General features: G+C 64.3%; 56 protein-coding genes and 1 tRNA gene (1 of these 57 only partly in view). 31 read left to right on the forward strand and 26 right to left on the reverse strand.

The window, feature by feature from the left end; translation table 11 throughout:
- From EP376_RS16125 to EP376_RS16155, 7 genes are all read left to right on the forward strand, one after another.
- The coding region (locus EP376_RS16125) for an SDR family oxidoreductase (protein WP_127656655.1) at positions 1-317 on the forward strand (317 nt) is incomplete at its 5' end.
- 154 nt (positions 318-471) lie between these two features.
- A complete protein-coding gene (locus EP376_RS16130) occupies positions 472-1161 on the forward strand; it encodes a haloacid dehalogenase type II (protein WP_127656656.1) in 690 nt (229 codons plus the stop codon).
- A complete protein-coding gene (locus EP376_RS16135) occupies positions 1161-1985 on the forward strand; it encodes an alpha/beta fold hydrolase (RefSeq protein WP_127656657.1) in 825 nt (274 codons plus the stop codon). Before EP376_RS16130 ends, EP376_RS16135 begins: the two co-directional genes overlap by 1 nt.
- Positions 1982-2953, forward strand: a complete 972-nt coding sequence (locus tag EP376_RS16140; protein WP_127656658.1) for a threonine ammonia-lyase — start codon at positions 1982-1984, stop codon at positions 2951-2953. Before EP376_RS16135 ends, EP376_RS16140 begins: the two co-directional genes overlap by 4 nt.
- Complete coding sequence (locus EP376_RS16145; protein ID WP_127656659.1) at positions 2950-4158, forward strand: endonuclease/exonuclease/phosphatase family protein; 1209 nt, start codon at positions 2950-2952, stop codon at positions 4156-4158. Before EP376_RS16140 ends, EP376_RS16145 begins: the two co-directional genes overlap by 4 nt.
- 43 nt (positions 4159-4201) lie before the next feature.
- The gene (gene pcaD, locus EP376_RS16150; RefSeq protein WP_127656660.1) at positions 4202-5002 is read left to right on the forward strand and encodes a 3-oxoadipate enol-lactonase; all 801 of its coding nucleotides are present in this window, start codon (positions 4202-4204) and stop codon (positions 5000-5002) included.
- The gene (locus EP376_RS16155; protein ID WP_127656661.1) at positions 4995-5393 is read left to right on the forward strand and encodes a carboxymuconolactone decarboxylase family protein; all 399 of its coding nucleotides are present in this window, start codon (positions 4995-4997) and stop codon (positions 5391-5393) included. Before pcaD ends, EP376_RS16155 begins: the two co-directional genes overlap by 8 nt.
- Before the next feature lie 7 nt (positions 5394-5400).
- Here the strand turns inward: EP376_RS16155 and EP376_RS16160 are convergent, their stop codons facing one another.
- Positions 5401-6252 (reverse strand): L,D-transpeptidase, encoded by an 852-nt coding sequence (locus EP376_RS16160; protein ID WP_164744951.1) that lies wholly within the window; start codon positions 6250-6252, stop codon positions 5401-5403.
- Positions 6253-6591: 339 nt separating this feature from the next.
- Between EP376_RS16160 and EP376_RS16165 the strand changes: the two genes are divergently transcribed.
- Positions 6592-7191 carry an HAD family hydrolase gene (locus tag EP376_RS16165; protein WP_127656662.1) on the forward strand — a complete coding sequence of 200 codons (600 nt, stop codon included), beginning with the start codon at positions 6592-6594 and terminating at the stop codon, positions 7189-7191.
- On the opposite strand, the gene EP376_RS16170 is transcribed toward EP376_RS16165, so the two are convergent.
- Complete coding sequence (locus EP376_RS16170; protein ID WP_127656824.1) at positions 7178-7954, reverse strand: alpha/beta hydrolase; 777 nt, start codon at positions 7952-7954, stop codon at positions 7178-7180. The genes EP376_RS16165 and EP376_RS16170 overlap by 14 nt on opposite strands.
- Before the next feature lie 266 nt (positions 7955-8220).
- Between EP376_RS16170 and EP376_RS16175 the strand changes: the two genes are divergently transcribed.
- The 3 genes from EP376_RS16175 (at position 8221) to EP376_RS16185 (ending at position 12021) form a co-directional block, all read left to right on the forward strand.
- Positions 8221-9480 (forward strand): DUF2254 domain-containing protein, encoded by a 1260-nt coding sequence (locus tag EP376_RS16175; RefSeq protein WP_164744952.1) that lies wholly within the window; start codon positions 8221-8223, stop codon positions 9478-9480.
- Positions 9481-9541: 61 nt separating this feature from the next.
- Complete coding sequence (locus tag EP376_RS16180) at positions 9542-10078, forward strand: RNA polymerase sigma factor (RefSeq protein WP_127656664.1); 537 nt, start codon at positions 9542-9544, stop codon at positions 10076-10078.
- Complete coding sequence (locus EP376_RS16185) at positions 10075-12021, forward strand: vWA domain-containing protein (RefSeq protein WP_127656665.1); 1947 nt, start codon at positions 10075-10077, stop codon at positions 12019-12021. Before EP376_RS16180 ends, EP376_RS16185 begins: the two co-directional genes overlap by 4 nt.
- 22 nt (positions 12022-12043) lie before the next feature.
- Here the strand turns inward: EP376_RS16185 and EP376_RS16190 are convergent, their stop codons facing one another.
- The 3 genes from EP376_RS16190 to EP376_RS16200 all read right to left on the reverse strand — a co-directional run bounded on the left by EP376_RS16190 (position 12044) and on the right by EP376_RS16200 (position 13395).
- Positions 12044-12274, reverse strand: a complete 231-nt coding sequence (locus tag EP376_RS16190) for a DUF2798 domain-containing protein (protein WP_127656666.1) — start codon at positions 12272-12274, stop codon at positions 12044-12046.
- Positions 12275-12337: 63 nt separating this feature from the next.
- Positions 12338-13024 carry a helix-turn-helix transcriptional regulator gene (locus tag EP376_RS16195; RefSeq protein WP_127656667.1) on the reverse strand — a complete coding sequence of 229 codons (687 nt, stop codon included), beginning with the start codon at positions 13022-13024 and terminating at the stop codon, positions 12338-12340.
- A complete protein-coding gene (locus tag EP376_RS16200) occupies positions 13024-13395 on the reverse strand; it encodes a VOC family protein (protein ID WP_164744953.1) in 372 nt (123 codons plus the stop codon). The genes EP376_RS16195 and EP376_RS16200 overlap by 1 nt, the downstream gene beginning before the upstream one ends.
- A 132-nt stretch (positions 13396-13527) precedes the next feature.
- On the opposite strand from EP376_RS16200, the gene EP376_RS16205 reads away from it, so the two are divergent.
- The 4 genes from EP376_RS16205 (at position 13528) to EP376_RS16220 (ending at position 18014) form a co-directional block, all read left to right on the forward strand.
- On the forward strand, positions 13528-14238 hold the full coding sequence (locus tag EP376_RS16205; protein WP_127656668.1) for an alpha/beta fold hydrolase: 711 nt from the start codon (positions 13528-13530) through the stop codon (positions 14236-14238).
- 1 nt (position 14239) lies between these two features.
- Positions 14240-15574 carry a lyase family protein gene (locus tag EP376_RS16210; protein WP_127656669.1) on the forward strand — a complete coding sequence of 445 codons (1335 nt, stop codon included), beginning with the start codon at positions 14240-14242 and terminating at the stop codon, positions 15572-15574.
- A 48-nt stretch (positions 15575-15622) separates the two neighbouring features.
- Positions 15623-16840: a TCR/Tet family MFS transporter gene (locus tag EP376_RS16215; protein ID WP_127656670.1), complete on the forward strand. Its 1218-nt coding sequence runs from the start codon at positions 15623-15625 to the stop codon at positions 16838-16840.
- A 91-nt stretch (positions 16841-16931) separates the two neighbouring features.
- On the forward strand, positions 16932-18014 hold the full coding sequence (locus EP376_RS16220; RefSeq protein ID WP_127656671.1) for a zinc-binding dehydrogenase: 1083 nt from the start codon (positions 16932-16934) through the stop codon (positions 18012-18014).
- A gap of 143 nt (positions 18015-18157) precedes the next feature.
- Here the strand turns inward: EP376_RS16220 and EP376_RS16225 are convergent, their stop codons facing one another.
- Complete coding sequence (locus tag EP376_RS16225; RefSeq protein WP_127656672.1) at positions 18158-18589, reverse strand: GNAT family N-acetyltransferase; 432 nt, start codon at positions 18587-18589, stop codon at positions 18158-18160.
- 98 nt (positions 18590-18687) lie between these two features.
- On the opposite strand from EP376_RS16225, the gene EP376_RS16230 reads away from it, so the two are divergent.
- The gene (locus EP376_RS16230) at positions 18688-19917 is read left to right on the forward strand and encodes a mandelate racemase/muconate lactonizing enzyme family protein (RefSeq protein WP_127656673.1); all 1230 of its coding nucleotides are present in this window, start codon (positions 18688-18690) and stop codon (positions 19915-19917) included.
- A 178-nt stretch (positions 19918-20095) separates the two neighbouring features.
- Here the strand turns inward: EP376_RS16230 and EP376_RS16235 are convergent, their stop codons facing one another.
- On the reverse strand, positions 20096-20965 hold the full coding sequence (locus EP376_RS16235; RefSeq protein WP_127656674.1) for a DMT family transporter: 870 nt from the start codon (positions 20963-20965) through the stop codon (positions 20096-20098).
- 100 nt (positions 20966-21065) lie between these two features.
- Here EP376_RS16235 and EP376_RS16240 point away from each other — a divergent pair, with 100 nt between their 5' ends.
- The 8 genes from EP376_RS16240 to EP376_RS16275 all read left to right on the forward strand — a co-directional run bounded on the left by EP376_RS16240 (position 21066) and on the right by EP376_RS16275 (position 27782).
- Positions 21066-21743 (forward strand): lysophospholipid acyltransferase family protein, encoded by a 678-nt coding sequence (locus tag EP376_RS16240; RefSeq protein ID WP_127656675.1) that lies wholly within the window; start codon positions 21066-21068, stop codon positions 21741-21743.
- A complete protein-coding gene (locus tag EP376_RS16245) occupies positions 21740-22669 on the forward strand; it encodes a phosphatidate cytidylyltransferase (RefSeq protein ID WP_127656676.1) in 930 nt (309 codons plus the stop codon). The genes EP376_RS16240 and EP376_RS16245 overlap by 4 nt, the downstream gene beginning before the upstream one ends.
- Positions 22670-22726: 57 nt before the next feature.
- A tRNA-Ala gene (locus EP376_RS16250) sits at positions 22727-22802 on the forward strand.
- Positions 22803-22925: 123 nt separating this feature from the next.
- Positions 22926-23450, forward strand: coding sequence for a flavodoxin domain-containing protein (locus EP376_RS16255; RefSeq protein ID WP_127656677.1), 525 nt, complete (start codon positions 22926-22928; stop codon positions 23448-23450).
- Between the two features lie 90 nt (positions 23451-23540).
- On the forward strand, positions 23541-24149 hold the full coding sequence (locus tag EP376_RS16260) for a CDP-alcohol phosphatidyltransferase family protein (RefSeq protein ID WP_127656678.1): 609 nt from the start codon (positions 23541-23543) through the stop codon (positions 24147-24149).
- 65 nt (positions 24150-24214) lie between these two features.
- The gene (locus tag EP376_RS16265; RefSeq protein WP_164744954.1) at positions 24215-25063 is read left to right on the forward strand and encodes an NAD-dependent epimerase/dehydratase family protein; all 849 of its coding nucleotides are present in this window, start codon (positions 24215-24217) and stop codon (positions 25061-25063) included.
- Positions 25060-25683 (forward strand): sugar transferase, encoded by a 624-nt coding sequence (locus tag EP376_RS16270; protein WP_127656826.1) that lies wholly within the window; start codon positions 25060-25062, stop codon positions 25681-25683. The genes EP376_RS16265 and EP376_RS16270 overlap by 4 nt, the downstream gene beginning before the upstream one ends.
- A 203-nt stretch (positions 25684-25886) precedes the next feature.
- Positions 25887-27782 (forward strand): polysaccharide biosynthesis protein, encoded by a 1896-nt coding sequence (locus EP376_RS16275; protein ID WP_127656827.1) that lies wholly within the window; start codon positions 25887-25889, stop codon positions 27780-27782.
- Here EP376_RS16275 and galE read toward each other — a convergent pair whose 3' ends face one another.
- From galE to EP376_RS16305, 6 genes are all read right to left on the reverse strand, one after another.
- Positions 27783-28808 (reverse strand): UDP-glucose 4-epimerase GalE, encoded by a 1026-nt coding sequence (gene galE, locus EP376_RS16280; RefSeq protein ID WP_127656680.1) that lies wholly within the window; start codon positions 28806-28808, stop codon positions 27783-27785.
- Positions 28809-28882: 74 nt separating this feature from the next.
- Positions 28883-30889, reverse strand: coding sequence for a hydantoinase/oxoprolinase N-terminal domain-containing protein (locus tag EP376_RS16285; RefSeq protein WP_127656681.1), 2007 nt, complete (start codon positions 30887-30889; stop codon positions 28883-28885).
- A gap of 173 nt (positions 30890-31062) precedes the next feature.
- Positions 31063-32043 carry an ABC transporter substrate-binding protein gene (locus EP376_RS16290; protein WP_127656828.1) on the reverse strand — a complete coding sequence of 327 codons (981 nt, stop codon included), beginning with the start codon at positions 32041-32043 and terminating at the stop codon, positions 31063-31065.
- 57 nt (positions 32044-32100) lie between these two features.
- Complete coding sequence (locus EP376_RS16295; protein WP_127656682.1) at positions 32101-32949, reverse strand: ABC transporter permease; 849 nt, start codon at positions 32947-32949, stop codon at positions 32101-32103.
- Complete coding sequence (locus EP376_RS16300) at positions 32946-33893, reverse strand: ABC transporter permease (protein ID WP_127656683.1); 948 nt, start codon at positions 33891-33893, stop codon at positions 32946-32948. Before EP376_RS16300 ends, EP376_RS16295 begins: the two co-directional genes overlap by 4 nt.
- A gap of 239 nt (positions 33894-34132) precedes the next feature.
- The gene (locus EP376_RS16305; RefSeq protein ID WP_127656829.1) at positions 34133-34945 is read right to left on the reverse strand and encodes an ABC transporter ATP-binding protein; all 813 of its coding nucleotides are present in this window, start codon (positions 34943-34945) and stop codon (positions 34133-34135) included.
- Between the two features lie 20 nt (positions 34946-34965).
- On the opposite strand from EP376_RS16305, the gene EP376_RS16310 reads away from it, so the two are divergent.
- Positions 34966-35364: a cupin domain-containing protein gene (locus EP376_RS16310; RefSeq protein ID WP_127656684.1), complete on the forward strand. Its 399-nt coding sequence runs from the start codon at positions 34966-34968 to the stop codon at positions 35362-35364.
- A gap of 17 nt (positions 35365-35381) precedes the next feature.
- On the opposite strand, the gene EP376_RS16315 is transcribed toward EP376_RS16310, so the two are convergent.
- From EP376_RS16315 to EP376_RS16345, 7 genes are all read right to left on the reverse strand, one after another.
- Positions 35382-35735: a hypothetical protein gene (locus EP376_RS16315; RefSeq protein ID WP_127656685.1), complete on the reverse strand. Its 354-nt coding sequence runs from the start codon at positions 35733-35735 to the stop codon at positions 35382-35384.
- Positions 35732-37156, reverse strand: a complete 1425-nt coding sequence (locus EP376_RS16320) for a pyridoxal phosphate-dependent decarboxylase family protein (protein ID WP_127656686.1) — start codon at positions 37154-37156, stop codon at positions 35732-35734. The genes EP376_RS16315 and EP376_RS16320 overlap by 4 nt, the downstream gene beginning before the upstream one ends.
- Before the next feature lies 1 nt (position 37157).
- Complete coding sequence (gene hydA / locus EP376_RS16325; protein ID WP_127656687.1) at positions 37158-38612, reverse strand: dihydropyrimidinase; 1455 nt, start codon at positions 38610-38612, stop codon at positions 37158-37160.
- A gap of 55 nt (positions 38613-38667) precedes the next feature.
- Positions 38668-39000, reverse strand: a complete 333-nt coding sequence (locus tag EP376_RS16330) for a hypothetical protein (protein WP_127656688.1) — start codon at positions 38998-39000, stop codon at positions 38668-38670.
- A 6-nt stretch (positions 39001-39006) separates the two neighbouring features.
- Positions 39007-39693: a hypothetical protein gene (locus EP376_RS16335; protein WP_127656689.1), complete on the reverse strand. Its 687-nt coding sequence runs from the start codon at positions 39691-39693 to the stop codon at positions 39007-39009.
- Entirely contained in the window at positions 39693-39986 is a 294-nt protein-coding gene (locus tag EP376_RS16340) for a hypothetical protein (protein ID WP_164744955.1), read from the reverse strand. Before EP376_RS16340 ends, EP376_RS16335 begins: the two co-directional genes overlap by 1 nt.
- Before the next feature lie 103 nt (positions 39987-40089).
- Positions 40090-41352, reverse strand: a complete 1263-nt coding sequence (locus tag EP376_RS16345; RefSeq protein WP_127656691.1) for a Zn-dependent hydrolase — start codon at positions 41350-41352, stop codon at positions 40090-40092.
- A 199-nt stretch (positions 41353-41551) separates the two neighbouring features.
- Between EP376_RS16345 and EP376_RS16350 the strand changes: the two genes are divergently transcribed.
- Positions 41552-42175, forward strand: coding sequence for a TetR family transcriptional regulator C-terminal domain-containing protein (locus EP376_RS16350; RefSeq protein ID WP_127656692.1), 624 nt, complete (start codon positions 41552-41554; stop codon positions 42173-42175).
- 146 nt (positions 42176-42321) lie between these two features.
- On the opposite strand, the gene EP376_RS16355 is transcribed toward EP376_RS16350, so the two are convergent.
- Positions 42322-42708, reverse strand: coding sequence for a VOC family protein (locus EP376_RS16355; protein WP_127656693.1), 387 nt, complete (start codon positions 42706-42708; stop codon positions 42322-42324).
- 70 nt (positions 42709-42778) lie between these two features.
- On the reverse strand, positions 42779-43114 hold the full coding sequence (locus tag EP376_RS16360) for a cupin domain-containing protein (RefSeq protein ID WP_127656694.1): 336 nt from the start codon (positions 43112-43114) through the stop codon (positions 42779-42781).
- Between the two features lie 89 nt (positions 43115-43203).
- Between EP376_RS16360 and EP376_RS16365 the strand changes: the two genes are divergently transcribed.
- Positions 43204-43830, forward strand: coding sequence for a YdeI/OmpD-associated family protein (locus EP376_RS16365; RefSeq protein ID WP_203331048.1), 627 nt, complete (start codon positions 43204-43206; stop codon positions 43828-43830).
- An 18-nt stretch (positions 43831-43848) separates the two neighbouring features.
- Here EP376_RS16365 and EP376_RS16370 read toward each other — a convergent pair whose 3' ends face one another.
- From EP376_RS16370 to EP376_RS16380, 3 genes are all read right to left on the reverse strand, one after another.
- Positions 43849-45054 carry a hypothetical protein gene (locus EP376_RS16370; protein ID WP_127656695.1) on the reverse strand — a complete coding sequence of 402 codons (1206 nt, stop codon included), beginning with the start codon at positions 45052-45054 and terminating at the stop codon, positions 43849-43851.
- Positions 45055-45257: 203 nt separating this feature from the next.
- Positions 45258-46562, reverse strand: a complete 1305-nt coding sequence (gene preA / locus EP376_RS16375) for an NAD-dependent dihydropyrimidine dehydrogenase subunit PreA (RefSeq protein WP_127656696.1) — start codon at positions 46560-46562, stop codon at positions 45258-45260.
- Positions 46563-46642: 80 nt separating this feature from the next.
- On the reverse strand, positions 46643-47971 hold the full coding sequence (locus EP376_RS16380) for an NAD(P)-dependent oxidoreductase (protein WP_127656697.1): 1329 nt from the start codon (positions 47969-47971) through the stop codon (positions 46643-46645).
- A gap of 158 nt (positions 47972-48129) precedes the next feature.
- On the opposite strand from EP376_RS16380, the gene EP376_RS16385 reads away from it, so the two are divergent.
- The 3 genes from EP376_RS16385 (at position 48130) to EP376_RS16395 (ending at position 52544) form a co-directional block, all read left to right on the forward strand.
- Complete coding sequence (locus tag EP376_RS16385) at positions 48130-50598, forward strand: heavy metal translocating P-type ATPase (RefSeq protein ID WP_127656698.1); 2469 nt, start codon at positions 48130-48132, stop codon at positions 50596-50598.
- Complete coding sequence (cueR, locus tag EP376_RS16390) at positions 50595-50999, forward strand: Cu(I)-responsive transcriptional regulator (RefSeq protein ID WP_127656699.1); 405 nt, start codon at positions 50595-50597, stop codon at positions 50997-50999. The genes EP376_RS16385 and cueR overlap by 4 nt, the downstream gene beginning before the upstream one ends.
- 165 nt (positions 51000-51164) lie before the next feature.
- Positions 51165-52544, forward strand: a complete 1380-nt coding sequence (locus EP376_RS16395) for an aminotransferase family protein (RefSeq protein ID WP_127656700.1) — start codon at positions 51165-51167, stop codon at positions 52542-52544.
- A gap of 140 nt (positions 52545-52684) precedes the next feature.
- Here the strand turns inward: EP376_RS16395 and EP376_RS16400 are convergent, their stop codons facing one another.
- The gene (locus tag EP376_RS16400) at positions 52685-53890 is read right to left on the reverse strand and encodes a geranylgeranyl reductase family protein (RefSeq protein WP_127656701.1); all 1206 of its coding nucleotides are present in this window, start codon (positions 53888-53890) and stop codon (positions 52685-52687) included.
- 142 nt (positions 53891-54032) lie between these two features.
- Here EP376_RS16400 and pdxR point away from each other — a divergent pair, with 142 nt between their 5' ends.
- Positions 54033-55422, forward strand: the 5' portion of a protein-coding gene (gene pdxR / locus EP376_RS16405) for a MocR-like pyridoxine biosynthesis transcription factor PdxR (protein WP_127656702.1). It continues 56 nt past the right edge of the window; the window shows 1390 of its 1446 coding nt (coding positions 1-1390); its start codon is at positions 54033-54035; its stop codon lies off the right edge, out of view.

Here is a 55422-nt window from a genome sequence, read left to right on the forward strand (position 1 = left end):
TCATGGGCGTGGCCAAGGCCGCGCTTGAATCGGCGGTCCGCTATCTGGCGAACGATCTCGGTCCCGAGGGCATCCGCGTCAACGCGATCTCGCCCGGCCCGATGAAGACCCTCGCCGGGGCGGCAATCGGCGGCGCACGCAAGACGTTCAAATACACAGAAGCAAACGCACCTTTGGGCGGAAACGCGACGCTCGAGGCGATCGGCGGAACGGCCGTTTACCTCGCCTCAGAGGCCGGGGCCTGCACCACCGGCGAGATCATCCGCGTCGATGGCGGGTTCCACGTGCTCAGCATGCCTCAGCCGGGCAACCTCTGACACTAGACAACCGCCGCGTCGCACAAGGCGACACCCGGCGGGAATGCGGACACGATCCCGTTTTTCCTCCGTCAAGGGGAGGCTTTGCCCTTTATAGAGACCGGCAATCGGGGCAGGCTCCTGATCGCCGGCAACAATTCGAGTCGACTGATCCATGCCCAACCAGACCCAGCCATTTGTTTGCGTCTTCGACGCCTACGGGACGCTTTTCGACGTGAACGCGGCCGCCCGGCGCGCGGCCGAAGGGCCGGATGGCGCACGGCTGAAAGAGGTGTGGCCCGAGGTCGCGCGGGACTGGCGGATGAAGCAGCTGCAATACACGTGGCTGCGTGCCGTCGCGGGGCGGCATTGCGATTTCTGGAAGGTCACGCAGGACGGGCTCGACTGGGCGCTGGAGGCCGCGGGCCTCGATGATCCTGCGCTGCGGCAGCGTCTTCTCGATCTTTATCTCGAACTCGACACCTACCCTGGGGTGCCCGATGTGCTGTCGACGCTCAAGGCTGCGGGGCATAAGACGGCAATCCTGTCGAACGGATCGCCGGACATGCTGGCCGCGGCGGTGACGTCCGCGGGACTGACCGACAAGCTCGATTCCGTTCTTTCCGTCGAAGAGGCGGGCATCTTCAAACCGCATGACCGGGTCTATGATCTGGTGATCGACCAGTTCGGCGGACCCAAGCACAAGGTGTTGTTCGTCTCGTCGAACGGCTGGGATGCGGCGGGCGCGGCCGGCTATGGGTTCCGCACCGTCTGGGTCAATCGCGCGGGCGATCCCGTCGACAGGCTTTATGCCGAGCCTCATCACATTCTGCCCGACCTGACCTCCCTGCCGGAGGTTGTCTGATGCCGCATTTCACAACACCGGACGGGATTTCCCTGCATTTCACCGATGAGGGCGCCGGCACGCCGATCCTGTGCCTTGCGGGGCTGACGCGCAACGGTGCGGATTTCGATCACGTGGCTCCGCAACTGGCGGGGCACCGGACGATCCGGCTCGACAGCCGGGGGCGTGGCCTGTCCGACTGGGCCGATCCCGAAACCTATACCATCCCGCAGGAAAGCGCGGATGCGCTGGCGCTGCTGGATCATCTGGGGCTGGAACGGGCAGCGATCCTCGGCACATCACGCGGCGGTCTGATCGCGATGACGATCGCCATCCTTGCGAAAGACCGGCTGACAGGCGTCTGCCTCAACGATATCGGCCCTGTGATCGAGACAAAGGGGCTCGGTACGATCGAAACCTACATAGGCCGGACACCGCCGCAAAAGACCTATGAGGAAGCCGCGCGTTCGCGCGCGATCCTGTGGCGTGCCTTTCATGACGTCCCGCACGAGAGATGGCTCGCCGAGGTTCGCGCCCATTACGAGGAAACGTCCGAGGGGCTTGCCCTGCGCTATGATCCCGCCTTGGGCGATGTCTTCCGCGCGGGGGCCAGTTCCAAGGCGATCCCGGACATGTGGCCGCTTTTCGATGCGTTCGAGGGGCTGCCGCTTGCCCTGATCCGCGCCGATGGTTCGGATATCCTCTCAAAGGCGACCGCCGATGAAATGGCGCGCCGCCGCCCCGACATGATCCGCGCCGAAGTCTCGGGGCGCGGCCATGTTCCGTTTCTCGATGAACCCGAAGCGCGGGACGCGATTGCCCGCTGGCTGGACCTTCTCCCATGAACATAGACATGATCCGCGCGGCGGCCCAAAGACTGCAGGGCCACGTGATCGAGACGCCCCTGCTGTTTTCGCCGGGTATCGACGCCATCGCGGGCCGTCGCGTCCTTATCAAGGCCGAGGCCCTGCAGGTCACCGGATCGTTCAAGGCAAGGGGTGGGTGGTCCGCCCTGTCGGCATTGACGCCCGAGGCCCGCAAGGCCGGTATCATCGCCTTTTCATCAGGCAATCACGCCCAGGGCGTGGCCCGCGCTGCCGCGGCCTATGGCGCGCCTGCAGTCATCATCATGCCGTCGGATGCGCCTGCGGCCAAGATCGATGGCACCCGGGCCCTGGGGGCCGAAGTCGTCCTCTATGATCGCGGCTCCGAAAGCCGCGAACAGATCGGCGATGCGCTCGCCCGCGAACGCGGTCTGACCCTGATCAAACCCTATGACGAGCCCGAAGTGATCGCCGGTCAGGGGACAACCGGTCTGGAAATCGCTCGGCAGGCGGCCGCGTTGGGCATCACCGATGGCGAGGTGCTGGTCTGTTGCGGCGGCGGCGGGCTCACATCAGGGATCGCCCTCGCCCTTGAGGCCGAGGCCCCCGCGATGACGGTCCGGCCCGTTGAACCGGCCGGGTTCGACGATGTCGCCCGCTCCCTTGTCTCGGGCCGGATCGAACGGAACGACCAATCGACAGGATCGATCTGCGACGCCGTCCTGACACCGGCGCCCGGTGACCTGACATTTCCCATCATGCACCGGCTTTGCGGCCCCGGCCTGACGGTCACCGACGCCGAGGCGCGCCGGGCCGTCCGCGCGGCAGCACGGCACCTCAACCTTGTCGTCGAACCCGGAGGTGCGATCGCGCTGGCGGCAGCACTTTTCCACGGCGACGAGATCGAGGGGGATCATGTCATCGTCACCGCCTCTGGCGGCAACATCGACACCGACATGTTCGTCGATATTCTGAAGGAGGAGAAATGACCGGCAGGGCAAAGGTCGCGAGTTTCAACGTCAAGAACCTGATCGGTTCGGATCAGGAGTTTTACGAGTTCCAAAGCTACACGCCCGAGGAATACGCGTGGAAAAAGGCCTGGCTTGCCGATCAGGTCGTGCAGATGGATGCCGACATCATCGGCTTTCAGGAAATCTTCGAGGAAGACGCGCTGCGCGACGTGATCGCCGAGGCCGATGCGCGCGGCACCGCGCGCAACGCGGCCAGCATCCCGGACCGGTCAAAGCCCTATAGCGGGAAAGCGATCTTCAATCGTCTGGACTATACCGCCTATTCGGGCGCGGCGCTTGCCTTCGCGCCGAACAGCGCAGACCCGGGTTTGCCCGGCAAGCGCCGGCCCGGCGTGGCGATCCTGTCCCGGCTGGGGTTCGACGGCGCGCCGGTGATCATACAAGATCTTGATCAGCCGCTGACGATCCCGTTCGGGGCCCTGCGCGGGCTCGACGGCGACGCCGGAAGCTATACCGTGCGCCGCCTGTCCCGGCCGATCCTGAAAGCGCGCATCCCGATCGGCGGCGTGACGGTCACGGTCTTCAACTGTCACCTGAAATCGAAACTCGGGGAATACCTTTCGCCCGAGGGGGCCGATTTTCCGCCCGAGGCCGACCTCACGAATTACGATCCGGTGGGCCGCGCCCTTGGCTCGCTTCGCGCAGCGCTCAGACGGATGGCGGAAGCGTGGATCCTGCGGCGCGAGATCGTGGCCGAACTGCGCGCGGGCAACCCCGTCATCGCGATGGGCGATTTCAACGACGGCGAACATGCCGTCAGCTCCGAAATCATCGCCGGCGAGGTTCCGTTCAAGAACTATTCATGGATGCTGCGCCACGACGCCAAGACCTATGGCGACCGCTACAGCTACGAGGAAAACATCCAGATCACCGAGGACGTCGACCGCGTTCGCCTGCATTCGGCAGAGAAATTGTTCATCCGGAAATCCCTGCGCGACATGGTCTATACCTCCGCCTTTGGCGGGGTCTACGAAAGCATCGACCAGATCTACCTGTCGCGCCATTTTCATCCGGAATATGAACACCGACTTGGTGAGATGGAATATTTCAGTGTGCTCAACGATCATCTGACCGACGGCTCCCATGCCGAGGCGCCCTATAACAAGCTGGCCTCCGATCACGGGCAGATCATCGCCCATCTGCGGATGGGCCAACCCCGCTGACCGTTCGGGTCCGGGCCCGACCGACGCAAGAAAGGAACCAAAGATGCGCAGTCTTTCAGTGTCGCGCGACGACGCAGAGCTTTATTCCCGCGTCGACGGGGTCGACGATCCCGATGCGCCCACGATCGTGTTCGCGAATTCGCTGGGAACGGACCTGACGCTCTGGGATCCGATGCTGCCCCACCTGCCGGGCGGCCTGCGGCTGATCCGGTATGACAAGCGCGGCCATGGCCGCTCGTCCGTGCCGCCCGCGCCCTATTCGATGGGGGCGCTGGTGTCGGATGCCGAGGCGGTCTGCGATGCGTGGGAGGTGAAGGATTGCCTCTTCGTCGGGCTGAGCGTCGGGGGCCTGATCGCGCAGGGGTTGGCGGTCAAACGGCTCGATCTGGTGCGCGGGCTGGTGCTGTCAAACACCGCCGCGAAGATCGGCACGAAGGAGCGTTGGCAGGAACGGATCGATGCCGTCATGAGCAGCGGAATGGAGGCCGTGGCGGACGGTGTGCTCGAACGGTGGTTCGGCTCGGCCTTCCTTGCCTCGCCCGACCTCGCCCCCTGGCGCGCGCTTCTGCTGGCAACCCCTCCCGAAGGTTATGCCGGGGTCTGCGCTGCGATTGCAGGCACGGATTTCTTCAGCACCACGTCAGGCCTGCGCCTGCCGACGATGGGGATCGCCGGGTCCGAAGACCAGTCGACACCGCCCGACATGGTCAGGGAAACAACGGGCCTTGTGCCCGGGTCGCGGTTCGAACTGATCCGCAAGGCAGGTCACCTGCCCTGCGTCGAAAAGCCCGAGGAATACGCCGCGCTGCTTGTCGATTTCATGAAGGAGATTGGCCATGTCTGACCCCGAAAACCCACGCTTTGCCAAGGGCGACAAGACACGCCGCGCGATCCTTGGAGATCGCTTTGTCGATCGCGCCGAGGCCGCGCTGACACCGCTGGACACCACGTTCCGCGAACTGACGACCGAGGCGGTCTGGGGCACGGTCTGGGCCTCGGACGGGCTTGATCTGCGCGAAAAATCGCTGGTGACCGTCGCGTTGCTGGCCGGGGCGGGCCAGAACGAAGAACTGGGTCTGCACATCCATGTCGCGCGCAAGAATGGCGCGACCCGCGAAGACCTGATGGAGGTCTTCCTCCATGTCGCCGCCTATGCGGGTGTGCCGCGCGCAAATCAGGCGATCCGGGTTGCGAAATCCGTCTGGGCCGAAATGGACAAGGCCGAACAGGGCTAGTCCGGCCTCAGCCTTCGCCGGCCACCGCCTGAAGAAGCTCTTCGGGCGTCGCATTCGGATCGACGGCATCGAAATCCGGCGGCCTGTCGCGGGCCAGCGCCTCTTCGCCGTAAACCTCGTCGGGATCGAGGATGACGGGCGGCAACTCCACGCCGCGCCCGAAATACTCGGGATCGACGCGCAGGGATTCCTCTTCGGAGCGCACATGCACCGGCGTATCGAGCGGGACCCTGTCGTAAAGGTCGATGATGTCCTGGTTGAACATGCGGATGCATCCGGCCGAGCCGGAATTTCCGATGGAATTCAGATCATTGGTGCCGTGAATGCGATAGAACGTATCGCGCCCGTTGCGAAAGAGATAGAGCGCACGACTGCCCAGAGGGCTGCGCAGGCCACCGGGAATGCCCTGACGGAACGGCTCATAGACCTCGGGCTCGCGGCGGATCATGTTCTGGGTCGGGGTCCAGCCCGGCCATTGCCGCTTGAGCCGGATAATGCCGTTGCCCTGAAAGGCAAGGCCGGCGCGGCCGACGCCGACCGGATAGCGAATGGTGAATTCGACGCCTTCGTTCGGAATCCAGTAGAGGAATTTGGCATAGGGATCGACGTCGATCGTTCCGGGTTCCTGTTCACCGATATAGACCCCGGTCATCCGGCGGTTCACGCCTTGGGTATATTCGATCGGAACGGGTGGCAGCGTATAGCCGGCGTCAAAGACCGGACCGTAGTCGTCCAGATGCTCTACACCCGGAACCGTCAGGTTCCCGTCGCTTTCCTCTTCGATGGGAGCCGCGCAGGCGGCAAGAGAGCCCAGCATCAAGCTACCGAAACTGCGGCGGGACAGGGCGTTTGAGGGCATGAGCTGGAACCATCCGGATATTGTTTGAGGGATAGATATCAGCCTGTGCCGGAAGTGCAATTCAAGCACCCGTTAGTTGTTCCGCCAAAACCACGTTGTGCCCCGGGGACCACGACACCGTGGCACATGGTCTGCCGAAGAAACGGGCACGGGCCCCACGATCCGGTTATCGCGCGCCTCACGATCGTGACAAGGCAGGTATGACACGGCACAATGTCAACTTGGTCAGACGCTTGAGTTCACGAATCAGTTTCCGCCACCCCCGGGGCAGAACCGAACCGACGGCTTTTCTTCCGGGATCGCGGATTCGTTGCGGAGGATTGTCTTTTGATCGTGGTAATGCTCGACATCGATGGGGTTCTGATCGACGGCCGTCCCGAAGACGGAGCGGCTTGGCACACGGATCTTGAGGCAGATCTGGGCGTTTCGGTCCAGGCCCTTCAAGACACCTTCTTCGGCCCCTTCTGGCAGGACATCGTCATCGGCAAGACAGAGATGATGCCGCGGCTGGAGGCCGCGCTCGCGATGATAGACGCGCCTGTATCGGCATCGGCTTTGCGCGATTACTGGTATGAGAGCGACAGCCGCATCGTCCCCGAGGTCGCCGACTGGGCACGGGCCATAAGGGCAGAAGGCGTGCAGGTGTTCCTGTGCTCCAACCAGGAAGTCGGGCGCGCGTATTACCTGCTCAACCGCCTCGCACTCGGGGAATTCGTCTCGGGCATCGTCTATTCGGGCGCCATCGGTGCGGCCAAGCCTGACCCGGTATTCTTCAGGCGCGCCGCGCAAGGGTTTCCGGCGGCCACACCCCTGCTGATCGATGACGTTTCCGAGAATGTCGAAGGCGCAAGGCAGGCCGGCTGGCGGGCGATCCACTACCGCGATCCATCGGATTTGCCGGCAGCAGATGATCCGATCTGGGGGCCTATTCCCCGGTAATCGCCCGTGTCAGATCGCTTTCGGGATCGGCAAGCGGTGCGATGACATCGAAATGGTGCTTGTCCGGCGCAATGACCGCATCGGCGCACCAGAGCCTGCTCAGCATGCGCGCCTGATGCAGAAAGGCGGGGCGTTCCTCCTCTCCCACCCATACCGTGACGGGACAGTCGGGCGCCGGGCGCCGGGCCGGGCTTTCCAGAAGGGCCTCGACCGCGTCGATCCGCAGATCGCCGTTCATCGTCGTCTTCATCAGCGGACCAAGGTCGGAAATCGGGGAGATCGGAACGATCCGCGCCACCCGCTCGCGCGCGGCAAGCGCGACATCCTCGTTGCCCATCCTCGCTGCAAGATGGCCACCTGCCGAATGTCCGGTGATGACGATCGGACCCGACCGATCGGCCGCGATGGCGTCGATTGCGCCTGCGACCTGAACTGTGATTTCCTGGATGCGCTTGTTCGGGGCCAGATCATAGGCCGGCATCGCAACCGCCCAACCCCGCGCCAGCGGCCCGGCGGCGAGATGCGAAAAATAGCTCGGATCGAACCTGAGCCAGTAGCCGCCATGAATGAAGATCACCGTGCCCCGTGCCGCGCCATCCGGTTCGAACAGATCGTAGGTTTCCCGTTCCCCCGGGCCATAGCGCAGACCGATCCTGCCGCCGCTCTTTTCACGAAATTCGCGTGCGGCCTCGGCCCACCTGTCCGGATAGCTGTCGCCATCTGGAATGAACGGAGCGTTCGCGTAGGCGGTATCGTTTTCCATCATCTGACCGGGCTGTTGCTGGCGTGGGCCCCTGCACCGGCGTGGCGCAAATGCGTGGTCCCTTCCTTTCCAGCCTAGCCCAGAATCCCGCGAAAGACGATACCACGATTTCGCCCACAGCTGTCAGGCGACCGTATTCCGGGCGTCGAAGGCGTGTTGCGCTCGACCATCCAAGTGGCCCGATGGAGGGTTGGCTCCAGATGACCTATAGTGCTGCGAAACCCCGCCCGGCCATCGGGCGGAACCGGATATGGGAAAGGAGAATGATGCGCGGGTGGCTTCAGATGCCGATCCTGCTCCTCGGGCGGGCCTATCGATCGCTCTGGCTTCGGGTCGGGGCCTATGCGCTTGTCTCGGTCCTGCTGGCGGTGGGCGCCGCTGTCGTCGATGGATGGATACCGCTGGGCATTGCCTCGCTGGTGCAATCCGAAGACGTGATGCCGATCCTGTCGATCCTCGCCAGTTCGCTTCTTGCCGTATCGATCTTCTCGCTCAATGTCATGGTATCGGCGCACCGGGCAGCCGCCGACATCTCGACGCCGCGTATCCACAGGCTCCTGCTGGAGGATACGACGACACAATCCGTTCTGGCGATCTTCATCGGGGCCTTCGTCAACACGCTGACGATGCTGATCCTGTTCCGGATGGGCGCCTATTCCGAACGCTCCTCGATCCTCGTGATGGCCGTCGTCATTGTCCTCGTGGTCCTGATCATCGGCGCGCTTCTGCGGTGGATCGAACATCTCAGCAAACTGGGCAGCCTCGACGACAGCATGCGCCGGGTCGACCGGCCGGCGCGTCAGGGCCTGAAGCGGCTTGCGCGTCAGCCCGCGCTGGGAGGGATGCCACTCACGCCCGATATCGTGCTGCCCACGGTTCTTGATACCGTGTCGGCCCCCCGCTCGGGCCATGTGCAGCTTGTCGACATGGCCGGCCTTCAGGAATGCCTGCCGGGCGAGGCGCGGGCCTATATCCTGATCGCGCCCGGCGAACACGTGCTGGAGGGGGAACCCCTGGTGCAGGTTTCCGGCCCCTTGACCGAGAGCGCCATCCGACGCATCGCGGCGAGTTTCGTGATCGGCGATATCCGCACCTTCGAGCAGGACCCGGCCATCGGCCTCGTCGCCCTGTCAGAGATCGGTTCAAAGGCGCTGTCCCCCGGCATCAACGACACCGGCACCGCGCTCGAGGTCATCACCCGATCAGAGCGTCTCTTGTGGCATTACGCGCGCGAACGTGGCTCCGCCCTGCAAGGCACGCCGCCCCATGACCGGGTCTTTCTGCCCGTCCCCTCGGCGGGCGCGCTGGTCGAGGCGGCCTTTGCCACCATCGCACGGGACGGCGCCGGCCAGATCGAGGTCGCCCGACGCCTGCGCGCGGCGCTTCTGACCCTGTCGGACGGGCCCGACACCGAACTGGCCGAGGCAGCCCGCGCGATGGCAGAACGCGCTTTGCTATATGCCGACCGGGAACTGATCCTCGACGAGGAGAGGGAAACCCTGCGCGACACGGGCACCGACCGGTGAAAGATTTTGCCTGCATGACCAAGGATCGGCCATCGGGCATCGTCACACCATCGCAATGCGCATGTTGGTAACCGACGAAGATCTGGCCCGTGCCGCCGCGAACGGCGATGGTGATGCCTTCTCTCAACTGCTTGAACGGCAGTATGACAGGCTGTTTGCCTTGTGTTTTCGCCTGACCGGCACCCGCGCCGATGCCGAGGATCTGTGTCAGGACATCTGCGCGGCGCTGCCCGCCAAGCTGTCGCGGTTCGACGGACGCGCGCGAGTGACCACATGGCTTTACCGGGTCGCCGTGAATGCGGCCCATGACCGCCGACGCAAGATCGCGGTGCATGGCAAATATGCCGAAGGGTGGGGCGATTGGGAAACAGCGCGGCAGGCCAGCATTGCCGAAGAGGCCGACCGGCGCGACTGGCTGACCGGCGCGATGGCCCGGCTGGGAGATGATTTGCGCGATACGCTCGCCCTTGTGCTCGACGACCTGACCCATGCCGAGGCGGGCGACATTCTTGGCGTTTCCGAGGGAACGATCAGCTGGCGCCTGTCGGAGGCCCGCAAGAAGCTGCGGGCCATGCGCGAAGAGGAGCTTTCCGAATGACCGGCAAAGACGACGATTTCGCCGATATCCGGGCCGCTTTCGACGCAGCGTCCCCCCGGCCCGACCCCGACCGCAAGGCCGCGGACCTCGCTCTTGCGCGAAAGAATTTCGACGCGCTCCAAGGATCCCGCGATCAGGAACGTTCCAATCCCGCACGCCCCGCATCGGGGCTCTGGAGAGGAGCGAGAAAGATGCTGACAACGCTGAAGACCCGTGGCGCCCTGACCGCGACGACCGCGATCGCTGCCTGTGGGCTGTTCCTGCTGACACCGGCCGGGCAGGACATGCTGCGCCCGCTGGCGGATCCGGGCGCCCTGACCGAAGCCACAGCCGGCCGCACGGAAGAAGCCCAATCCTTTGACGCCCCGCAACCGCCGGCCCCCGTGATGATGGAACCCGCCCCCCTTGCAGCACCCGCCGAACGGTCGCGCGCAGTGGCGGACATGGAGGTGGCAAACGGGATCGCCCGCAGCATGCCGCAGGCCAACGAAGGGCTGGGCATCGTCCCGGCCTTTGACGACAGGGTGATGGTCCCCGAACCGAATACCGAGGCCTTCGCCAACGAGGCGCCTTCGGGGCTCCTGATCACGGCAGAGGCACCTGTCTCGACCTTCTCGATCGATGTCGACACAGCGTCCTATGCGCTGGTCCGGCAGATGATCAATGCAGGAAGCCTGCCGCCCCCGGATGCCGTCCGCATCGAGGAGATGATCAATTATTTCCCCTATGACCTGCCGGCCCCCGACGTCACGGATGCGCCCTTCCTGCCCAGTGTCTCGGTTTACGAGACGCCGTGGAACCCGGACACCCGGCTGGTGCATATCGGCATTCAGGGCACCCTGCCCGATCTGGCGGGTCGGCCCCCGCTGAACCTTGTCTTCCTGATCGACACCTCAGGTTCGATGAACGATCCGGCCAAGCTGCCGCTTCTCAAGCAATCCTTCCGGCTGATGCTTGATGAGCTGCGCCCCGAAGACGAGGTGGCGATCGTCGAATATGCGGGCTCTGCCGGGTTGGTCCTGCCCGCGACACGGGCCGCGGATCGCACGGCGATCCTTGCCGCAATCGACGGGCTTGGCGCCGGTGGCGCGACCAATGGGCAGGGCGGACTGGAACAGGCCTATGACGTCGCGGACGCGATGGCAGAGGCGGGCGAGGTTTCCCGCGTAATCCTCGCGACGGATGGCGATTTCAACGTGGGCCTTTCGGGAATCGCCGAACTTGAACGTTTCATCGCGGACAGGCGCGAAACCGGGACCTTCCTTTCGGTTCTGGGTTTCGGTCGCGGCAACCTTGACGATGCGACGATGCAGGCGCTTGCCCAGAACGGAAACGGCACCGCCGCCTATATCGACACACTGAGCGAGGCGCAGAAGGTCCTTGTCGATCAACTGACCGGAACACTGTTCACCATCGCCTCCGATGTGAAGGTGCAGGTCGAATTCAACCCGGCCGCCGTCGCGGAATACCGACTGATCGGCTATGAGACGCGGGCCCTGCGGCGCGAGGATTTCAACAATGACCGCGTGGATGCCGGCGATCTGGGCGCAGGCCATTCCGTGACGGCCCTCTACGAGATCACGCCGGTCGGATCGCCCGCCCGCCTGACCGATTCGCTGCGATATGGCCCGGACGAACAGGCGGTCGATGCTGCCGACGAGTTGGGCTTTCTCAGGCTGCGCTGGAAGGCGCCGGGCGAAGAGGCCAGCCAACTGATCGAGACGCTGATTCCGACCGAGACCGGTCTTGCGGGACAGGAGGCCCTGTTCGCAACGGCAATCGCGGGGTTCGGCCAGCTTCTGCGCGACCCGTCATGGCTGGGCGATTGGGGCTGGGACGACGCCATCGCGCTGGCGGCGGACAATCGGGGCGACGATCCCTTCGGATATCGCAACGAGGCGCTACGGCTGATGCGGATCGCGCAAAGCCTGTCTTCGCGATAGGCCCCGCGCGCCGGGGCGCGGATCAGACTGGTGGCCGGGTCAGCCGGGCCACCATCTTGCGCGCCAGAGGTGCCACGAACAGGATCGTCGGAAAGGCGATCATCCAGCTGAAAAACCAGGCGCTCATCCAGATTTCAAGGAAGTTGTCGGCAAGCCCGACGGCCCTCAGCGTCGCCACGCAGGTGATGATGAACGACATCAGGCAAGAGACGAAGAGGCCGAAGAGGAACGGTGCGAAGCGGGCAGGAAACATGGCAATGTCCGAATATCTTGGGTGCCCCTCCAATAGGCCAGAGTCGCGCAGGAGGCCAGACACTCAGACACGGGGGGCCGGCTGTGAGGCAAAGAAGTCCCGCAATGTCCGCCCTCGTTCTGGGTGAAAGCCGCCGTCGGGTTGGATTTCCGTGATCCGATCGATGCGGAACGCGCGGAAATCGTCGCGCAATTCGCACCAGCAGACAGCCGTCCAGACCTTGCCCCAGAACCAAAGTCCAAGCGGGCGCACCCGTCGCGCAGAGATCTCTCCCCCCTTGTCCGCATAGCGGATCGCAAGCGCCGTGCAATCCTGTGCCGCGCGTTCGACCATGTCGATCCGGGTCCGCGTCTCGTCATCCAGTTCCGACAATGCGAATGCATGGACGGGCACCGTTGCCACGCGGCGCCGGGCCTCGTCGGGCAGGACGGTTTCGATCTTCACGAGGGCCTCTTCGGCGGCCGCCGCCATGGCCGCCCCGCCCCAGGCACGCAGCATCCGCGCACCTGCGACAAGGGCCACGATCTCGTCGTTCGTGAACATCAGCGGCGGCAGGTCATAGCCCGCCCGCATGACGTAACCGACCCCGGCCTCGCCCTCGATGGGCACGCCCGATCCGATCAGGTCGGCCACGTCGCGATAGATCGTCCGCGGCGTGACCTCCAGTTTCTCGGCCAGCTGAGCCGCCGTCACCAACCGACCGCCGCGCAGATATTGCACGATCTGGAACAGACGGTCGGCGCGGCGCATCAGGCGGCCTTCGGTTCGAACAGGCCGATGGAATTGCCGTCGGGGTCCTTGGCATAGACGAACCGTCCGGCGGGGATCTCGACGGGCTGGCTCAGCACCTCTCCTCCGGCGGCCCTGAGACGATCAGCCCCGGCCTCGAGGCTGTCGGGAAGCGTGATGTGAACGGTATTGCCCCCATCCGCCGCAGGCTTGCCCGGATAAAGATGGGCGCCGCCGGCCGTCATGGCATTGCCTAGAACCGCCATAGGGATCGGGCCAGCCGTCGTGTCGATGGTCATCTCGTAGCCGAACACCGTGTTGTAGAAGGCAACGGCCCTGTCCATGTCTGTTACCGGGATTTCGCTCCAGGCAATGATCGTCTGATTGGTCATCTTGCATCTCCGTTTTCTGTCGATGCGCCCGTCATGACATACCCCTGCTGACAGGGTTCTGTCAGCATGTTGCAGGGGGCTATGCCGATCAAGGGATTTGCCCCCGGCCCCGGCGCCTGCTAACGCTCCGGCATGACAGATTTCCTGCTTGTTCACGGCTCGTGCCACGGTGCGTGGTGCTGGCGCGATACCCTCCCCGCAGTCGAGGCGCTTGGCCATAAGGCGCGGGCCATCGATCTTCCGTCACATGGTGCCGATCCCACGCCGGCGGCCGATGTGACGCTTGACCTCTATGCCCAGGCGATCGTGGACGCGATCGACGACCCGGTGATCCTCGTGGGGCATTCCATGGGCGGATACCCGATCACGCGTGCGGCGCAGTTGGCGCCCGACAAGATCGCCCGGCTCGTCTATCTCTGCGCCTATGTGCCCCGTCCCGGAAAATCCCTCTCCGACATGCGCAAGATGGCCCCGCGCCAGCCGCTGATCGAGGCGATCGACCGCGCGCCCGACGGGATCACCATGTCGTTCAACCCCGCCAAGGCGATTGAAAAGCTTTATCTCGACGTCCCTGCCGAGACGGCGAACTGGGCCGTGAGCATGTTGGGGCCGCAACCTCTCAGGCCGCAGGAAACAGCCTTCGATCCGGGCCCGGCGCTCAGCCATCCGCGCAGCTACATCATCTGCGAAAATGACAACGCCATCCCCGCCGAATGGCAGGAGGTGATGGCCTCGGACTTCGCGCCCGAAACCGTCTACCGGATGCCGACCTCGCATTCGCCGTTCCTGTCCGACCCGGCGGGCCTTGCCGGTCTTCTGGATACCATCGCAAAGGGGTCCTGAGATGGCCGCCTCGATCTATGACAGCGCGATGTTCCGCGATCTGGTTCAGGATCGCGAAACAGCCGCGCTGTTTTCCGATACCGCGGAGCTTCGGGCGATGCTGCTGGTCTGGGGCGCGCTTGCCAAGGCGCAGGCCGGGGTCGGACTGATCCCGTCCGACGCCGCCGACGCGATCCAGCGCGCGGCGCTGGAAATCCAGATCGACCCGGCGGCCCTTGCGGCAGAGACGGGCCGGAACGCGGTGGTCGTCCCGGGCCTCGCCTCGGCCTTCCGCAACGAGATGAAGGCCCCCGAACACGCCCAGCATCTGCATTACGGCGCGACCTCGCAGGATATCGCGGACACGGCCCTTGCGCTTCGGCTCAGGCAGGTGCTTGTTCTGGCCGAGACGCGGCTTGCCGGGCTGATCGGCATCCTGGGACGGATGGCCGCGGATCATGCCGAGACGCCGATGCTGGCCCGGACCTACGGTCAGGCCGCCGTGGTCACATCCTTCGGCGCGATCGCGGCAAGCTGGGGCGCCCCCCTGATCGACGCGCTGGAAGAGCTGCCCCGGATCCGCGACAGGGTCTTGCGGGTCAGCCTGTCCGGGGCGGCGGGCACCTTGTCTGCGATGGGGCCCGAGGGGCCTGCGGTGCGGGCCGCTTTCGCCCAAGGTCTTGGCCTGTCAGATCCGGGGCACAGCTGGCACAGCGACAGGACGGGTCTTGCGGCACTGTCGGCATGGGCCACGCGGCTGACCGGCAGCCTTGGCAAGATGGGCGCGGACCTGTGCCTTCTGACACGGACGGATCTGGGCGAAGTCATGCTGGGCTCGGGGGGTGGTTCCTCGACGATGCCGCAGAAATCGAACCCGGTCGGCCCCTCGGTCCTCGTGGCGATCGCGTCCCATGTGGCGGGGCTGAACGGCGTGATGCAGTCAAGCATCGTTCACCGCGAACAGCGTGACGGCGGCGCGTGGATCGCCGAATGGATGAGCCTGCCGCAAATCTGCCTCGGCCTTGGCCGCGCGCTTGCCCTTGCTTCGGAAGAGGCCGATGGCCTCGCCCCGATGCCGGACCGGATGCGGGCCTCGATCGACGCGACCCGGGGCGCCGTCTTTGCCGAGGCGCTGACATTCCGGCTGGCCCGCAGCCTGCCCCGCCCCGATGCGCAGACGCTGGTGAAGGGCCTCTGCGCCCGGCTGACCGACGAAGACACCACCCTGCCCGCCCTTGCCGGCCGGGAGATCGTGGGCCATGACCTTGACGGCGTCTTCGATCCGGCGGCCCAGATGGGCAGCGCGCCCGACGAGGCCCGTGCCTTCGCCGAGGCCGCTCTCCAGCTTGCAAAGTGAACGGTTCGGTCCAATAAGAGACCGTCTGCCCACGTTCACGGTTTCCCGATGTCCAACCGACTGCCGATCACCTTCATCTTCATCACCGTGGTGATCGACGCCATGGGGATCGGCCTGATCCTGCCGGTGATGCCCGACCTGATCCGCGAACTTGAAGGCGGAGATATCGGCGAGGCGGCGGTCTGGGGCGGTATCCTCGCCACGGCCTTCGCGGTGATGCAATTCCTGTTCGGGCCGCTTCTGGGCAACCTTTCCGACAGGTTCGGCCGGCGTCCCGTCCTGCTGACCGCGCTGGCGGTCATGGCGATCGACTACCTCGTGATGGCGGTGGCAGGCACCATCTGGCTCTTGTTTCTGGGCCGTATCATCGGAGGCATCACGGCGGCCAGCCAGTCGACGGCGATGGCCTATATGGCCGACATCTCGCGCCCCGAAGAAAAAAGCCAGAATTTCGGGTTGATCGGCGCGGCCTTTGGCGTGGGCTTCGTGCTGGGGCCGCTGATCGGCGGGCTTCTGGCCGAATACGGCACGCGCGCGCCGTTCTATGCCGCCGCCGCGCTGGCGGCCACGAATTTCGTCTTCGGCTTTTTCGTTCTGCCCGAGACGGTGACCGACGCGATCCGGCGACCGTTTTCGCTGGCCCGCGCCAACCCCTTGGGCGCGTTCCGCAACCTCGGGCGCCTGCCCGGCCTGCGCCCGCTTCTGGCGATGACGTTCTTTTACGGGATCGCCTTCTACGTCTATCCCGCGATCTGGGCCTATTTCGGACAGGAGCGGTTCGGCTGGGGCCCCGGGATGGTCGGCGTGTCGCTCGCGCTTTACGGGATATCCATCGCGGTGGTTCAGGGCATCCTGATCCGCCCGATCCTTGCCCGGATCGGAGACAGGAACGCGGTGATCCTTGGCCTCGGGCTAGAGATCGCGGCCTTTGTCTTTCTGGCCTTCGTCAAGGTGGGATGGATGGCACTGGCCTTCACCCTGATCGCGGCTCTGGGCGCGATTGCGGGGCCGGCGCTACAGGGCACCATGTCGCGCATGGCGAGCGACAACCAGCAGGGCGAATTGCAGGGCACGCTGACGGCGATCAACGCGGTGGCCGTGATCTTTGCGCCGGTCCTGATGACCCAGACCTTCTATGCCTTCACCCATGACACGGCAGGTATCTACCTGCCCGGCGCACCGTTCCTGCTGTCGGCGGTTCTGACATTTGTCTGCATCGCGCTGTTTCTGGTTTCCCGGCCCCAGCCGCGACCGCGCCCCGCCTGACACAGAGGGTGCACGCGCGGTTTTTCCGACTTGCGCCGCGCGCGGCAAAGCCGCAACCCTTCCGAACGAGACCACGCCCGAAGGAAACGCCATGTCCCGGATCAAAGCCGCCGTCTGCCACGCATTCGGCCACCCCCTGACGATCGAGGAGGTGGAGCTTCGCGCGCCCGCCGATCGCGAGGTCGAAGTGACGCTTGGCGCTGTTGCCATCTGCCATTCCGACATCTCCTACGCCGACGGCGCGTGGGGCGGGTCATTGCCCGCGGTCTATGGTCATGAGGCGGCGGGCCGGGTCAGTGCCGTCGGGCCGGGTGTAACCGGCCTGTCGGTCGGCGATTATGTCGTGGTGACCCTGATCCGGGCCTGTGGCGGCTGCCTGACCTGTTCGGACGGCAGACCCTACCTCTGCGAGACGCCCTATGACGGTGACCACGGGCCGCTGGCCACGGTCGATGGTGGGAAACTGCACCAGGCCATGGCCTGCGGCGCCTTTGCCGAAAAGGTCGTGGTCGACCACAGCCAGGTGGTGCGCCTGCCCGAGGACATCCCGGTCGACGCGGCAAGCCTGTTGGCATGCGGGGTGATCACAGGCGTCGGCGGCGTGGTCAACGCGGCGCAGCTGCGCGCGGGACAGGACGTGGTGGTGATCGGCGCGGGCGGCGTTGGGCTGAACGCGATCCAGGGCGCGCGCATCGCCGGTGCCCGGCGCATCGTGGCGGTCGACATGACGGAAGAAAAGCTTGCCATCGCACGGAACTTCGGCGCGACCGACGGTGTTCTCGCCACGCAAGAGGCCCCCTGGCGCGCGGCCAAGGCCGCGTTGGGGCGCGGCGCGGATGCTGTTCTGATCACGGTCGGCGCCATCCCGGCATTCAACAGCGCGCCCGCCTATCTGGCACGCGGCGGCAAGGCGATCATGATCGGGATGCCGCATACGGGCGCCGTTTCAAGCTATGAGCCCGCGATGGTCGCGGCCACGGGCCAGTCGCTTGTCGGTTCCAAGATGGGCGACACAAACATCAGGCGCGATATCCCGTGGCTTGCAGACCTTTATGGTCAGGGACGTTTGAAGCTCGATGAGCTGATCTCGGGCCGCTGGCGGCTCGACCAGATCAACGAGGCCATTGCCGATACGAAGACGGGCAGCGCCAAGCGCAACGTGATCATCTTCTGAAGGTAGGGCAGTTCTGATCCTACGCTGCTGGCGCAGAATCCAATGCGCGGGCGAGGGAGTTGAGGGCGGATGCCTCCGGCGGGAGTATTTTTTCCAACGCGAAGATGCGTGCAGTGTCGTGCAGGAGTTGGGTGGAAAAGATCTCAGTCCAGGTCGAAGGCCCCGTCCCATGCGAAACCGACGAAGGTTCGTTCATCGCCCTTCAGGCTTCGGTACAGAGCCAGCGCGGGGGCATTGTCAGGCTCGGTTCCCAGCCAGACACCGTCGAGATCGGCCGCGTCGGCATGATCGATGAGCATCCGGGTCACCCGGCTGGCGTGGCCCTTCCGCTGATGTTCGTCTCGTGTCCCGACCTCGTTGATGAACATCGCGGGCGGTTTGTCGGGATGCAGCAGGATCGTGGCCGAGGCGAAGGACAATATCAGATCGTCGTCCTGTGCCACCGCAATGACATGGAGCGCGCTTTCGAGGAAGGCGCGGGTCTGGTCCGGATCGACCGGCCTGTCGAAGAGCCCGGTAGGCTGCGCGCAAAGCAGTGCCGCGTCCTCGGGTGTCAGGAATCGGTAGAGCGTCATGAAAGGGACGCTCGCAGACCGGCCTTGTGATCGCAACTGGACGGGCCGTGCCAATCGGTGTTCGGTAGGCACCGCAGGCCAAAGCAGGAGACAGGGGCATGAAACTCGCCGATCTCGATATCATCGTCACCGCGCCCCCCGCGCCGGGCTGGGGCGGGCGGTACTGGATCCTCGTGAAGCTGACATCGGATACCGGCGTCGTGGGCTGGGGCGAATGCTATGGCGCCACGGTCGGACCCGATGCGATGAAAGCGGTTATCGCCGATGTATTCGAGCGGCATATGGCGGGCGAGACTCCCGAGAACATCGAACTGATGTTCCGCCGCGTCTATTCGTCGGGGTTCACCCAGCGGCCGGACCTAACGGTGATGGGCGCCTTTTCGGGGCTCGAGATCGCCTGTTGGGACATGCTGGGCAAGGATCGCGGGCGGCCGGTTCATGCGCTGATGGGCGGGATGATCACGGACAGGGTGCGTGCCTACACCTATCTGTATCCGTTGCCTCAACACCAACTGCCCGAGTTCTGGATCAGCCCCGAAATGGCCGCCGAATCCGCCGTCGACTGCGTGGAACGGGGATATACGGCCATCAAGTTCGACCCGGCGGGCCCCTACACGATCCGGTCGGGACATATGCCGTCGATGTCGGACATCACGCGGTCCGCGGCCTTTTGCGAAGCGATCCGGGGCGCCGTCGGCGACAGGGCGGATCTGCTGTTCGGCACCCATGGGCAGTTTTCGACCGCCGGCGCGATCCGGATCGGGCAGGCCATCGCGCCCTTCTCGCCGCTCTGGTTCGAGGAGCCGATGCCGCCCGATCAGCTGCCCGCCATCGCGCGGGTCGCGCGTGAGGTGCCGATCCCGGTCGCCACCGGGGAGCGGTTGACGACCCGCGCGGAATTCGTTGAGGCACTTCGCCACGGCGCGACGATCCTGCAACCCGCCCTTGGCCGAGCCGGCGGCCTGTGGGAAGGCCGCAAGATCGCGGCGCTTGCCGAAAGCTGGAACGCCCAGATTGCCCCGCATCTTTATGCCGGGCCCATCGAATGGGCCGCCAATATCCAGCTTTGCGCCACAATCCCGAACGGCCTGATGGCCGAGACGATCGAAACCCCGTTTCACGACGCTCTGGTCAAGGGGAGCCTGACTGTCGAGGATGGCCATGTCAGCGTGCCGACCACACCGGGCCTGGGCATCGAAGTCGACGAGGCGCTGGCCCGCGCCCATCCGTTCACGGGCGACGGGCTGCACCTGCAGATGTCGGAGGCGCCGGTCAGCTATCACGAAGCCAATGTCTTTGAAGGCGGGGCGCCGGTGAAGACTGTCTGAACGCGGACGGGCGGCCGCTTGGCCTTGGGCCCAGCCTGTCGTGATAGCCGGTCTCATTGCGCCGCAAGGGGACAAACGGCATCATGAGCGCCCCGGTCGCCTACCGTGGCCTTGTTGACCTGATGCAAACCGCGATTGTGGCAAAACCGTTGCTTCTGCCACGTGGTCTGACGCAAAGTCAGGTGGTGCGGCGCCTCGCGGCCCGGAGCGCGATGAGGTTCGATACCACCAGCGCCCCGATCACCACCACGCCCCCGAGGATCGCCCACGGACCGGGGTCCTCCCCCACCACGGCCCAGACCAGAAGCGGGGCCAGAACGGATTCGAGCAGGACAAGCAGGGCAACCTCGGCCGAGCTGATATAGCGCGGCCCTATGGTCAGAAGGCAGGTCGCCACGGCGATGACTGCACCGTGGCCGAGGAACAATGGCCAGTTCGCCTCGAGCGCCGGAAGAGGGTCGGTCAAGACGCCAAGGATGATCGCCGCCCCCAGAAAGGCGATCGGGATGGCCGGGATCATCGGCACGGCGCGCAACCGGCGCACAAGGGTCAATGCCAGCGCATAGGCCGCCGCGATATACAGCGCCCAGAGATCGCCTTTCCACGATGCGATTTCCGATGTCCCGGAGCCATAGGCGATGATCCCGAGCCCGAACAACACGACGAGCATCGTCAGAACCATCCGCAACCGGATCGGCTCGGCCATCAGCAACCGGCTGAACAGGCTGGCAAAGATCGGCATGCAGGCAAAGATGAACACGACATTGGCGACGCTGGTATAGGTCACCGCCATGACGAACGCCGGGGCGGTCGATCCGATCAGGAGGATATAGACCGCACCCACCCAGCCAGTGCCCAGCACTGCGCGGAACCCCTTCGCCCCCTGCCAGGCCAGCAGGATGATCAGGACGATCGTGCCCGCCGTCAGGGCGCGCCAGAACGCCGTCACCATCGGATCGGCCTCGATCAGCCGAACGAAGAGCGAATCCGGCACGACGAACAGAACGCCGATCGTCGTGATGAGTAATCCCTTTAGATGGTCAGTCATGGGCGGCGACCCTGAGACGGTTCCAACCCGTTGTAAAGAGAGCCGATGCGCCCGGCTGACGCCTCTTCCCAATCGGTCCCGCTTGGGCCAGTCTCTGAACATGTTAGCCAGCCTCTCACCCCGGCGCCTCGCGGCCCGCGCGACCGGACATGCCCTCACGTTGTTTGCCCGCTTCATTGCAGCGCCGCGGGCCGACTGGCAGGGGGTCGAACCCGAGGATCGGCAGCGCGTCTATTTCGCCAACCATGTGTCCAATGGCGATATGCCGATGATCTGGACGGTTCTGCCCGCCGCCCTGCGGCGCAAGACCCGGCCGGTGGCGGCCGCGGATTACTGGCTCAAGACGCCACTTCGCGCCTTCGTGGGACCGGAAGTGTTCAACTGCGTGCTCGTGGATCGGGAACGCAAGAACCCGGACGATGACCCGATGGCGCGGATCCTGGCGGCTCTCGACGAAGGGGCTTCGCTGATCATCTTTCCCGAGGGCAACCGCAACATGACGGAGGACCTGTTGCTGCCGTTCCGGGCGGGTCTGTACAACATGAGCAAGGCGCGGCCCGACGTCGATCTTGTTCCGACCTGGGTCGCCAATCTCAACGAGATCATGCCCAAGGGCGAGGTCATCCCCTTGCCGCTGATGTGCACGGTCACCTTCGGCGCGCCGATCCGGGTGGAAGAGGGCGAAAGCAAGGACGCGTTCCTGGCCCGCGCGCGCAATGCTCTGGGCAACCTCGCGCCGGAAGAGTTGCAGCGCGAAACGGGCTGGCAGCCGGCATGAACGCTGCTGCGAATGACATCGTGTTCCTGTTGTTCGGGGCCATCGCGATTCTGATCGTGCTGACACTTCTGGGTGACGCCATGGCGCTGCGGCGCCCCGGACCGATGGTCGAAACCTACAAGACCCGGGTCAACAGCTGGTGGGCGATGGTGATCCTGTTTGCCCTGTCGCTTCTGATCGGTCGGGCGGGCGTCACGCTTCTGTTCGCCTTTGCCGCCTTCGCCGCACTTCGGGAATTCCTGACCCTGTCGACCAAGCACAAGGCCGATCACCTCGCGCTTGTTCTGGGGTTCTATGTGGTTCTGCCGCTGCAATTCTTCTTTGTCTGGATGGGCTGGACCGGGCTTTATACCGTGTTCGTGCCTGTCTATGCCTTCCTGCTGCTGCCGATCGCCTCGGCCCTGCGCGGCGATCCAGAGCGGTTCCTTGTCCGGATCGCGGAAACGCAATGGGGCCTGATGATATGCGTGTTCTGCATAAGCCATGTTCCCGCGCTGATGATGATCGAGACGGCAGACAGCGCCGGACGGGGTATTCTTCTGATCGCCTTTCTGATCATGGTCGTTCAACTGGGCGATCTGCTTGATTTCTACTTCGGGCGCCGGTTCGGCCGTCGCCGGATCGCCCCGAAGCTCTCGCCCAAGACATGGGAGGGTTTGGCCGCGGGTGTTGCCTTTGCCGGGCTGATAGGGGTGGTGTTCTCGTCGCTCACGCCGTTTCACCCGCTTGCGGCGGGCGCTCTGGCGGCCGTGGCATCGCTTGCGGGGATGTTCGGCAACCTCGTGCTGACCGCGATCAAGCATGACCGTGGCGTCCGGGATTGGAGCCACCTGATCCCCGGTCAGGGCGGGTTTCTGGATCAGCTCGATTCGGTCATCTTCGCAGCTCCGATTTTCTATCACCTCGTTCATCTGACAATGACCTGACCGGGCCGAGCGCAACGCTTGACTCCGCCCCCACAAGGCGCGAAAAGCAGCGCCGATGGGGCCGTAGCTCAGTTGGGAGAGCGCGTCGTTCGCAATGACGAGGTCGTCGGTTCGATCCCGATCGGCTCCACCAATCACTCCAAAGCACCGGAACGGGCCCGCGCGGGGATTTGCGCGAAATCAAGTTGTGCGCTCAGCGGATCGGGTAGCCTCCGAAACCGAAGACGCCGGTTTCCAGACGTAAAGGCCCAGAACGATGAACATTCCCGTCCTCTTCGCCACGGTCGAAGGCCATACCGGCCGGCTCTCCCGCTTCATCACGTCGGAACTGGAGGCCGCGGGCCATGACACGACCGCGATCGACCTGTCGGACCAGATGGCTCCGGTATCGCTCGAGGGCGCCGACCGGGTGATCCTTGCAGGCTCCGTCCATGAACGCAGACATCCCCAGTCGCTCGAGGTTTTCGTCACCGCCCAGCGCGAGGACCTGTCGCAACGACCCTCGATGATGATCTCGGTCAGCCTGAGCGCGGCCTTTGACGAAGGTATGGACGAGGCGCGGGATTATCTTACCGAAATGGAGATGCGAACCGGGTTTCGTCCGCAACGGGAGCTTCTGGTCGCGGGTGCCGTCCGGACCTCGCGTTATGATTACTTCGCGCGGCAGGTGATCCGCCATGTCGTCCTGCGCGGCAAGGACATCGATCCCGACAAGGGCGAACATGACTTTACCGATTACGACGCCCTGCGCAGCGCCATTCTGGATTTCGCGGGCGGATAGGCCGCTCACTTTACCGTCACCGGGCGACGAGATGCTTGGCGCTTTGCGGGTGGAGGTTTATCGCTTCGACGACACTTGGAGTGCTGTTCCATGCTCGACGCCGCCGCCAGACGCCTGATCGACCCGCCCCTCAACCGGGCCGGGCGCATGATTGCCCGCACCGGAATATGCGCCGACACCGTGACGTTGATCGGCCTCGGACTTGGCCTTCTGGCCGCCTTCCTGATCGCGATCGGACATCCGGCATGGTCCATTGTGCCGTTGATCGGGTCGCGGTTGGCCGACGGGCTGGACGGGGCCATCGCGCGCGCCACCCAGAAGACCGACTTCGGCGGTTACCTCGATATCGCGGCGGATTTCCTGTTCTACGGGGCGATCCCTCTGGCGTTCGTCCTGAATGATCCGGCGAGCAACGGGGCAGCGGGGGCGTTTCTTCTGACCGCGTTCTATTTCAACGGCACCTCGTTTCTGGGCTACGCCATCCTCGCGGAAAAGCGCGGCCTTCAGACCCGGGCGCAGGGGATCAAGTCGCTCTATTTCTCGAATGGCCTGCTGGAAGGCACAGAGACCATCGCCTTCTTCGTCCTGTTGTGCCTGTTCTCGGGCAGTTTCGCCGTCATGGCGTGGATCTTCGGAACCCTGTGCTTTGTCGGGGGCATCTTGCGGATCTATGCGGCCTCGCGGGTGTTTCGGGACTGATCATGCTGGATTGTCAGGCCCGCTTGGGCTAGCTCGCTTCCTTGTGATCACTTCAAGGGGCCATGATGACGCTCAAGCATGACGTCCCGGCCAGGGGGCCTTTGATCCTTGGTGCAGGCGGCCGCATCGGCCGCGCATTCCGTGTGCTGGCCGAAGGGGGCCACTGGCCGGTGGCCGAACGGCCGCTTTGGCACGGCAGACGGGGCGCCGACTACAGCTGGGACATGCTGGCCGAACCGCCACCGCGCGATGACAGGCTGTCAGACGTGTCGGGAATGATCGTTCTGGCCGGGGGGCGATCGGGGGGGGATATCGCACCGCAGGAGGCCGCTGCTCTGGCCCGGGCCGCGCTCGACCTGGCCCTGCGCGAAGGGATAGGGCCGGTGCTTCTGTGTTCGTCGCAAGCCGTCTACGGACCCACAGCAGGTCCGCATTCCGAAGTTGGCCCGACCGCTGCGCATACCGCCTATGGCGAGGCAAAGCTGGCGATGGAGAACGCGGCAGGTGTCGATGCCTGTTGCCTGAGGATCGGCAATGTCGCCGGCTGCGACATGCTGCTGATGAACGCGGCCAAGGGCCGCGTGACACTCGACCGGTTTCCCGATGGGCAAAGCCCGCGCCGATGCTATATCGGGCCGGTCTCGCTGGCCCGGATCATGATCGGATTGCTCGACGGGGGGCGGAGCCTCCCGGCCGCGCTGAACCTCGCCGCACCCGGAACCGTTTCGATGTCCGACCTGCTGGAGGCAGCGTCGCTTGATTTCGACTGGCGCCCGGCGCCTGCGGGCGCGCTGCCCGACCTCAGGCTGGACCTGTCCCGGCTCGCGGGCCTTGTTCCGCTCGACCCCGATTGGGGCCAAGCCGAAACGCTCATCGCCGAGGCACGGCTTGCCGGATGGGCGCCCGCATCATGACCCCCGGCAAACGCGCCCTCGATCTTGTTCTGTGCATTCCGACGGCGATCCTCGGGCTTCCGCTGATTGCTCTCATCGCCCTGATCCTGCTGATCCGGGAGGGGCGACCGATCCTTTATGTCTCGGAACGGATGAAAACCCATGACACACCGTTCCAGCTCTACAAATTCAGGACGATGCGCCCGGCCCCGCCGGGGGCTGACAGCGGGGTTACGGGCGGCGACAAATCCGACCGGATGAGCGATTTCCACAGGGCCCTGCGGCGCAGCCGGCTCGATGAATTGCCGCAGTTGTGGAACGTCATTCGCGGCGACATGAGCCTTGTCGGTCCGCGTCCCCCGCTGAAAATCTATGTCGATGACTACCCTGAAACATACCGTGAGGTGCTGACCTGCCGACCCGGTGTGACGGGTCTTGCGTCGCTGGTCTTCCACGCGCACGAAGAAAACCTGTTGAAACAGTGCAAAACGGCGCAGGAAACCGACGAAGTCTATCGACGCCGCTGCATTCCGCGCAAGGCGGAACTCGATCTGATCTACAAGGCGAACCAGAGTGTCTGCGGCGACATCCTGCTAATCTGGCGCACCGCGCGCGGCGTCCTGCTCAGACGGCGGGGGTAAGCTTGCGGACAAGGGCAAAACGTCTATGATTTTGGCGGTTAACTGCTTGTTCCCGGGGTCCGACTCGTTGCCTGTCCGGCGCTTCTACTCGGCTTTTTTCTGGTTTGGCATTTGAACATCGCGATCATCCTGCGCTGGTGATCAGGGGGAAGAAAAGAGTGTCGCTGAACACCGTCCACGGATTACTTTTGCGCATCGTGTCGATGCTTCCCCGGAAGGCCAAGCAGACCTTTATCATCGCGCTTGATGTTATGATGGTTCCGGTGGCTCTCGTGCTGTCGCACGCATTGCTCCAGAATTCCCTGCCGACAACGGAATCCCTGTCTCAATCCTGGATGGCGGTGGCGATCCTGATGACGGTTGCCGGACTGCTGTGTTCGGCCATGGGCATCCACAAGGTTCAGCTCAAGGCCTATGAGACCCGCGCATTCGGGATGACGGTGGTGCATGCACTGGTCATCGGGGCCGTCGCGCTGCTTCTGGATCGGCTTGCAGGGTTCGACAGCCCGGCCTCGAATTCGATCGTCTTTGCGTTTGTCTATCTCGGGATCTGTGCGGGCTCGCGGTATGTGCTCCTTCAGGGGCTGCACTGGATCTATCGCTCGTCGAGTGACCGGGTCCGCGTGGTAATCTACGGCGCCGGGCGCACCGGCAAACAGCTGGCCGCCGCGCTGAATACGGATGAGACGATCGTCCCCATCGCCTTTGTCGATGACAATGCAGGCATGCAGTCGACGATCGTGCAGGGGCTTCGCGTCTATTCGCCGATCGCGATCTCGAGCCTCGTCAAGGAAAAACGGGTCGACCGGGTTCTCTTGGCCATGCCATCGCTGTCGCGCGCACGTCTTGCGCAGATTTCGGCGCGGCTCGAGGATATGGGCCTGAACGTCGAAAGCCTTCCCTCGTTTGCCCAGCTTGCCGGAAATGGCGCCCGGCTGGTCGAACAGCTGCGCCCCGTCTCGCCGGGCGATTTCCTCGGCCGCGAGCCGCTTGACCGGGAATTGACGAATGGCGCAGAGACCTATGCCGGCAAGTCGGTTCTCATCACCGGGGCGGGCGGCTCGATCGGGTCGGAACTGTGCCGGCAATTGATCACGACCAAGCCCCGCAGGCTCGTCCTGATGGAGCTGAGCGAGCTTGCCCTTTACAATATCGATCAGGAACTCGGGGCCCTTGGCCGCCGCCACGGGGTCGAGATCGTGCCCTGCCTGGGCTCGGTTCGCGACGCGCCGGTCGTGCGCAAGGTGATCGAGGATCACGCGGTCGAGATCGTCCTTCATGCGGCCGCCTACAAGCACGTGCCGATCGTCGAGCGCGATCCTGTCCCCGGCTTTGCCAACAACGTGCTTGGCACGCAGGTCGTGGCGCAGGCTGCACTGGATGCGGGCGTGGGCCAGTTCATCCTGATCTCGACCGACAAGGCCGTGCGCCCCAAGAACATGATGGGCGCGTCCAAACGGCTCGCCGAACTGGTGATCCAGGATCTGGCAAGCCGGTCCGATCCATCCCAGGGTGGAACGATCTTCTCGATGGTCCGGTTCGGCAATGTGATCGGATCTTCGGGATCGGTCATTCCTCTGTTTGAGGAACAGATCGCCCGCGGCGGCCCCGTGACGCTGACCCATCGCGACGTGACCCGCTATTTCATGACGATCCCCGAGGCCGCCCGCCTTGTCCTTGTGTCGGGAACCTTCGCCCATGGCGGCGATGTCTTCGTTCTCGACATGGGTGATCCGGTGTCGATCTACGATCTGGCCCGCCAGATGATTTCGGCGGCGAATTACACCGTTCGCGACGAGGACAATCCCAACGGCGATATCGAGATTGTTCTGACCGGTCTGCGCCCGGGTGAGAAATTGCAGGAAGAGTTGCTGATCGGAACCGGCCAGACCACAACCCCGCATCCGAAGATCCTTCAGGCGCAGGAAATCCGTCTGTCCGAGATCGAGGTCGCGGCCTGCCTGAAATCGCTTCGCGGCGCTATCGCCGAGGCGAACAACACCGCCATCCGCGCGATCGTCGGACGCTGGGTCGAAGGCAACCAGATCGAAGGTCTGCCCGAGCTGGTCGAACAACCGGAACAGACAGAACAGGCCTGATCACTCGGCGTCGCTGCCGCGGTAGCCGTGGGGATTGGCGGATTGCCAGTTCCAGACACTCTCCACCATGTCGTCGAGCCCCAGCCGGGCCTGCCAGCCCATCCGCTCCCGAGCGAGGCTGCAATCGGCGGACATCTCGGCCACGTCGCCGGCGCGGCGTGCCACGATCTCAATCGGCAGATCGCGCCCGACGACTCGGCTGAAGGCCGCGTGCATCTCGCGCACGGAATAGCCCTGACCTGTTCCGATGTTGTAGACCTCGGCGCCCGACGTTGCCGCCGCGCGATCAAGCGCGGCGACATGGGCCCGCGCCAGATCCACAACGTGGATGTAGTCCCGGATGCCGGTGCCGTCGCGGGTGTCGTAATCCTCGCCAAAGACGCGCAATCTGTCGCGTGCGCCGGTCGCGACCTGCGCCAGGAACGGCATCAGGTTGTTGGGCACGCCGTTTGGATCCTCTCCGATCCGGCCCGACGGATGCGCGCCCACCGGGTTGAAATACCGCAGGTTCAACGCGGCCCGCCCGTCAGATGCCGCGGCCCAGTCGTTCAGAACCTGCTCGACCATCACCTTGCTGTGCGCGTAGGGGCTGATCGGCCGTATCGGATGCGCCTCGTCATAGGGCAGGTACTCCGGCTCCCCGTAGACCGTCGCCGTCGAGGAAAAGATGATCCGGCCGCAATCCGACGCCTCCATCGCACGAAGGAGCGACAGGGACCCCGCGACATTCACATCGTAATACTCGACCGGCTTCTGGGTGCTTTCTCCGACAGCCTTGAGCCCGGCGAAATGGATCACTGCATCGGGGCGAAAGTCTTGCGCGATCCGCGTGATCCGGCCCGTATCCCGGACATCGGCCTCGTGCACTTCCATCGGGCCATTGGTCAGTTCGCGGACGCGATCCAGCGCCACAGGAGAGCCGTTGTCGAAATTGTCGATGATCGCGACCTCGTGGCCCTGACCCAGTAGCTCGACCACAGTATGGGTGCCGATATACCCCGCCCCCCCTGTCACCAGAACCCGCATGAACCTGCCCCTTCGCGCCGCGTGATTGATCGGCGCGGACAATAGGTGCGTCGCGCCAAAGTGGAAAGACCCGCTCACCCATCCGCAATGCGCGGCCGGCCCTGTACGGTGGCCCGAATGCGGGCCTCGATGAACAGAGGGCTGCCTTCGACCTCGACCTCCTTGATCTCGATCTCGGTATGCGAACTCATGTCCCCGATCCCCGCTGCGCGGGCCCGTCCGGCGGCCTCTGCCAGCAGCTGCGCTTCGGTCGCACGAATTGCGGCATCGCGGTCGGTGTATCGCATGGGCTCTGCCCGGGTATGGGACAGATAGACCCCCTGCCCTGCCGCGCTGACCGACCCTTCGGCATGAACGGTGATCTGGCCCACCACCGCGCCGATCGCATTCGCGACGCCGGCATGGGCAGGCAGGATCATCCGCACACCCAGCCGGGTGCCCACTGCGCCGTAGTAACTGGGCGCCGAGGCCCCCAGACCGACGACCGGAACACCCAGCCGCAGGTCAACCTCGATAACCCCGCGATGCCCGTCGAGGCCCGCGCGGGTCAGCGGATGCCGCGCAAGATCGGCGTGTCCCGCCCCCCAGTCGCGCCCATCATCGGCAAAGGCCGCCTCGAGAAGGCAGGTCACCGTCTGATCGGTCAGCTGATCGACGATCATCTGCGCCATCGCCGTCGCATCCGGCGCCAGCCGGTTGCCCGCACCCGTGCGTTTCATCGAAAAAAGGCGCAACGCCTTTTCAGCCGCAAGGCCATCCCAGTCGGACAACAGGCCCAGCACATGCCCAGCGTCGGACGGCGTGAGCCCGCTGAGGATCACTTCGCCCCGGCTGACCAGGCGAAGAAGGGCGGGTCCCTCGATCCGGTTGCGCACCGCCTGCTGGACCGGCAGCGGCCCGCCGGCAAGCCTCTCGGCCACGGCCGCTTCGCGCCGGTCGAGGCCCGCGGGCATCACCGACCACAGGGGCACGGCGAACCGGCCCGCTCCGTCCGCTGCCATGCCCTGCGACAGGGCCTCATCCAGCGCGCGATGAACAAGCCCCGGATGGGCCCGCGCCAGAAGGGATACCGGCATCAACCGCCGAGGGCCGAGGACCAGCCCGCCATCGAGGCCCTCTTTCAGATGGACCTCGCTGTCGCCGCCCAGACCGGTCGTCCGCATCGCCACGGCCTCGACCATGGTCCGGTAGCGACCAACACGCGCACCAGCCGGATCGATCGCGGGCCGACCGTCCCGCAAAAGGCAGACATCCGTCGTCGTGCCGCCGATGTCACTGACCAGAGCGTCGCGTTCGCCGGTCAGCCAGCTGGCGCCCGCAATGCTGGCGGCAGGGCCAGAAAGGATCGTCTCGATCGGGCGTTCGCGCGCCAGATCGGCGCTGACAAGCGCGCCGTCCCCGCGCACGACCATCAACTCTGCCCCGATGCCGCGCGCATCAAGCTCGGCCCGGCAGGCGGCGATCAAGCCGTCGATCAAGCCGATCAGACGGGCGTTCAGCACCGCCGTCAGTGCCCGCTTCGGCCCACCGAGGGCAGTCGCGAGTTCGTGCGAACAGGTCACAGGCAGGCCGGTTCTTTCACGGATCACCGCGCGCGCGGCCTGTTCATGGGCCGGGTTCCGGGTCGCGAATTGCGCGGCAACGGCAATGCCGGTGATTTCGGGGCCCAGCGCCGCCAACCCCTGTTCCAGCGCCGCGATATCCAGCGGTTCGCGCGCCTCGCCGGAATGGCCGTGACCGCCCGCGATCAGGATCACCGGATCACCGCCCAGCGCCTCTTCGAGCCCGTCGCGCGCGATCTCGCTCCGGTCGAAGCCGATAAAGACCAGCGCGACGCGCCCACCCTGCCCCTCGACCAGCGCATTCGTGGCCAGAGTGGTCGAGAGCGACACCATCGCGACATCCGAGGCCGCGATCCCGGTTTCGCTCAGGACCCCGTCGACGGCACCGGCAATACCCGGCGCAAGGTCGGGCCGGGTGGTCAGCGACTTGGCCGAACCGATCACCCGATCCGTCGTGTCGTCGATCAGGACGGCGTCGGTATAGGTTCCGCCCGTATCAACACCCAGCAAGATCGCCACGTTCCAACTCCTTCGCCGCTGATCCGCGACACTGTATGGCCGGGGCTTCGGCCGCAATCGCCCGATTGCGTCACCCCGGGTGCGGTAATCGCCCGCAGACCCTGTGGATGACAAAGCGCGCGGGGGACATCCCCGCGCGCCCTATTGGCATCAGTCTCGAAACGAGACGCGGATCAGTTCAGCGCCGCATCCGTGATGACGCTGGTCCATGCCCCAACCGGTTCGGACGTGATCACCGGATCAGAGCCGCCGGCCAGAAGCGTGGCGACGGTCCGGTCATAATCGGCGGGGTCAAGCGCGCCGTTGGACCCGGCGGTCAGCATGGCCACCTCACCCATCATGCGGATCTGGTGCTGTTCCGTCTGGGCGCCGGTCTCGTCATAATCGAGAACGATCATCGCCGCGTCTTCGGGGTTTTCCTCGGCCCATTTCCAGCCGCGCATCGATGCCGCGACGAACCGCTCCATCTTGTCGACGAAAGCCTCGTCCGACAGGTTCTCTTCGAGAACGTAGAGTCCGTCTTCCAGAGTGGCGACGCCCTGATCTTCGTATTTGAAGGTGATCAGCTCGTCTTCGGTGACGCCTGCATCGATGACCTGCCAGTATTCGTTGTAGGTCATGGTCGAGATGCAATCGGCCTGCCGCTGCAGAAGCGGATCGACGTTGAAGCCCTGCTTGAGAACGTCGACGCCGTTTTCATCGGCGCCATCGGTCTCGATGCCAAGCTGGCTCATCCAGCTCAGGAAGGGATATTCGTTGCCGAAGAACCAGACACCCAGCGTCCGGTTGGTCAGGCTCTCGGGGCCGTCGATGCCGACATCGTCCCAGCAGGTCAGCATCATGCCCGAAGACTTGAACGGCTGCGCGATGTTGACAAGCGGCAGGCCGTTCTCGCGCGCGGCAAGCGCCGCGGGCATCCATTCGACGACCACATCGGCCCCGCCACCGGCGATGACCTGCGTCGGCGCGATATCCGGGCCACCGGGCAGGATCGTCACATCCAGACCCACCTCGTCGTAATAGCCGTTCTCAAGCGCGACGTAGTAGCCCGCGAACTGGGCTTGCGTCACCCATTTGAGCTGAAGCGTCACTTCATCCTGGGCAAAGGCCGGAGTGGCGGCAGCCAGAGCCAGCGCCGCCGTGGCGGCGATCATTCTTGTCTTCACGTTCATTACCTCCTTGGTGGATCCCTGATTATTGTCCCTGAACGGTCAGCGACGGCGTTGTGACGGATGCCAGAACGTCGCCTCCCGCTCCAAAAGCGCCACGACCCCGTAAAACAAACTCCCCGAAAGGGCCGCGACGACGATGGATGCCCAAACCATATCAAGTGCCAGCTGTCCGACAGAGGTCGATATGCGAAAACCGAGACCCACTGTCGGTGAACCGAAGAATTCCGCCACGATTGCACCGATCAGCGCCAATGTCGTCGAAATCTTCAGCCCGTTGAAAACAAACGGCATGGCTGCCGGCAGCCGCAGCTTGATCAAAGTGTTCCAATAGCTTGCCCCGTAGGTGCGCATCAGGTCCCGCTGCATGGCGGATGTGTCCTGAAGGCCGGCCACGGTATTCACCAGCATCGGAAAGAAAACCATCAGAACAACGACGGCCGCCTTCGATTCCCATCCGAACCCGTACCACATCACGAGGATCGGGGCCGTGCCGACAATCGGCAGGGCGGCCATGAAATTACCCACCGGCAAAAGGCCCCGGCGCAGGAAATCGTAGCGGTCCACCAGGATCGCGGCCAGAAACGCCGCCCCGCATCCGATGGCATAGCCCGACAGCCCCCCCTTCAGGATCGTCTGGCGGAAATCGGCCCACAGGATCGGCAGGTTCTCGACGAAGGCCACGCCGATCGCACTGGGCGGCGGCAGGATCACGCGCGGCACGTCAAGCCCGCGCACGATCAGCTCCCACATCACCAGAAGCGTGATCCCGAAGATGGCGGGCACGGCCAGCCTGACCCAGCGCGCCTTGCGCACCGGGCCATTGGCAAGCCACCGGTTCAGCGACCAGCCCAGCGCCCAGACAACGACTGCCGCCAGAACCAGCGTCATGCCGACAGCCCCATCGCCCGTTGGGTGCGTCGTTCGATCCAGCCCACAGCCCGGACAAGGAACGCCGCCAGCAGCGCCGCGGCAAAGAGGGCCGCCCAGATCTGCGTGGTCTGGCCATAATAGCTGCCCGCAAGCATCCGCGCGCCGAGACCCCCCTTCTGCACCGGCAATTCACCGACGATCGCACCCACAAGACTGGCCGCGATACCAATCTTGAGAGAGGCGAACAGATAAGGAACCGAGGCCGGCAACCGCAGCTTGATCAGCACGTCGCGGGACGAGGCATTATAGGTATGCATCAGATCCAGCTGGCTTTGATCCGGGCTTCGCAGGCCCTTGACCATGCCCACCACGACCGGAAAGAACGACAGGTAGGCCGATATCACGGCCTTGGGCAGCATCCCCTGCACCCCCACCGAATACAGGACCACGATGATCATCGGCGCCAGCGCCACGATGGGGATCGTCTGGCTGACAATGGCCCATGGCATGACGCTCATGTCCATGGTTCGGGAATGGACGATCCCGATGGCAAGCAGGATGCCCATACCCGTGCCCATGGCAAAGCCCAGAACCGTGGCCCAAAGGGTGATGCCCGTGTGATGGATCAGGCCACGGTTGGAGAAAGTTCCGGACCGGATCAGTCCGCGCCGACCCTCGACCTCCTCGACGAATGTCGAGGCCCAGATCTCCTGCGCGACCTGATGCGGCGCGGGCAGTTTCGCCCTGTCCTGCGACCAAGACCCGCCCAGATGGTCGGTGTTGGCGAGAACCAGAGGGATCGCTCCCATGTCCCGCCGGACAGAGGCCTCGGGGGGCACGATCTCGGCGCCCGCCCGCTCGGCAGCGGTCAGAACCTCGCGCACGTTCATCGGCACACAGGCAACATACCAGATCGCCAAGATGTGGAGGACGACAACGAGGATGGGCCCGAGACTACGCAAGGGCGCGTCCCCGTTCGCCAGGCGCCGGGAGCTGCGCGATCAGGCATCCGTGTCGCAATAGGTGATCTGTCCGCATCTTCATGAAGTTGAAAGGAAACTGCCTTTTCCTGATGCCACGGTTCAGCCCTGTCAAAGGTTGGCCGTGAGCTGTGGAAGGACCCGCCTCCTTGTTTCCCAGGCGGGACGGTTCCGTCCGGGCAGAGGCGAAATTGCCCGGACGGGCCGTATGTCGGGTTGCCCTACTCGTCGACATGGCCTGCCCTCAGACCTTCGCGCACCCGGTGGGCGATCTCGATGAATTCGCGGCTGTCGCGGATATCGAGCGGCCGTTCCTTCGGTAGTGGGCTTTCGATCACATCGGTGATCCGCCCCGGCCGGGGCGACATCACGACGATGCGGGTCGACAGATACACCGCCTCGGGGATCGAATGGGTCACGAAACCGATGGTCTTGCCCGTCCTGTCCCAAAGCTTGAGAAGCTCTTCGTTGAGCCTGTCGCGCACGATCTCGTCGAGCGCGCCAAAGGGTTCGTCCATCAACAGAAGGTCGGCATCAAAGGCCAGCGCCCGCGCGATCGAGGCGCGTTGCTGCATGCCGCCTGAAAGCTGCCAGGGATATTTCTTCTCGAACCCGGCAAGATCGACAAGCTCCAGCGTCCGGCGCACCCGTTCGGCCTGTTCCGACTTGGAGAACCCCATGATTTCAAGGGGCAGGCGCACGTTGCCGCCGATGGTGCGCCACGGATAGAGGCTGGCCGCCTGAAAGACATAGCCATAGGCCCGCGCGCGGCGCGCCTCGTCCGGGGTCATGCCATTGACGCTGAGCGCGCCACCCGTCGGCGTCTCAAGCCCCGCGATGCAGCGCAGAAACGTGGTCTTACCGCAGCCGGACGGCCCGATGAACGACACGAAATCGCCCCGCGCCACATCGAGGTTCACGTCGCGCAGCGCATGGACAGGCCCGTCGTTCGTTTCGAATGTCAGGTTCAGGGACCGGGCGGCAATCACCGGTTTCGCGACTACGTCCGTTTCGGCTAGGCTCGCGCTATCCATCATTGACAGGAGGCCTCCGGATGGCCGATTGCGTTAAGCTCCGCCCCGGCGGCACCTATGCCGGCAAACAGGGGTTCGACTACTTCGAAGGGATCGCGAAAGAGAGTGTCGGCAGCCAAGGCGTCTGCATGCACATTCTGAAAGTGCCACCCGGCGGACGCGCCAAGGCGCACAAACATGCCACGCATGAAACCGCGATCTCCGTCATCTCGGGCAACGCGACCATGTACTGGGGCGATAAGCTCGAGAACGTGATGGAGATCGGACCGGGCGACATGATCTATATCCCCGCCGACTGCCCGCATCTTCCGTTCAATGCCGGCACCGAACCTGCGGTCGCCGTGATTGCGCGCACCGATCCGCACGAACAGGAAAGCGTGGTTCTCTTGCCGGACCTCGAAGCGCTCGTGCCCGGCTGAGCAAAGATGCCAGTGGGCTAGCACGGGCGCACCTCGAAACGAATGCCTTGGTACTCGTCAGGACCGATCAGGAACCCGTCTTCACCTGACAAGGGTTCCATGACGTATCGTTGCTCCCATGTCTCGCCCTCGCCGGTGCACTGCGTGATCAGGACGACCCTCGTGGCATCCGTCCGTTCCATCCCGATGATAGCGCAAGACGATTCCCATCGCTCGATCCGGTCGGGATACAGAACAAAGACCAAATCCGTGCCCTCTGGCTGACCCGCCGCACGCCGGCAGCCGCCTTCATCCCCATAGATCGTCTGCGCCGCGATGGGTGTCGCCGCGAGGCTGAGGCCGGTTGCGCCGGCAAGCAGCGATCGGATCATGCAGCGCCCCCTGCCACGGCCTGCACCTCCGCCCGCGCGGCGGCAATGATCTCGTCGGCCAGAAGGTCGATCTCGGCCCGGGTCATCGCATAGCCGATGATCGAACAGCGGATGATGGCCCGGCCCCGCCATTCGCCATGGCTGGGATAGACCCGGCCCCGCGCCTGCACCCGGTCCAGTACAGCACGGGTCAAAGCATCGCCCTCGGCCCCTGCGCCGATGGCAACCGCGACCTGGTTCGACGCGATCTCGTTGAGGATGCTGATACCCGGTTCCGCGGCAAGGCGGGTGGCAAGACGCTCGGCCAGGGCACAATGGCCCGCAATCATCGACCGCACGCCCGAGCGGCCAAGCGACCGGAGGATCGCATAGCTGGGAACACCGCGCGCCCGGCGCGACAATTCAAGCGTGGTATCGGTGGGCTCGATAGCATCTAGATTGGTGGGCAGATAGGCGCCCCGCGCGCTCATCGAATTGACCAGCGCGGCGGGGTCGCGCACGATGCAGAGCCCCGCGTCAAAGGGTGCATTGAGCCATTTGTGCAGATCGACGGCCCAGCTGTCGGCCCCGGCCACGCCAGCAAGGCGCGGCGCAAGTTCGGGAACAGCAGCCAGCCAAAGGCCAAAGGCCCCATCGACATGGACCCAGCCGCCCTTGGCATGCACCATCGGAACCAGCTCGTCGAACGGATCGAAGGCGCCGGTATTGATCTGGCCCGCCTGCAGGATGACAAGCGGCGGTGCCTCGAGCGCGTCCAGCTCGCGGGCCATCGCATCGGGCCGGACCCGTCCCTGATCGTCGGTTGCCACCCGGATCGCGCGCCCAGCGCCGAAACCCGCATAGCGCAGCCCTGCCAGCGGCGCGGAATGGGCATCCGCGCCCACCAGAACCGGGATCTCAGGTGCACCGAACAGGCCCTTGTCCTCAACGTCCCATCCCTGCCGGGTCAGGAGCGCATTGCGCGCGGCCATGATCCCTTGAGTATTGGCGACGGTGGCCCCGGTCACGATCCCGACGGCCGACTCCGCTGGCAGGCCAAGCATGTCGACGCACCACTTGCCCACGCTGCGTTCCATGACGAAGACGCCCGGCGTTTCCCAGGACGAGCCGACATTCTGGCCCCAGCCGGACACCAGCATATCCGCCGCGATCCCGACGGGCATAGAGCCGCCCAGGACATAGCCGAAGAACCGCGGTGACGAGAGGCCCCCCAGGCCGGGTGCCACCTCGGCCACCAAATCCGTGATCACCGCGTCCGGCGCGGCTCCCTCCTCGGACAGCGTCTCGGAGAGGGTGGCCGAAAACGCCTCGGGGCGCAGCTTCGGCGGCACGTCCGCCTCGGCCAGTGCTTCACGATAGGCAATGACCGCTCGGGCGGCGATCTCGACCGCCCGGCGTTCAGCAGGTGTCAGCGTGGACATCTCAGACTCCGCTCGCGGGAATGCCCGTCCGTTCCACGGGCCGCGGGTTCGTGATCTCTTTCCACTGGCTGAGCGCCCGGTTCACCGGCGTGTTGGCCTCGCGTGGGATGAACTTGCCATGGCCCTCGCGTGAGCGGACCTCACCGTCATGGACGGCGACATAGCCGCGGGTCAGGGTGAAGCGCGGCAGGCCCTTGACCTCCTTGCCCTCGAAGACGTTGTAATCGATGGCCGATTGCTGGGTCTTGGCCGTGATCGTCTTGGACTTTTCCGGATCCCAGACGACGATATCGGCGTCAGCCCCCACGGCGATCGCCCCCTTGCGGGGATAACAGTTCAGCACCTTGGCGATGTTCGTCGAGGTCACGGCCACGAATTCATTGGGCGTCAGCCGGCCGGTGGCGACCCCGTGCGTCCAGAGCATCGGCATCCGATCCTCGAGCCCGCCGGTGCCATTGGGGATCTTGGTGAAATCGCCCACGCCATAGCGTTTCTGCTCGGTGGTGAAGGCGCAGTGATCGGTCGCCACGACGGAAAGCGAACCCGCCTGCAAACCGGCCCAGAGGCTGTCCTGATGTTGCTTGTTCCGGAAGGGGGGCGACATCACGCGGCGTGCGGCGTGATCCCAGTCCTTGTTGAAATATTCGCTTTCATCAAGTGTCAGGTGCTGGATCAGCGGCTCGCCCCAGACGCGCTTGCCCTGCTGGCGGGCGCGGCGGATGGCCTCGTGCGCCTCTTCACAAGAGACATGCACGATATAGAGCGGTACGCCCGCCATGTCGGCGATCATGATCGCGCGGTTCGCGGCCTCGCCCTCGACTTGCGGCGGGCGAGAGTAGGCGTGGGCCTCGGGCCCGGTGTTGCCCTCGGCCAGCAGCCTGGCCGAAAGATCGGCCACAACGTCACCGTTTTCCGCATGGACCAGCGCGATGGCGCCAAGTTCGGCCAGACGCTGGAACGAGGCATACATCTCGTCGTCCTGCACCATCAGCGCGCCCTTGTAGGCCATGAAATGCTTGAACGTGTTGATGCCACGGTCTTCGACGACGGTCTTCATCTCGTTGAAGACCTGCTCGCCCCACCAGGTCACCGCCATGTGGTAGGAATAATCGCACGACGCGAGGCCCGACTTGTTGTCCCACATCTTGAGCGCGTCAAGCAGACCCTGCCCGGGTGACGGCAGCGCGAAGTCGACGACCATCGTCGTCCCGCCCGACAGGGCCGCGCGGGTGCCGCTTTCGAAATTGTCGCTGGAATAGGTGCCCATGAACGGCATCTCGAGATGGGTGTGCGGATCGATCCCGCCGGGCATGACATAGCAGCCCGTGGCATCAAGCTCCTCATCACCCTTCAGGCCCGGCCCGATCTCCGCGATGCGGCCATCCTCGATGAGCACGTCGGCCTCGTAGGTCAGGTCGTGGGTGACGATCGTGCCGTTCTTGATCACCGTGCTCATGTCATCTCTCCTGTTTGTTTCGACCGCGGCTCCGGACGCCCAGTCCGGTTTCCAGTCAGTAAACGGATCCGTAACAACTCAATGCCGGGCCGTGGACCGAGATATCCACTGGTCCGAAGACCGACGCGACGGCCAAAGAAAACACATCCCGGTCGGGCAGGTAGACCACGCTGTAGGGCCCGGTATCCCGGGTCACCATCCAGCAATCGAGGACAGCGCCGCCGGAAAAATTCACGCCGACCTTCTTTGGTTCCTGCAAATCGGCCAGGAAATCGCCCAGTGTCCGGGATTGCCAGCTGTCGGGGGCGGCACGGCGCGCGTCGGCGATTTCCGCATCCAGCCGGTCGCGGATCCGCTCGGTCATTGCCACGACGCCCCCGTCAACCATGCAGGTCTACTCCCATTCCCTGTCCATGCATTCGGCGATCAGGGCCTGCTCGTTCAGCCCCGCCGCCATGATGCCGTTGGGATCAACGATGGTGCATTCCCGTGCCGCATAATCCACCATCATGTCATAGAGGTGGATGAACCCGTCCTGATCCAGTAGACGCGCGCTTTCGACATAGGTGGCGGCGTTCAACCTCTCGGTCGAGACTATCAATTCGCCCCGGTTCTCGAACCCGTCGATGGAGAAGCCCCCGATAAAGCCCGAGGGTTCATAGAACCCGTCGGCATCAAGCTGCCATACCATGAAGGTATTGTTCACCATGCTCTCGGAAATCGGTATGAACAGATCCTCCGACCCATCGAGGTTGATGTCGCGCAGCCCCGGGGCAAGGGCCCAGACCCCGTCGATCTCGATCGGGTCCGACACCCGTCTTTCCCCACCTTCGGGCGTCGACTGGGTCAAGACAAGTTCGCCAATCCCGTCGGTCAGGTCGTAATCGAAGAACAGATTGATCGCCGCCGCCTCAAGCGCGCAATCGACGCCACCAGCCTCGCCCGGGTCTATCAGATCGCACCAGGGATCGCCTTCGGCATGGGCCTCTTGCGCGGTCGCGGGAGCCGCCGGAAGGCCAATTGCGGCGCAAAGGGCAAGTGCTGCGCCGGCACTCGACCAGGACAGGCGCAGATCGCCCATCAGCCGACAACCTCGGGAGGGGCATCGCCTGTGCAGATGCGGTTTCCGTTTGCGTCACGAACATAATAGCCGCTTGGCGGATCGGTGGCCTCGATCGAGAACAGGTAGCAGCCTGTCGAGTCGTCGACGAAGACGGATGTCGGCGGTGCGCCCGGTGGCATCACTGCGGCGACCTCGGGTGGAAGGGTCAGGACCTCGGGTTCCGGCGGCTCCGCTCCGGGAACCGGCGGCATCATCGAGGGATCACAGGCGGCCAGCAAGGCAAACGCGGCAATCGGCTGTATTCGAACCATCATTCTCTCCAGCAAGGTGCAATGCGGCCCTGACCCAACGGGTCAACCGCTGGGGATGTTGATGCCGGGCCGCAGGGCAAGCGGTCAAGCCCGCATTCCCCGGTCACTCGATGATCTCCGCGGTTTCGACCACCGCGTGGAACAACACGTCCGCCCCGCGAGAGGCCCATTCCGGGGTGATTTCCTCGGCCTCGTTATGGCTGAGGCCGTCGACACAGGGGCACATGATCATCGCCGTCGGTGCGACCTGATTGATCCAGCAGGCATCGTGGCCGGCGCCCGAGATGATGTTCATATGCGAATACCCCAACCTCTCGGCGGCGCTTCGCACGGCCGTGACACAGCCTTCGTCAAAGGCCACCGGATCAAAGCCGCCGACTTTTTCGAACGCCACCTCAAGGCCCATGTCGTCGCAAATCTTGCGCGCCGCTGCCTGCGTCCGGGCTTCCATATCCTGAATGACCGCCAGTTCCGGCGAGCGAAGATCGACGGTGAACACCGCCTTGCCCGGGATCACGTTGCGCGAATTGGGGAAGACCTCGATATGGCCCGCCGCACCGACAGCGTGGGGTTTGTGGCTCCACGCGATCTCGTCGACCTTTTCGAGGATCCGCGCCATGGCAAGGCCCGCATTGCGACGCATCGGCATGGGCGTTGATCCGGTATGGGCCTCCTTGCCGGTGACGGTGACCTGGGTCCAGCTCAACCCCTGTCCATGGGTGACAACGCCGATATCCTTGCCCTCTGCCTCGAGGATCGGGCCCTGCTCGATGTGCAACTCGAAGAAAGCATGCATCTTGCGGGCGCCGACCTTTTCCTCGCCCTTCCAGCCGATCCGCTCCAGTTCGTCGCCGAACCGTTTGCCGTCGGCGTCGACGCGGTCATAGGCCCAATCCTGATCGTGGATACCGGCAAAGACACCAGAGGCGAGCATCGCGGGCGCATAGCGCGTGCCCTCTTCGTTGGAGAAATTCGTGATGACGATCGGGTGCTTCGTCTTGATGCCCAGATCGTTGAGCGTGCGCACGATCTCGAGCCCGCCCAGCACACCCAGAACCCCGTCATACTTGCCGCCGGTGGGCTGGGTGTCGAGATGGCTGCCCACATAGACCGGAAGCGCATCCGGGTCGGCGCCTTCGCGCCGGGCGAACATGTTGCCCATCTGATCGAGGCCCATTGTGCACCCCGCCGCCTCGCACCACGACTGGAACAGGGCCCGCCCCTCGCCGTCGGCATCGGTCAGCGTCTGGCGGTTGTTGCCGCCCGCGACGCCGGGGCCGATCTTGGCCATTTCCATGATACTGCCCCACAAACGGGAGCCGTCGATCCTGAGATTATCCCCGGGCGCGGTGGAATCGCTGGACATCCTGACCCCTTCCCCTGAAATCCGGCCCACCGATGAAACGGCGGTCCCGGGTCGTCAGAATTGTTTGACCAATTGGTCAAAGCCACGCTACCACGAGCCGATGGTCAGTCAAGCGCGCTGAGGTTTCGGGCCGGGTGTGCTTGCGTGTGACATGTGCCGGACCGCATAATGTGATGAAAGCAATGGCGGAGGTGCTGCCTTGACCAGCGGAAACGGGACACAGGTACAGGGCCGCACCCGGATTCAGGCGCGCAATCGAGACGCGATCCTGACGGCTGGCCTCGACGTATTTTCCCAACACGGGTTTCGGGGATCGACACTTGATCAGATCGCCGCCGGTGCCGGGCTGTCCAAGCCCAACCTGCTCTATTATTTTCCGTCGAAGGAGGCGATCTACACCGCCCTGCTGGAAGGGCTTCTGGAAACATGGCTCGATCCTCTGCGCGATCTTGACCCCAAGGGCGACCCGCTGACGGAATTGCTGTCCTACATGCGGCGCAAACTGGCCATGAGCCGTGACTACCCGCGCGAAAGCCGGCTTTTCGCCGGCGAGATCCTCCGCGGTGCGCCCGAGATGCACGATGTCCTTAAGGGCGAATTGAAGACGCTGGTCGATGAGCGCGCAGCCGTCATTTCCGGTTGGGCGAAAGACGGGAAGATCGCCGCCGTCGATCCGCACCACCTGATCTTTTCGATCTGGGCGCTGACCCAGCACTACGCGGATTTCGACGTTCAGGTGCGGGCTGTTCTGGGCGGAACCGATCCGTTCCCAGGAGCCGAGGCACATCTGGAACAGATGCTCGAAAGTTTGCTCAGACCCTGATCCAGGCGCGATGACCCGGTTGCGGCACAACCGGCCCCGATCACGAGCGTCTGCGATTCCCGAACTTGAAAGGAGCGGCGCGGCCTCTGAAAGCCAAGCCTCGCCAGCGCTACGTGTGTGGCGCCAGCGAAGGATGTACCCGGGGATCAGGTTTCGGGCATCGGCTCGTTGTGGAAATCGATGTGCAGATGATTGCCGTCCGGATCCCAGATGTTGACCTGGATGATCGGGAATGTCGGCACCTGGACCAGTTCCATCTTCTCGCCGAGGTCGCGCAGTTTCGCGACGAATTCGGCAAGCCCCTTTGCCTGAAACGCGCCGTGTTCCAGCTTGAGGTCGTCAGGATCCGACCCCGGTTCGGCATCCACGCCCACCAGATGCACAAGCGCCTGCCCTCCGCCATAAATCCAGGCGCCGGGGAAGGGAAAATCGGGTCGCGGGCCAGGATGCATATCGAGCACGCGACCATACCACTCGACCATCACGTCGAGTTGGGATGTTCGGATATTGATGTGATCCAGTCTGTCGATCATGTCAGTGTTCTTTCGGTTTGGGTTTGCCCGGTTGTGCCGGCGGCCAGTGACGTTGGCCCGGGAACTCGTCTCACTTGCGAAGGGGATAGCGGTCCGGCTCGGCGAAGACATCCATCAGGCGGCTGCCCGCCTTGAGAATCGCGGAATGGCTGACGCCGGCCGGAATATCCCATGTGTCGCCTGGCACGCAGTGACGCGTTTCGCCGTCGACAGTCAGCTCGATCGTGCCGTGAAACAGCGCACCCCATTGCGGACCGTGGCTGTGTTCGGGGACCTCGACGTCCTTGTGAACGGTGAAATAGACGACAAGGCCCTGATCGCTGCGCACCACGCGGGTCGACATTTGATCCTCGCCATACGGCACATCAAGTGCCGGCAGATCCTGCATGAACTGCGGATACTCCATCAGCCTTCCTCCCTTCGCTGGCCTGTCGGTGCAGATTGACGCGACAGGCCTCCGCAGGTCTAGTCTGATCCGGCAAGGAGGACGGGGCAATGGCCATGATCACGGAAATCGAGGATTACTTCGCGCGCGGGTGCGGCCGCTGCGACCGGTTCGACACGTCCGATTGCTCGGCGCGGATCTGGCAACCCGGTCTGAGCCTGCTGCGGGCGATCTGCCGGGAGGCCGGGTTGTCCGAGCATGTGAAATGGGGCCATCCCTGCTATATGCATGCCGATCGAAACATCGCGATCATCGGTGCCTTTCGGGGGGATTTCCGACTGAACTTCTTCAATGCCGGCCTGATGAAGGATCCCGAAGGCGTGCTGGAACGGCAGGGCCCCAACACGCAGACACCGGGCATGATCAGCTTTTCCTCGAACGACGGGCCCGCAAGGCTGGCCGACACGATCAAGGCCTATCTGGAGGAAGCGAAATCCTATGCCGAGGCCGGGATCACCGCGCCGAAACCCAGCCAGAGCATCGAACTGCCCGAGGAATTGCTCGAGGCCCTCGACAGCGACCCCGAACTGGCCGAGGCGTTCCACGCCCTGACCCCGGGTCGGCAGAAAAGCTATGCCATCAACCTGAACGGTGCCAAGAAGACCCAAACCCGGATCGCCCGGATCGAGAAGTTCCGTCCGAAGATCCTGGCCGGCAAGGGCGCGACAGAGCTTTGAACGCCGATCGGCGCCGGGCTAGAGGAAGATAAAGTCGGTTTCGGTGATCCCCGCCACACCGTCCATAGTCAACGTTCCCCCGCCGAGTGTTGTCATGTCGATGACAAGGGTTTCGGTCGCACTGTGCCACGTGACGCCGATCTGGTCCGAAAGGGCGGAACCGAAACCAGAGAATACCACAACATCGAGGCCCACGTTGAAATCGGTGATGACATCGTCACCAAAGCTGCCCTTGAAGACGAAACGGTCCGCACCGAGCTGAACATCGACCGAATCGCCGAATCCACTGAGCTGATCCGCCGTGTAATCCCCCGTCATGACCTCGTCGGCGCTGCCCGACACAATGATGTCATCGCCGAACACGACGTCGACCGCCGCAAAGTAGGCCTGATCCGCGTCACCATAGAGCGCGGTCGTCATCTCGTTTCCCGTCAGCACATCGTCGCCGAATTCGACGCGGCCGATCACCTCGTTGGCCGGAAATGCATCGTGAAATGCACTGAAGACATCGCCGTAGATCACCATTCCACCAATAAGAACGTCATCGCCGAACGTCACTTGAGTGCTGCCCGCGCCCTCCGGGCCATTATCCGGGACGATCTCGAAATAGTAGGCATCACCGACAACCTCATGGGCCGCCATCGTCGAGATCACATCCTCGCCGGTCTGGACGATCGCGTGTCCGTCTCCGGACAGGATTGTCAGCCCGTAGAAATCTCCGAAAATGCTGCCGTCGCCCTCGAAGGAAACGATCGTGTCACGCCCCGCGACAAGGGTGCATGTTCCGGTGTCGACTGCGTTCACGATTACTGCTTCGGCGTCTCCGGACAGAAGCATTCCGGGCCCGGACCCGAAGAGAAAGTCGTCGCCCAATTCGACCTTTGCGGCCGCACCGTCTCCGGCCGTGATCATCAGCGCCAGAACATCGCCGACGACCTGGCTCTGCCAAGGACCATCGACAAAGGCGAACAAGAGATCGTCCCCATAGGAGATCGTCCCGTCTCCGGGGTCGTCGAAAAACTCGCTGTATGAGCCGAGATAATCCCCGGAAACGAGGACGTCCGATCCTGAATAGATGCCGATATCGTTGCCCGCGCCTCCTGCGGGGACAAGTGGCGACTGACCGGTTTCGACAGACTCGACAATGACGTCATCGCCATCGGTCGACGCTCGCAACGCAGCAGGGCCGAACTGGAATGCACTTTCAAATCTTTGATAAACCACCGTAATTTCTCCGCGGCACTTTGTTACTTCAACAATGGAAACGACGATACCCGATCAGATCGCGATGAAAACACAATCAAGGTTGCGCCGCTGAAAAACCGCGCACCCATGCCATGCCCTGGATTGCGCTGGCAAAAGGCTCGATCGGGTCAGGGCGTCGACAAGACAGACCCGTCCCGATCAAACCGATTTCGATACCGGGCCTACTCCGCCGCTTGCGCCGCTGGGTTGTTCGGATGGGTCGTCCAGTTGGCGTAGTCGGCCTCGACGGTCTTGCCGGTGCGGGGATCGACCTCGCCGGGCGTCATCGGCACCATCGTGATGCAATCCTCGACCGGACAGACATCGACACAGAGGTTGCACGCAACGCATTCGGCGTCGATTACTTCGAAGACACGGTCCGGCGACATCGAGATCGCCTGATGCGACGTGTCTTCACAGGCGGCATAGCAGCGCCCGCATTTGATGCAGGCATCCTGATCGATCTTGGCCTTTGCGACGTAGTTGAGGTTCAGATATTGCCAATCGGTCACGTTGGGCACGGCCCGGCCGATGAAATCGGCGGTGGAGGTATAGCCCTTCTCGTCCATCCACTGGCTCAACCCGCGCTTCATCTCTTCGACGATGCGGAAGCCATAGGTCATGGCGGCGGTGCAGACCTGCACATTGCCGGCGCCAAGGCTCATGTATTCGGCCGCGTCGCGCCATGTCGTGACCCCGCCGATCCCGCTGATCGGCAGGCCCGCCGTTTCCGGATCGCGCGCGATGTCGGCCACCATGTTGAGCGCGATGGGTTTGACCGCAGGACCGCAATATCCGCCATGGCTGCCCTTGCCGTCGATCGACGGCTCCGGGCTCATCGTGTCGAGGTTGACGGAGGTGATCGAAGAGACCGTGTTGATCAGGCTGACCGCATCCGCGCCGCCATTCTTCGCCGCCCGCGCCGGATAGCGGATGTCGGTGATATTCGGCGTCAGCTTCACGATGACAGGCTTGTCATAATTCTGCTTGCACCAGCGGGTCACCATCTCGATGTATTCGGGAACCTGGCCAACGGCCGCACCCATGCCCCGTTCGCTCATCCCGTGCGGGCAGCCGAAATTCAGCTCGATGCCGTCGACACCGGTTTCGGCCACCCGCGGGAGGATCCGTTTCCATGCCTCTTCCTCGCACGGCACCATGATCGAGGCGATCAGGGCCCGGTCCGGATAATCCGCCTTGACCCGCGCCATTTCCTCGAGGTTCACCTCGAGGGGGCGGTCGGTGATCAACTCGATGTTGTTGAGCCCCAGCACCCGCCGGTCCGCGCCATAGACCACGCCATAGCGGGGCCCGTTGACGTTGACGATGGGCGGGCCATCCTCGCCGATGGTCTTCCAGACCACGCCGCCCCAACCGGCCTCGAAGGCGCGGCGGACGTTGTATTCCTTGTCTGTCGGCGGTGCCGAGGCAAGCCAGAACGGGTTGGGCGAGGTGATCCCCAGAAACGTCGTCGTCAGGTCGGCCATGTCTTGATCCTCCTATGCTTGGCGGGGCCGCGATCTTTCAAAGATCGCGGACAAGAGTTTTTTGAAAAACTCTTTCGCCCTTACCCGATCAGGGCCCCGTGGATGTCTTCCGCCGCATCGCGCCCTTCGGCAACGGCGGTCACTGTCAGGTCGTCACCGCCACTGGCGCAATCGCCCCCGGCCCAGACGCCGTCGGCCGATGTCCGGCCCGCCCCGGTGACCGCGATCTTGCCGCAAGCCAGTTCAAGCCCGCCATCGGTGGTCAGAACCTGCCCGATTGCCTTGAACACCTGATCCGCCGGCAGGCGAAGGGTCTCGCCCGTCCCCGTCAGGGATCCGTTCCGTTCGGCGGTGTATTCCAGCTCGATCTCTGCGACGGACCCGTTTCCGTGAACGGCCACCGGCATCACGTTGAACATCAGGCGCACTCCCTTGGAGGCCGCCAGATCCTGCTCGTAGCGGCTGGCCGGCATGCGATCGCGTCCGCGACGATAGGCGATGGTCACCGTCTCGGCCCCCAGAAGACGTGACTGAAGCGCGGCGTCGATAGCCGTCATGCCGCCGCCGATCACGACGACGTTGCGGCCCACCGGCAGATCGCGCAGGTCACGGGCCTGCCTCAGATCGGCAATGAAGCCCACGGCGTCTTCGACCCCGTCGCGCGCCTCGCCTTCAACGCCCAGCGCGTTCACCCCGCCCAGACCCACGGCGAGGAAGACCGCGTCATGATCGGCACGCAACGCGTCGAGGCTCAGCCCCTCACCGAGGGCCTGCCCGGTCTCAATGGTGATGCCGCCGATGCCCATCAGCCAGTCGACTTCGCGTCCGGCGAAGTCGTCCACCGTCTTGTAGGCGGCGATCCCGTATTCGTTCAGACCACCCGGCTTGCCCTTGGCTTCGAAGATCGTGACGTCGTGGCCTTTCATGGCCAGCCTGTGCGCACAGGCAAGACCGGCCGGCCCGGCACCCACGACAGCGACCGTCTTGCCCGTCGGTTCCGCCCGGACGAAGGGATGCCCCTGCCGTGCCATCAATGTATCTGTGGCATATCGCTGGAGCCGTCCGATCTCGACCGGCTTGCCCTCGGCGGCCTCGCGCACGCAGGCCTCTTCGCACAGGGTTTCGGTCGGGCAGACCCGGGCGCACATGCCGCCGAGGATATTCTGCTCAAAGATCGTGACGGCCGCCGCCTCGGGCTGACCGACCTGGATCTGGCGAATGAACAACGGAATATCAATCGCTGTCGGACAGGCCGTCACGCAAGGTGCATCATAGCAGAAATAGCATCTATCGGCCGCGACGGCGGCCTCGTGGGACGCAAGCGGAGCATGAAGATCGTCGAAATTCCGGGCAATTTGCGTCGCGTCCAGACGGCCCGCCGCTATTCCCTGGGTCATCGGATCAGGCATGTCACACTCCCTGGTCGTCCTTTTCGATTTCAGCCTGCCACAGGTCAAAATTTTATCAAACGGTAAATTTTCAGCAGAATGAAAACTTTGGCGCCTGAAGGCTTGACCTTCCAGTCACTGGAATCTCTATCTGCAGTTTGAAAGTGAGGGATTTCCCCATGGCCGAAGCGGCAACACTCAACTTCGACATCGACGGCATGACCTGCGGCGGCTGCGCCGCACGGGCGGAACGCGCCATGAGCGCCGTCAGCGGCGTCGAAGAGGCATCGGCCAATTTCGCCAACGGCAAGGGCCGCATCCGGCTGGCTGCCAACAGCGACGCAGCGGTCGGGCCCGCCCTGTCTGGCGCCTTGTCGGCTGCCGGATACCCCGCGCTGACCCATCGTCACCGGATGGAAATCACGGGCATGACCTGCGGCTCCTGCGCCGCGCGGGTCGAGGCGGCGCTGTCACAGGTGCCCGGCGTCATCACGGCGCAGGTCAACCTGGCCGATCACATGGCGACGGTCACATCGCTCGAGGAGCGCAGCGCGCCTCTTGTCGAGGCTGTGGCGTCTACGGGCTATAGCGCCGCGCCGCTGGCCTCGGGGGCGCGGCCCGATCATGACGACGCAGCCGAAAGCACGGCGCTGCGGCGGCGCCTGATCATCGCGGCACTTCTTACGATCCCTGTCTTCGTGATGGAAATGGGTGGACACGTCTATCCGCCCCTTCATCACCTGATCGCGCGGACGATCGGAACCGAGACAAGCTGGCTGATCCAGTTCGCGCTGACCACCGCCGTCCTTGCTGGACCCGGGCGACCGTTCTACGCCACCGGATGGTCTGCGCTGATCCGGCGCGCGCCGGACATGAACTCCCTCGTCATGCTGGGGACCGGTGCCGCATGGAGTTTTTCGACCGTCGCTCTGTTCGCACCCGGCCTCCTGCCCGAGGGCACGCGCACCATCTATTTCGAGGCGGCCGCCGTGATCGTCACGCTGATCCTTCTGGGCCGATGGCTCGAATCCCGCTCTCGCGGGCGGACGGGCGCCGCGATCCGCCGGCTGATCGGGCTGAGGCCGGATACCGCGATCCTCCTGCGCGATGGCAAGCCGGTCGAAACCCCGCTCGACCGGATCCGCCGCGGCGATCTGATCCTTGTCAGGCCCGGCCAGCGCATCCCGCTTGACGGTGTCATCCGCGACGGGACAGCCGCCGTCGACGAGAGCATGATCACCGGCGAACCCATTGCCGTGGAAAAAACCAAGGGCGACGCGGTCACGGGCGGCACGGTCAATGGCACCGGCGCATTGACGATCCGCGTGACGGCGGTTGGCGAAGACACGACGCTCGCACGGATCATCGCCATGGTCGAAGAGGCGCAGGGCGCGCGCCTGCCGGTGCAGGACCTCGTAAACCGGATCACGCTGTGGTTCGTGCCCGCCGTGATGGCCATCGCGGCGCTGACGATCGCGGGCTGGCTGATCTTCGGGCCCGCCCCTGCCCTGCCCTTCGCGCTTGTGGCGGGCGTGGCCGTCCTGATCATCGCCTGCCCCTGCGCCATGGGCCTTGCCACGCCGACCTCGATCATGGTCGGAACCGGCCGCGCCGCCGAACTTGGCGTTCTGTTCCGGCGGGGCGATGCACTTCAGGCGCTGTCTGATATCGACATCGTCGCTTTCGACAAGACCGGCACGCTGACCGAGGGCCGCCCCGACCTCACGGATCTGCATGCGGTCGATGGCGATGAGGATCGGTTGCTGGCCCGGGTCGCCGCGGTCGAGACGCTGTCGGAACACCCGCTGGCCGCCGCCATCACCCGCGCAGCGCGTGACCGTGGGCTCGCCTTGCCCCGGGCCGCGAACCTGACCTCTGTCACCGGGCACGGCCTGATCGCCGAGGTCGAGGGCGCGCGCGTCGTCATCGGCAACGCAGCCCTTCTGAGGCGCGAAGGGATCGACGCGGGCAGGCTGGAGGCCGAGGCCGCATCGCTGGCCGCCGACGGCAAGACGCCGATCCTTGTGGCAATCGATGGCGAGGCCGCGGGCGTTCTGGCCCTCGCCGACCGGATCCGGCCCGGCGCGCGCGAGATGATCGACAGGCTCCATGACATGGGCCGGCGCACCGCGCTGATTTCCGGCGATATCGAGGCGGCGGCCAATGCCGTGGCCCGCCAGTTGGGGATCGACGATGTGCGCGCGGGCGTTCTGCCCGAGGGCAAGGTCGATGCGATCCGCGACTTGCAGGGGCACGGAAAGGTGGCTTTCGTGGGTGACGGGATCAATGATGCCCCGGCACTGGCAACCGCCGATATCGGACTGGCGATCGGCACGGGAACCGACATCGCCGTCGAAAGCGCCGAGGTTATCCTGATGTCGGGCGACCCGCGCGGGGTGGTGAACGCCATCGAACTCAGCCGGCGGACGATGACGAACATCAAGCAGAACCTCGGCTGGGCCTTTGGGTACAATATCCTGTTGATCCCGGTGGCGGCCGGGCTGCTATACCCGATGACCGGGCTTCTGCTGTCGCCGGTTCTGGCCGCGGGCGCGATGGCGTTGTCATCGGTTCTGGTGCTGACGAACGCGCTTCGGTTGCGCTATGTGCGGGCGGCTGCGGCCGAAGACAGGAGGGACGAGTCATGAACATTTCGCGCACATCGGAACGCACGGGGCTGCCGCCCAAGACGATCCGGTATTACGAGGATATCGGCCTCGTCCATCCGAACCGGTCGGACAACGGATACCGTGATTTTTCAGAAACCGACGTGCACAAGCTGGCGTTTCTGGGCCGGGCACGCGGGCTCGGCTTCTCGATCGAGCAGTGTCGCGACCTGCTTGCCCTTTGGGAGGATACCGATCGGGCCAGCGGCGATGTACGCCGGATCGCGCGCAACCACCTTCAGGAGATCGAGGCCAAGATCGAGGGGCTTTCGGAAATGCGCGATACGCTGTCGAACCTTGTCTCCTGTTGTTCCGGCGACGACCGGCCCGATTGTCCGATCCTGGAAAGTCTTGCCGGTGAGGGCCACAAGGCCCGGAACTGATGCGCCCACCCGAACCGGGAAAAGGCTGATCGAGGCACTGGTATGATCTCAGGTCGGGAACTGGCCCTATTGATCCGGTGAAAGCGGTCGCAATGATGACGTGATCCGGCGCACTCTTTTCAGGGATTCGCGCCCGCCCGCCATCCCATGAACGTGGAGACCGCCATGGATACCCTGCAGCAGAACGACCCGCGCGACGTCATCGAAGCTGACCGCGCGCATGTCTGGCACCACCTGATCCAGCACAAGCCCTTCGAGACGATCGATCCGCGGATCATCGTCGAAGGCAAGGGCATGAGGCTTTGGGATATCACCGGCAAAGAACATCTCGACGCGGTCTCGGGCGCGGTCTGGACGGTCAACGTTGGCTATGGCCGGACCCGCATCGCGAATGCGGTGCGCGACCAGCTGGAAAAGATGTGCTTTTTCGCAGGCGCCGCGGGAACGATCCCCGGCGCGCGATTTGCCGAGCGGCTGATCGAAAAGATGCCGGGTCTGAGCCGCGTCTACTACGCCAACTCGGGGTCGGAGGCCAACGAGAAGGCCTTCAAGATGGTGCGCCAGATCGCCCACAAGCATTACGGCGGCAAGAAGAACAAGATCCTCTATCGTGACCGGGATTACCACGGCTCGACCATCACGACGATCTCTGCCGGCGGACAGGACGAGCGCGGCATGCAATACGGCCCCTTCACACCGGGTTTCGTCCGCGTGCCGCATTGCCTCGAATATCGCGCGCAGGACGGGCTGGCCGGCCCGACCTATGGCGAAAAGGCCGCCGAAGAGATCGAGAAGGTCATCCTTGCCGAAGGGCCCGACACCGTGGGCGCCCTTTGCCTGGAGCCGATCACGGCGGGCGGGGGCATTATCGTGCCGCCCAAGGGGTATTGGGAAAAGGTGCAGGAGATCTGCCGCAAGTACGACGTTCTTCTGCATATCGACGAGGTGGTCTGCGGCCTTGGCCGGACGGGCAAGTGGTTTGGCTATCAGCAATTCGGCGTCGAACCCGATATCGTGACGATGGCCAAGGGCGTGGCCTCGGGCTATGCCGCGATCTCCTGCTGCGTGACGACGGAACGTGTCTTTGACATGTTCAAGGACGACACCGACAGGCTGGGCTATTTCCGCGATATCTCGACCTTCGGCGGCTGCACCGCGGGGCCGACGGCTGCGCTCGAGAACATGGCGATTATCGAGGAGGAGGAGCTTCTGGCCAATTCCGCCGCCATGGGCGAGCATTTCCACGACAGGCTCAACGAGCTGATGGAAAAGCACGAGATCATCGGCGATGTGCGCGGCATGGGCCTGTTCCAGGGTGCGGAACTCGTGACCGACCGCGCCACCAAGGAGCCCGCCGACGAGAAGCAGGTGATGGCCGTGGTGGCCGATTGCATGCAGCAGGGCGTGATCATCGGGGCCTGCAACCGGTCCATGCCGGGTTACAATAACACGCTTCTCTTTGCGCCGTCACTGATCGCCACCAAGGACGACATCGACCGGATCACCACCGCCGTCGACAGCGCGCTTGGCCGTGTCTTCGCCTGATACAATCGCCCGGTCGGCCCATGATCTGGCCGGGCGCTCGCCTTGGTTCCGAGAGGATTCCGCCGGCTAATCCCTCAGCCTCCGCCGTGTTCTGAATGGGCAGCGCTGGCCCGCGTCGCGACCCGCTGGCCTGGCTGACATCATGCCGGTGCCGGAGGTGTCTTTCCCATTTTCTGACGCAGCATCACCATCACGTATTGCGGCATCTTGCGGACGACGCGTTTCAGGATGGTGGGGTATTCCAGTTCGCCGCCCAGAAGTTCCATGTATTGGCGCTTGAGCGTGACGGAATGGGTGAACATGTATTCGAACGCCTTCTCGCCCGAGGGGCGGGACAGGATCGGGCGAATGATCCGCGCGATATTGAGCGAGCGGTGGATTTCGCGCAGCTTGCGGCGATAGATGTGGACGGGCTCCCCCGAGATGCCGGGCTGCATCGCCTCGAACGCGGCCTCGGCGGCGAACCGGCCCGATTGCATGGCAAAGGCAATCCCTTCGCCGGTGATCGGATCGACAAGCCCCGCCGCGTCACCGGCCAGCAGGATATTGCCCCGGCCCGGCCATTTGCGCACATCCCCGAAGGGCAGGAAATGGCCCTTGTATTTCTTGATATCCGGATCGACGCCCAGCGTCTTGAGGTAGCCCGCCATGGCGGTCTTCATGTTCGGGTTGGCCGCGTGGATGCCGCCCACGCCAACGGTCGTCGTCTTGGATTTCGGGAACCACCAGCCATAGCCCCACTTGGCCGCGGCAAAGTCGATCCGGACGGGATCGTCCGGGCAAAGATGGTTTCCGTCGAGTTCCACCTCCAGCGCGAACCCGATCCGTTCATGATCGAAGGCACGACCATAAAGCGTCCGGGCGACCATGGAATTCACGCCATCCGCACCGATCAGAATCTTGTAGCCGATCCGCCGCCCATCGCGCATCTCGACCGCGGACTCGTTCTCGTCGATCGCGGCGACCGCCTGCCCGGTCATGTCGACGGCACCGGCCTCGATCGCGTGTTTCAGGCAGATGTGATCGAGGTCCCAGCGCATGGTGACATAAAGCGGCGGCACATCGTCCATCGCGCTCAGCTTCTGGCCGTTCATCCAGAACTCGATCTCGGTCTTGGGGCCGAAGAATTCGGGATCGAGGTCGCGTTCGAAAATCTCGGTGTAATACTGCTTGGACCGGCCCGAAAACAGCGCGCCGCACAGCTTGTCACGCGGGAAGGATTGCTTGTCGATGATCGCGACGGACAGGCCCTTCTTGAGGGCGGTGTACGCAGCCGAAGACCCCGCGGGCCCTGCGCCAATGATGACGATATCGAAACTCTTCTGCGTCGCCGTGTCCGCCGTCATGATCGCGCCCCTTGAAATGCGTCTCACCATTGCCCCAGAGCACGCCCGAAAGTCCAGACCTGCCGGGTCGGACACTCCGGCAGGATCTTGCCGCGCCCCCGCCATCAGTCCAAACTAGGCCGGCGTTAGAGCCAGGCCAGCCATGATCCCGACGGAATCCTTTCTGCTTCAGCCGACAGAAGGCACGCTGCAATCCCGAATCCAGCAAATGGTTGCCGAAGGCATCTTGTCGGGCCGGTTTCGGCCCGGTGAACGTCTGCCGTCGTCACGCAGGCTTGCCGTCCATCTGGGTGTGAGCCGGATCACCGTGACGCTGGCCTATACCGAGCTGGTGGCCGACGATTACCTCGTCGCGCGCGGAAGGTCCGGGTATTTCGTCTCGGAAAACGCGCCCCAGCCACCGGATTTCAAACCCGCCCCGAAAGAGGTCTCCTCGGTCAATTGGGGCGACAGGTTGGGCCCGGCGGCGCCATCGCTTGGCCTGACCAAGCCGCGGGATTGGCAAAGCTACAGGTTCAATTTCATCTATGGTCAGCCCGACCCCGACCTATTCGATGCCGGCAACTGGCGGCTGTGCGCGCTGCGGGCCCTGGGGCGAAAGGATTTCAACTCTCTCTCCTCCGACCAGTTCGATCAGGACGACCCGCTGCTGATCGATTTCATTTCGCGCCAGACCTTGCCGCGCCGGGGCATCCTTGCGGGGCCGGATGAAATCCTGCTGACGCTGGGCGCGCAGAATGCCCTTTGGCTGACGGCGCAGCTTCTGCTCCGCGAAGGCCGCTCCGCCGTGATCGAAACGCCCTGCTATCCGTCGCTTCGCTCGATCGTGGCCTCGACCCGGGCGTCGCATCACGCCGTGCCGGTAGATCGTCATGGCCTGGACCCCGGCGCCATCCCGCAGGGAACAGATGTGGCCTTTGTCACGCCCGGGCACCACTGCCCGACCACCGCGACGATGCCGCATGATCGCCGCAGGCGGCTTCTCGATCTGGCCGAGGCGCAGGACATGCTTGTCGTCGAGGACGACTACGATTTCGAGATGTCCGTCGCAGGCGGCGCGGCCCCGGCGCTCAAGTCGCTGGATACTCGCGGGCGGGTGATCCACGTGGGTTCGTTCTCCAAGTCGATATTCCCGGGGCTGCGCCTTGGATATCTTGTCGGTCCGCCGGACTTCATCTCGGCCGCGCGGGCATTGCGCGCCACCGTTCTGCGCCACCCGCCGGGCCATGTTCAGCGCACGACGGCCTATTTCCTGTCGCTGGGTCATTACGACGCGCAGATCAGGCGGATGGGCCGCGCCTATGCCGAACGCCGCAGGATCATGACCGAGGCCCTGACGCGCGAGGGGCTCTGGATCGAGGGAAGCGATGCCCATGGCGGATCGAGCCTCTGGATGCGTGCCCCAGACGGGGTGAACACCACAGATCTGGCCGAGAGGCTCAAATCCGACGGCGTGCTGATCGAGCCCGGCCGCGCCTTTTTCGGACCCGGCGACGCCAACGACGCGTTCTACAGGCTGGGCTACAGTTCGA

It is taken from the genome of Alexandriicola marinus (assembly GCF_004000435.1).
Lineage (GTDB): Bacteria > Pseudomonadota > Alphaproteobacteria > Rhodobacterales > Rhodobacteraceae > Alexandriicola > Alexandriicola marinus.

Excerpts from the sequence above, each read along its gene's own strand:
- EP376_RS16215 (WP_127656670.1), top strand. The coding sequence starts at position 15,623 with ATGTCCAACCGACTGCCGATCACCTTCATCTTCATCACCGTGGTGATC.
- EP376_RS16330 (WP_127656688.1), bottom strand. The coding sequence starts at position 39,000 with ATGGTTGACGGGGGCGTCGTGGCAATGACCGAGCGGATCCGCGACCGG.
- EP376_RS16200 (WP_164744953.1), bottom strand. The coding sequence starts at position 13,395 with ATGACCAATCAGACGATCATTGCCTGGAGCGAAATCCCGGTAACAGAC.
- EP376_RS16185 (WP_127656665.1), top strand. The coding sequence starts at position 10,075 with ATGACCGGCAAAGACGACGATTTCGCCGATATCCGGGCCGCTTTCGAC.
- EP376_RS16365 (WP_203331048.1), top strand. The coding sequence starts at position 43,204 with ATGGCCATGATCACGGAAATCGAGGATTACTTCGCGCGCGGGTGCGGC.
- EP376_RS16395 (WP_127656700.1), top strand. The coding sequence starts at position 51,165 with ATGGATACCCTGCAGCAGAACGACCCGCGCGACGTCATCGAAGCTGAC.
- EP376_RS16260 (WP_127656678.1), top strand. The coding sequence starts at position 23,541 with ATGCTCGACGCCGCCGCCAGACGCCTGATCGACCCGCCCCTCAACCGG.
- EP376_RS16295 (WP_127656682.1), bottom strand. The coding sequence starts at position 32,949 with ATGACGCTGGTTCTGGCGGCAGTCGTTGTCTGGGCGCTGGGCTGGTCG.
- EP376_RS16270 (WP_127656826.1), top strand. The coding sequence starts at position 25,060 with ATGACCCCCGGCAAACGCGCCCTCGATCTTGTTCTGTGCATTCCGACG.
- EP376_RS16225 (WP_127656672.1), bottom strand. The coding sequence starts at position 18,589 with ATGACGCTCTACCGATTCCTGACACCCGAGGACGCGGCACTGCTTTGC.
- EP376_RS16315 (WP_127656685.1), bottom strand. The coding sequence starts at position 35,735 with ATGATCCGATCGCTGCTTGCCGGCGCAACCGGCCTCAGCCTCGCGGCG.
- EP376_RS16400 (WP_127656701.1), bottom strand. The coding sequence starts at position 53,890 with ATGACGGCGGACACGGCGACGCAGAAGAGTTTCGATATCGTCATCATT.
- EP376_RS16335 (WP_127656689.1), bottom strand. The coding sequence starts at position 39,693 with ATGGGCGATCTGCGCCTGTCCTGGTCGAGTGCCGGCGCAGCACTTGCC.
- EP376_RS16230 (WP_127656673.1), top strand. The coding sequence starts at position 18,688 with ATGAAACTCGCCGATCTCGATATCATCGTCACCGCGCCCCCCGCGCCG.
- EP376_RS16240 (WP_127656675.1), top strand. The coding sequence starts at position 21,066 with ATGTTAGCCAGCCTCTCACCCCGGCGCCTCGCGGCCCGCGCGACCGGA.
- EP376_RS16145 (WP_127656659.1), top strand. The coding sequence starts at position 2,950 with ATGACCGGCAGGGCAAAGGTCGCGAGTTTCAACGTCAAGAACCTGATC.
- EP376_RS16165 (WP_127656662.1), top strand. The coding sequence starts at position 6,592 with ATGCTCGACATCGATGGGGTTCTGATCGACGGCCGTCCCGAAGACGGA.
- EP376_RS16355 (WP_127656693.1), bottom strand. The coding sequence starts at position 42,708 with ATGATCGACAGACTGGATCACATCAATATCCGAACATCCCAACTCGAC.
- EP376_RS16320 (WP_127656686.1), bottom strand. The coding sequence starts at position 37,156 with ATGTCCACGCTGACACCTGCTGAACGCCGGGCGGTCGAGATCGCCGCC.
- EP376_RS16135 (WP_127656657.1), top strand. The coding sequence starts at position 1,161 with ATGCCGCATTTCACAACACCGGACGGGATTTCCCTGCATTTCACCGAT.
- EP376_RS16180 (WP_127656664.1), top strand. The coding sequence starts at position 9,542 with ATGTTGGTAACCGACGAAGATCTGGCCCGTGCCGCCGCGAACGGCGAT.
- EP376_RS16235 (WP_127656674.1), bottom strand. The coding sequence starts at position 20,965 with ATGACTGACCATCTAAAGGGATTACTCATCACGACGATCGGCGTTCTG.
- EP376_RS16380 (WP_127656697.1), bottom strand. The coding sequence starts at position 47,971 with ATGCCTGATCCGATGACCCAGGGAATAGCGGCGGGCCGTCTGGACGCG.
- EP376_RS16340 (WP_164744955.1), bottom strand. The coding sequence starts at position 39,986 with ATGGTTCGAATACAGCCGATTGCCGCGTTTGCCTTGCTGGCCGCCTGT.
- hydA (WP_127656687.1), bottom strand. The coding sequence starts at position 38,612 with ATGAGCACGGTGATCAAGAACGGCACGATCGTCACCCACGACCTGACC.
- EP376_RS16360 (WP_127656694.1), bottom strand. The coding sequence starts at position 43,114 with ATGGAGTATCCGCAGTTCATGCAGGATCTGCCGGCACTTGATGTGCCG.
- galE (WP_127656680.1), bottom strand. The coding sequence starts at position 28,808 with ATGCGGGTTCTGGTGACAGGGGGGGCGGGGTATATCGGCACCCATACT.
- EP376_RS16175 (WP_164744952.1), top strand. The coding sequence starts at position 8,221 with ATGCGCGGGTGGCTTCAGATGCCGATCCTGCTCCTCGGGCGGGCCTAT.
- EP376_RS16385 (WP_127656698.1), top strand. The coding sequence starts at position 48,130 with ATGGCCGAAGCGGCAACACTCAACTTCGACATCGACGGCATGACCTGC.
- EP376_RS16345 (WP_127656691.1), bottom strand. The coding sequence starts at position 41,352 with ATGTCCAGCGATTCCACCGCGCCCGGGGATAATCTCAGGATCGACGGC.
- EP376_RS16275 (WP_127656827.1), top strand. The coding sequence starts at position 25,887 with ATGCTTCCCCGGAAGGCCAAGCAGACCTTTATCATCGCGCTTGATGTT.
- EP376_RS16130 (WP_127656656.1), top strand. The coding sequence starts at position 472 with ATGCCCAACCAGACCCAGCCATTTGTTTGCGTCTTCGACGCCTACGGG.
- EP376_RS16265 (WP_164744954.1), top strand. The coding sequence starts at position 24,215 with ATGACGCTCAAGCATGACGTCCCGGCCAGGGGGCCTTTGATCCTTGGT.
- cueR (WP_127656699.1), top strand. The coding sequence starts at position 50,595 with ATGAACATTTCGCGCACATCGGAACGCACGGGGCTGCCGCCCAAGACG.
- preA (WP_127656696.1), bottom strand. The coding sequence starts at position 46,562 with ATGGCCGACCTGACGACGACGTTTCTGGGGATCACCTCGCCCAACCCG.
- EP376_RS16160 (WP_164744951.1), bottom strand. The coding sequence starts at position 6,252 with ATGCCCTCAAACGCCCTGTCCCGCCGCAGTTTCGGTAGCTTGATGCTG.
- pcaD (WP_127656660.1), top strand. The coding sequence starts at position 4,202 with ATGCGCAGTCTTTCAGTGTCGCGCGACGACGCAGAGCTTTATTCCCGC.
- EP376_RS16290 (WP_127656828.1), bottom strand. The coding sequence starts at position 32,043 with ATGATCGCCGCCACGGCGGCGCTGGCTCTGGCTGCCGCCACTCCGGCC.
- EP376_RS16155 (WP_127656661.1), top strand. The coding sequence starts at position 4,995 with ATGTCTGACCCCGAAAACCCACGCTTTGCCAAGGGCGACAAGACACGC.
- EP376_RS16255 (WP_127656677.1), top strand. The coding sequence starts at position 22,926 with ATGAACATTCCCGTCCTCTTCGCCACGGTCGAAGGCCATACCGGCCGG.
- EP376_RS16305 (WP_127656829.1), bottom strand. The coding sequence starts at position 34,945 with ATGGATAGCGCGAGCCTAGCCGAAACGGACGTAGTCGCGAAACCGGTG.
- EP376_RS16310 (WP_127656684.1), top strand. The coding sequence starts at position 34,966 with ATGGCCGATTGCGTTAAGCTCCGCCCCGGCGGCACCTATGCCGGCAAA.
- EP376_RS16195 (WP_127656667.1), bottom strand. The coding sequence starts at position 13,024 with ATGCGCCGCGCCGACCGTCTGTTCCAGATCGTGCAATATCTGCGCGGC.
- EP376_RS16210 (WP_127656669.1), top strand. The coding sequence starts at position 14,240 with ATGGCCGCCTCGATCTATGACAGCGCGATGTTCCGCGATCTGGTTCAG.
- EP376_RS16245 (WP_127656676.1), top strand. The coding sequence starts at position 21,740 with ATGAACGCTGCTGCGAATGACATCGTGTTCCTGTTGTTCGGGGCCATC.
- EP376_RS16220 (WP_127656671.1), top strand. The coding sequence starts at position 16,932 with ATGTCCCGGATCAAAGCCGCCGTCTGCCACGCATTCGGCCACCCCCTG.
- EP376_RS16170 (WP_127656824.1), bottom strand. The coding sequence starts at position 7,954 with ATGGAAAACGATACCGCCTACGCGAACGCTCCGTTCATTCCAGATGGC.
- EP376_RS16190 (WP_127656666.1), bottom strand. The coding sequence starts at position 12,274 with ATGTTTCCTGCCCGCTTCGCACCGTTCCTCTTCGGCCTCTTCGTCTCT.
- EP376_RS16205 (WP_127656668.1), top strand. The coding sequence starts at position 13,528 with ATGACAGATTTCCTGCTTGTTCACGGCTCGTGCCACGGTGCGTGGTGC.
- EP376_RS16140 (WP_127656658.1), top strand. The coding sequence starts at position 1,982 with ATGAACATAGACATGATCCGCGCGGCGGCCCAAAGACTGCAGGGCCAC.